Source organism: Salinicola endophyticus, from assembly GCF_040536835.1.
GTDB lineage: Bacteria > Pseudomonadota > Gammaproteobacteria > Pseudomonadales > Halomonadaceae > Salinicola > Salinicola endophyticus_A.
This window is the reverse complement of the sequence record NZ_CP159578.1, coordinates 1,934,150-1,990,925: the sequence shown is the minus strand read 5'-3', so window position 1 is coordinate 1,990,925 and position 56,776 is coordinate 1,934,150. Positions and strand designations below refer to the sequence as shown.

General features: G+C 67.3%; 52 protein-coding genes (2 of these 52 cut by a window edge). 10 read left to right on the top strand and 42 right to left on the bottom strand.

Features of this window, described 5'->3' with window-relative positions:
* From lepA to rpoE, 4 genes are all read right to left on the bottom strand, one after another.
* A protein-coding gene (gene lepA, locus ABV408_RS08985; protein WP_353982051.1) for a translation elongation factor 4 crosses the window boundary here: on the bottom strand, window positions 1-1,141 show its 5' portion. 677 nt of this gene lie to the left of the window's left edge; the window shows 1,141 of its 1,818 coding nt (coding positions 1-1,141); its start codon is at window positions 1,139-1,141; the stop codon falls past the left edge of the window.
* Between the two features lie 197 nt (window positions 1,142-1,338).
* Window positions 1,339-2,757, bottom strand: a complete 1,419-nt coding sequence (locus ABV408_RS08980) for a DegQ family serine endoprotease (RefSeq protein ID WP_353982050.1) — start codon at window positions 2,755-2,757, stop codon at window positions 1,339-1,341.
* Window positions 2,758-3,154: 397 nt separating this feature from the next.
* Window positions 3,155-3,892, bottom strand: coding sequence for a sigma-E factor negative regulatory protein (locus ABV408_RS08975; RefSeq protein WP_353982049.1), 738 nt, complete (start codon window positions 3,890-3,892; stop codon window positions 3,155-3,157).
* 169 nt (window positions 3,893-4,061) lie between these two features.
* On the bottom strand, window positions 4,062-4,667 hold the full coding sequence (rpoE, locus tag ABV408_RS08970; RefSeq protein WP_353982048.1) for an RNA polymerase sigma factor RpoE: 606 nt from the start codon (window positions 4,665-4,667) through the stop codon (window positions 4,062-4,064).
* Between the two features lie 404 nt (window positions 4,668-5,071).
* On the opposite strand from rpoE, the gene ABV408_RS08965 reads away from it, so the two are divergent.
* Entirely contained in the window at window positions 5,072-6,154 is a 1,083-nt protein-coding gene (locus ABV408_RS08965; protein ID WP_353982047.1) for a 3-deoxy-7-phosphoheptulonate synthase, read from the top strand.
* A 130-nt stretch (window positions 6,155-6,284) separates the two neighbouring features.
* Here the strand turns inward: ABV408_RS08965 and dinG are convergent, their stop codons facing one another.
* Window positions 6,285-8,432 (bottom strand): ATP-dependent DNA helicase DinG, encoded by a 2,148-nt coding sequence (dinG, locus tag ABV408_RS08960; protein ID WP_353982046.1) that lies wholly within the window; start codon window positions 8,430-8,432, stop codon window positions 6,285-6,287.
* A gap of 83 nt (window positions 8,433-8,515) precedes the next feature.
* Window positions 8,516-9,805 carry an ATP-dependent RNA helicase RhlB gene (gene rhlB / locus ABV408_RS08955; RefSeq protein ID WP_353982045.1) on the bottom strand — a complete coding sequence of 430 codons (1,290 nt, stop codon included), beginning with the start codon at window positions 9,803-9,805 and terminating at the stop codon, window positions 8,516-8,518.
* Window positions 9,806-10,100: 295 nt separating this feature from the next.
* On the opposite strand from rhlB, the gene ABV408_RS08950 reads away from it, so the two are divergent.
* Both ABV408_RS08950 and xthA read left to right on the top strand, forming a co-directional pair.
* Window positions 10,101-10,337: a hypothetical protein gene (locus tag ABV408_RS08950; protein ID WP_207037270.1), complete on the top strand. Its 237-nt coding sequence runs from the start codon at window positions 10,101-10,103 to the stop codon at window positions 10,335-10,337.
* Window positions 10,337-11,155 (top strand): exodeoxyribonuclease III, encoded by an 819-nt coding sequence (gene xthA, locus ABV408_RS08945; protein ID WP_353982044.1) that lies wholly within the window; start codon window positions 10,337-10,339, stop codon window positions 11,153-11,155. Before ABV408_RS08950 ends, xthA begins: the two co-directional genes overlap by 1 nt.
* Before the next feature lie 180 nt (window positions 11,156-11,335).
* On the opposite strand, the gene ABV408_RS08940 is transcribed toward xthA, so the two are convergent.
* The 8 genes from ABV408_RS08940 to ABV408_RS08905 all read right to left on the bottom strand — a co-directional run bounded on the left by ABV408_RS08940 (window position 11,336) and on the right by ABV408_RS08905 (window position 18,697).
* Window positions 11,336-12,649 (bottom strand): hypothetical protein, encoded by a 1,314-nt coding sequence (locus tag ABV408_RS08940; protein ID WP_353982043.1) that lies wholly within the window; start codon window positions 12,647-12,649, stop codon window positions 11,336-11,338.
* 2 nt (window positions 12,650-12,651) lie between these two features.
* Window positions 12,652-13,416: an energy transducer TonB gene (locus tag ABV408_RS08935; RefSeq protein WP_353982042.1), complete on the bottom strand. Its 765-nt coding sequence runs from the start codon at window positions 13,414-13,416 to the stop codon at window positions 12,652-12,654.
* On the bottom strand, window positions 13,416-13,823 hold the full coding sequence (locus ABV408_RS08930; RefSeq protein WP_035470602.1) for a biopolymer transporter ExbD: 408 nt from the start codon (window positions 13,821-13,823) through the stop codon (window positions 13,416-13,418). Before ABV408_RS08930 ends, ABV408_RS08935 begins: the two co-directional genes overlap by 1 nt.
* Entirely contained in the window at window positions 13,816-14,283 is a 468-nt protein-coding gene (locus ABV408_RS08925) for a MotA/TolQ/ExbB proton channel family protein (RefSeq protein WP_353982217.1), read from the bottom strand. The genes ABV408_RS08930 and ABV408_RS08925 overlap by 8 nt, the downstream gene beginning before the upstream one ends.
* A gap of 49 nt (window positions 14,284-14,332) precedes the next feature.
* Window positions 14,333-15,799 carry a MotA/TolQ/ExbB proton channel family protein gene (locus ABV408_RS08920; RefSeq protein ID WP_353982041.1) on the bottom strand — a complete coding sequence of 489 codons (1,467 nt, stop codon included), beginning with the start codon at window positions 15,797-15,799 and terminating at the stop codon, window positions 14,333-14,335.
* Complete coding sequence (locus ABV408_RS08915) at window positions 15,796-16,701, bottom strand: DUF3450 domain-containing protein (RefSeq protein ID WP_353982040.1); 906 nt, start codon at window positions 16,699-16,701, stop codon at window positions 15,796-15,798. Before ABV408_RS08915 ends, ABV408_RS08920 begins: the two co-directional genes overlap by 4 nt.
* A gap of 305 nt (window positions 16,702-17,006) precedes the next feature.
* Window positions 17,007-17,933, bottom strand: a complete 927-nt coding sequence (locus tag ABV408_RS08910) for an FAD-binding protein (protein ID WP_353982039.1) — start codon at window positions 17,931-17,933, stop codon at window positions 17,007-17,009.
* 14 nt (window positions 17,934-17,947) lie between these two features.
* On the bottom strand, window positions 17,948-18,697 hold the full coding sequence (locus ABV408_RS08905) for an electron transfer flavoprotein subunit beta/FixA family protein (protein WP_353982038.1): 750 nt from the start codon (window positions 18,695-18,697) through the stop codon (window positions 17,948-17,950).
* Window positions 18,698-19,097: 400 nt separating this feature from the next.
* Here ABV408_RS08905 and ABV408_RS08900 point away from each other — a divergent pair, with 400 nt between their 5' ends.
* Entirely contained in the window at window positions 19,098-20,753 is a 1,656-nt protein-coding gene (locus ABV408_RS08900) for an electron transfer flavoprotein-ubiquinone oxidoreductase (protein WP_353982037.1), read from the top strand.
* Window positions 20,754-20,788: 35 nt separating this feature from the next.
* Here ABV408_RS08900 and ABV408_RS08895 read toward each other — a convergent pair whose 3' ends face one another.
* The 16 genes from ABV408_RS08895 to ABV408_RS08820 form a co-directional block, all read right to left on the bottom strand.
* Window positions 20,789-21,613, bottom strand: coding sequence for a sulfurtransferase (locus tag ABV408_RS08895; RefSeq protein ID WP_353982035.1), 825 nt, complete (start codon window positions 21,611-21,613; stop codon window positions 20,789-20,791).
* Between the two features lie 66 nt (window positions 21,614-21,679).
* A complete protein-coding gene (locus tag ABV408_RS08890) occupies window positions 21,680-23,899 on the bottom strand; it encodes an ATP-dependent helicase (RefSeq protein WP_353982034.1) in 2,220 nt (739 codons plus the stop codon).
* Window positions 23,896-24,429, bottom strand: coding sequence for a DUF1285 domain-containing protein (locus tag ABV408_RS08885; protein WP_353982033.1), 534 nt, complete (start codon window positions 24,427-24,429; stop codon window positions 23,896-23,898). The genes ABV408_RS08890 and ABV408_RS08885 overlap by 4 nt, the downstream gene beginning before the upstream one ends.
* Before the next feature lie 52 nt (window positions 24,430-24,481).
* The gene (locus tag ABV408_RS08880) at window positions 24,482-25,291 is read right to left on the bottom strand and encodes a TatD family hydrolase (RefSeq protein ID WP_353982032.1); all 810 of its coding nucleotides are present in this window, start codon (window positions 25,289-25,291) and stop codon (window positions 24,482-24,484) included.
* A 93-nt stretch (window positions 25,292-25,384) separates the two neighbouring features.
* Entirely contained in the window at window positions 25,385-25,720 is a 336-nt protein-coding gene (locus tag ABV408_RS08875) for a PilZ domain-containing protein (RefSeq protein ID WP_353982031.1), read from the bottom strand.
* Window positions 25,721-25,847: 127 nt separating this feature from the next.
* Entirely contained in the window at window positions 25,848-26,861 is a 1,014-nt protein-coding gene (locus ABV408_RS08870; protein WP_353982030.1) for a DNA polymerase III subunit delta', read from the bottom strand.
* Window positions 26,852-27,508: a dTMP kinase gene (tmk, locus tag ABV408_RS08865; RefSeq protein WP_353982029.1), complete on the bottom strand. Its 657-nt coding sequence runs from the start codon at window positions 27,506-27,508 to the stop codon at window positions 26,852-26,854. The genes ABV408_RS08870 and tmk overlap by 10 nt, the downstream gene beginning before the upstream one ends.
* A gap of 77 nt (window positions 27,509-27,585) precedes the next feature.
* Window positions 27,586-28,590: an endolytic transglycosylase MltG gene (mltG, locus tag ABV408_RS08860; protein ID WP_353982028.1), complete on the bottom strand. Its 1,005-nt coding sequence runs from the start codon at window positions 28,588-28,590 to the stop codon at window positions 27,586-27,588.
* Between the two features lie 99 nt (window positions 28,591-28,689).
* On the bottom strand, window positions 28,690-29,496 hold the full coding sequence (gene pabC, locus ABV408_RS08855; protein ID WP_353982027.1) for an aminodeoxychorismate lyase: 807 nt from the start codon (window positions 29,494-29,496) through the stop codon (window positions 28,690-28,692).
* Window positions 29,497-29,503: 7 nt separating this feature from the next.
* On the bottom strand, window positions 29,504-30,742 hold the full coding sequence (gene fabF, locus ABV408_RS08850; protein WP_353982026.1) for a beta-ketoacyl-ACP synthase II: 1,239 nt from the start codon (window positions 30,740-30,742) through the stop codon (window positions 29,504-29,506).
* 315 nt (window positions 30,743-31,057) lie between these two features.
* Window positions 31,058-31,291 carry an acyl carrier protein gene (gene acpP, locus ABV408_RS08845; RefSeq protein ID WP_035474582.1) on the bottom strand — a complete coding sequence of 78 codons (234 nt, stop codon included), beginning with the start codon at window positions 31,289-31,291 and terminating at the stop codon, window positions 31,058-31,060.
* Between the two features lie 96 nt (window positions 31,292-31,387).
* On the bottom strand, window positions 31,388-32,131 hold the full coding sequence (fabG, locus tag ABV408_RS08840) for a 3-oxoacyl-ACP reductase FabG (RefSeq protein WP_353982216.1): 744 nt from the start codon (window positions 32,129-32,131) through the stop codon (window positions 31,388-31,390).
* An 8-nt stretch (window positions 32,132-32,139) separates the two neighbouring features.
* Window positions 32,140-33,102, bottom strand: a complete 963-nt coding sequence (gene fabD, locus ABV408_RS08835) for an ACP S-malonyltransferase (protein ID WP_353982025.1) — start codon at window positions 33,100-33,102, stop codon at window positions 32,140-32,142.
* Window positions 33,103-33,107: 5 nt separating this feature from the next.
* On the bottom strand, window positions 33,108-34,217 hold the full coding sequence (gene plsX / locus ABV408_RS08830; RefSeq protein ID WP_353982024.1) for a phosphate acyltransferase PlsX: 1,110 nt from the start codon (window positions 34,215-34,217) through the stop codon (window positions 33,108-33,110).
* 29 nt (window positions 34,218-34,246) lie between these two features.
* Window positions 34,247-34,417 carry a 50S ribosomal protein L32 gene (rpmF, locus tag ABV408_RS08825; protein WP_106420326.1) on the bottom strand — a complete coding sequence of 57 codons (171 nt, stop codon included), beginning with the start codon at window positions 34,415-34,417 and terminating at the stop codon, window positions 34,247-34,249.
* Between the two features lie 32 nt (window positions 34,418-34,449).
* On the bottom strand, window positions 34,450-34,980 hold the full coding sequence (locus tag ABV408_RS08820; protein ID WP_353982023.1) for a YceD family protein: 531 nt from the start codon (window positions 34,978-34,980) through the stop codon (window positions 34,450-34,452).
* Between the two features lie 453 nt (window positions 34,981-35,433).
* Here ABV408_RS08820 and ABV408_RS08815 point away from each other — a divergent pair, with 453 nt between their 5' ends.
* Complete coding sequence (locus tag ABV408_RS08815; protein ID WP_353982022.1) at window positions 35,434-36,033, top strand: nucleoside triphosphate pyrophosphatase; 600 nt, start codon at window positions 35,434-35,436, stop codon at window positions 36,031-36,033.
* Here the strand turns inward: ABV408_RS08815 and sppA are convergent.
* The 3 genes from sppA to ABV408_RS08800 are packed head-to-tail and all read right to left on the bottom strand — an operon-like array spanning window position 36,021 to window position 38,790.
* Window positions 36,021-37,079 carry a signal peptide peptidase SppA gene (gene sppA / locus ABV408_RS08810; RefSeq protein WP_353982021.1) on the bottom strand — a complete coding sequence of 353 codons (1,059 nt, stop codon included), beginning with the start codon at window positions 37,077-37,079 and terminating at the stop codon, window positions 36,021-36,023. The genes ABV408_RS08815 and sppA overlap by 13 nt on opposite strands.
* Window positions 37,080-37,139: 60 nt before the next feature.
* A complete protein-coding gene (locus ABV408_RS08805; protein WP_353982020.1) occupies window positions 37,140-37,853 on the bottom strand; it encodes an HAD-IA family hydrolase in 714 nt (237 codons plus the stop codon).
* Window positions 37,843-38,790: an RluA family pseudouridine synthase gene (locus tag ABV408_RS08800; RefSeq protein WP_353982019.1), complete on the bottom strand. Its 948-nt coding sequence runs from the start codon at window positions 38,788-38,790 to the stop codon at window positions 37,843-37,845. Before ABV408_RS08800 ends, ABV408_RS08805 begins: the two co-directional genes overlap by 11 nt.
* A 767-nt stretch (window positions 38,791-39,557) precedes the next feature.
* Between ABV408_RS08800 and rne the strand changes: the two genes are divergently transcribed.
* A complete protein-coding gene (rne, locus tag ABV408_RS08795) occupies window positions 39,558-43,022 on the top strand; it encodes a ribonuclease E (RefSeq protein ID WP_353982018.1) in 3,465 nt (1,154 codons plus the stop codon).
* 103 nt (window positions 43,023-43,125) lie between these two features.
* On the opposite strand, the gene murB is transcribed toward rne, so the two are convergent.
* The 7 genes from murB to ABV408_RS08760 all read right to left on the bottom strand — a co-directional run bounded on the left by murB (window position 43,126) and on the right by ABV408_RS08760 (window position 50,946).
* On the bottom strand, window positions 43,126-44,157 hold the full coding sequence (gene murB / locus ABV408_RS08790) for a UDP-N-acetylmuramate dehydrogenase (RefSeq protein ID WP_353982017.1): 1,032 nt from the start codon (window positions 44,155-44,157) through the stop codon (window positions 43,126-43,128).
* On the bottom strand, window positions 44,150-44,653 hold the full coding sequence (locus tag ABV408_RS08785) for a low molecular weight protein-tyrosine-phosphatase (RefSeq protein WP_353982016.1): 504 nt from the start codon (window positions 44,651-44,653) through the stop codon (window positions 44,150-44,152). The genes murB and ABV408_RS08785 overlap by 8 nt, the downstream gene beginning before the upstream one ends.
* Window positions 44,646-45,422 (bottom strand): 3-deoxy-manno-octulosonate cytidylyltransferase, encoded by a 777-nt coding sequence (gene kdsB / locus ABV408_RS08780; RefSeq protein ID WP_353982015.1) that lies wholly within the window; start codon window positions 45,420-45,422, stop codon window positions 44,646-44,648. The genes ABV408_RS08785 and kdsB overlap by 8 nt, the downstream gene beginning before the upstream one ends.
* Entirely contained in the window at window positions 45,419-45,619 is a 201-nt protein-coding gene (locus tag ABV408_RS08775) for a Trm112 family protein (RefSeq protein ID WP_035474558.1), read from the bottom strand. The genes kdsB and ABV408_RS08775 overlap by 4 nt, the downstream gene beginning before the upstream one ends.
* Window positions 45,620-45,715: 96 nt before the next feature.
* A complete protein-coding gene (gene lpxK / locus ABV408_RS08770; RefSeq protein ID WP_353982014.1) occupies window positions 45,716-46,732 on the bottom strand; it encodes a tetraacyldisaccharide 4'-kinase in 1,017 nt (338 codons plus the stop codon).
* Entirely contained in the window at window positions 46,729-48,513 is a 1,785-nt protein-coding gene (msbA, locus tag ABV408_RS08765; RefSeq protein WP_405049932.1) for a lipid A export permease/ATP-binding protein MsbA, read from the bottom strand. Before msbA ends, lpxK begins: the two co-directional genes overlap by 4 nt.
* 78 nt (window positions 48,514-48,591) lie before the next feature.
* Window positions 48,592-50,946 (bottom strand): DNA internalization-related competence protein ComEC/Rec2, encoded by a 2,355-nt coding sequence (locus ABV408_RS08760; protein ID WP_353982012.1) that lies wholly within the window; start codon window positions 50,944-50,946, stop codon window positions 48,592-48,594.
* A 106-nt stretch (window positions 50,947-51,052) separates the two neighbouring features.
* On the opposite strand from ABV408_RS08760, the gene ABV408_RS08755 reads away from it, so the two are divergent.
* Window positions 51,053-51,583 (top strand): DUF2062 domain-containing protein, encoded by a 531-nt coding sequence (locus ABV408_RS08755; protein WP_207030782.1) that lies wholly within the window; start codon window positions 51,053-51,055, stop codon window positions 51,581-51,583.
* Between the two features lie 117 nt (window positions 51,584-51,700).
* Here the strand turns inward: ABV408_RS08755 and ABV408_RS08750 are convergent, their stop codons facing one another.
* Entirely contained in the window at window positions 51,701-52,420 is a 720-nt protein-coding gene (locus ABV408_RS08750; RefSeq protein WP_353982011.1) for an ATP-binding cassette domain-containing protein, read from the bottom strand.
* A complete protein-coding gene (locus tag ABV408_RS08745; protein ID WP_035474546.1) occupies window positions 52,413-53,654 on the bottom strand; it encodes a lipoprotein-releasing ABC transporter permease subunit in 1,242 nt (413 codons plus the stop codon). Before ABV408_RS08745 ends, ABV408_RS08750 begins: the two co-directional genes overlap by 8 nt.
* A gap of 284 nt (window positions 53,655-53,938) precedes the next feature.
* Between ABV408_RS08745 and ABV408_RS08740 the strand changes: the two genes are divergently transcribed.
* The 3 genes from ABV408_RS08740 to ABV408_RS08730 all read left to right on the top strand — a co-directional run.
* Window positions 53,939-55,000 carry an agmatine deiminase family protein gene (locus tag ABV408_RS08740; protein WP_353982010.1) on the top strand — a complete coding sequence of 354 codons (1,062 nt, stop codon included), beginning with the start codon at window positions 53,939-53,941 and terminating at the stop codon, window positions 54,998-55,000.
* 87 nt (window positions 55,001-55,087) lie between these two features.
* Complete coding sequence (locus ABV408_RS08735) at window positions 55,088-55,987, top strand: carbon-nitrogen hydrolase (RefSeq protein ID WP_353982009.1); 900 nt, start codon at window positions 55,088-55,090, stop codon at window positions 55,985-55,987.
* 260 nt (window positions 55,988-56,247) lie between these two features.
* Window positions 56,248-56,776 carry the 5' portion of a DNA replication terminus site-binding protein gene (locus tag ABV408_RS08730; protein ID WP_353982008.1) on the top strand. 431 nt of this gene lie beyond the right edge of the window, so 529 of the gene's 960 nt are visible here — the first part of the coding sequence; the start codon lies at window positions 56,248-56,250; the stop codon falls past the right edge of the window.

Here is a 56,776-nt window from a genome sequence, read left to right as displayed (position 1 = left end):
AGATGACCGTCGGCGCCGTGGTCAGCAGGTCGAGGTCGTACTCGCGCTCCAGCCGCTCCTGGATGATCTCCATGTGCAGCGTGCCGAGGAAGCCGACGCGGAAGCCGAAGCCCAGCGCGTCCGAGTTCTCGGGCACGTAGTCGAGCGAGGCGTCGTTGAGCGCGAGCTTCTCGAGGGCGTCGCGGAAGTCCTCGTAGTCATCGGAGCTGACCGGGAACATGCCGGCGTAGACCTGCGGCTTGACCTTCTGGAAACCGGGCAGACGCGGGACGTCCTTGGTCTTGGCATGGGTGATGGTGTCACCCACCGGCGCGCCGTGGATATCCTTGATGCCGGCGATCACGAAGCCCACCTCGCCCGCGCGCAGGATCCCGGTGGAGTGCTGCTTGGGCGTGAAGAAGCCGATATCGGTCACTTCCCAGTCGCGCCCGGTCGATTTCATGTGGATCTTGTCACCCTTCTTGAGGGTGCCATCGAACAGCCGCACCAGCGACACCACACCCTGGTAGTTGTCGAACCAGGAGTCGATGATCAGCGCCTGTAGCTGGCCCTCGCGGTCGCCCTTGGGCGGCGGAATGTCGCGCACCAGGCGCTCCAGCAGCTTGTCGATGTTGAGCCCGCTCTTGGCCGACACCTGCACCGCATCGTGGGCGTCGAGACCGATGATCTCTTCGATCTCGTGGGCCACCTTCTCCGGATCGGCCTGGGGCAGGTCCATCTTGTTGAGGACCGGCAGCACCTCCAGGTTCTGCTCGATCGCGGTGTAGCAGTTTGCCACCGACTGCGCCTCGACCCCCTGCGCGGCATCGACCACCAGCAGCGCGCCCTCGCAGGCGTAGAGCGAACGCGACACTTCGTAGGAGAAGTCGACGTGGCCCGGGGTGTCGATGAAATTGAGCTGGTAGGTGTGGCCATCCTCGGCTTGGTAGTCGAGGGTCACCGACTGCGCCTTGATGGTGATGCCGCGCTCGCGCTCCAGATCCATCGAGTCGAGCACCTGCTCTTTCAATTCGCGCTCGCTCAACCCGCCGCACACCTGGATGATGCGGTCGGCCAGCGTGGACTTGCCGTGGTCGATATGGGCGATGATCGAGAAGTTGCGGATGTACTTGAGCTGTTCGTTGCTTGCGGCGTCTGCCATTGAGTCCTTACCAGTCGTTGTACGCGCAGAAGGTCGCGCCCTTAGGGCGCGCATCACGCGGTTGATGACGAAATGGCGGCATTGTACCGACATGGCTGTGCCAAGGACAGCGACCGCGTGCGCCGCCGCCGCCCCACACGCGACGAGCCCCGCCGGGGGCGGGGCTCGTCGGGCACGCGTGCGGCTGACATCACTCTTTACTTGTCGTGAGCCTTGAGCCGCAGGGCGACGAACAGCGAGTTACCGTCGCGGGAGATGCGCACCGGCACCGCACGATCACCGTCGACCTTCTTGACCGCCTTGATCAGTGCTTCGGCGCTGTCCACCGGCTTCTGATCGAAGCTGACGATGACGTCACCCGGCTGGATACCGGCTGCGGCAGCCGCACCGCGCGGGTCGACGCGACGCACCAGTACACCGCTGTCGACATCCAGCTGCTGCTTCTCCTGGGCGCTCAGATCGCTGATGGCGATACCCAGCTTGGTCTGGTCGTTGGTCGACTGGCCACCGGACGATCCATCGGCGCTCAGCGAGTCGGGCCAGTCACCCACGGTGACGTCGATGTTGCGGGTGTCGCCGTCACGCAGGACCTTGAGCTTGATCTCCGCGCCCGGGGCGAACTTGCCGATGATCCGCGGCAGCGTGGTGGAGTCGTCGACGGCATCCCCGTTGACGCTCAAGATCACGTCGCCGGCCTTGAGTCCGGCTTTCTTGGCCGGGCTGTCATCGCTGACGTCGGAGACCAGCGCACCTTTGGTGTCGTCTAGCCCGAACGACTCGGCCAGATCCTTGGACACCGGCTGGATCACCACGCCCAGCCAACCGCGACTGACGTGACCTTCGGTGCGCAGCTGATCGGCCACGTTCATCGCCACGCTGATCGGGATAGCGAAGGAGAGCCCCATGAAGCCGCCGCTGCGGGTATAGATCTGAGAGTTGATGCCGACCACCTGGCCATCCAGGTTGAACAGCGGACCGCCGGAGTTGCCCGGGTTGATGGCGACGTCGGTCTGGATGAACGGCACGTAGGTGTCGCTGGGCAGGGTGCGGTTGATGGCACTGACGATACCCGCGGTGACCGAGTGGTCGAAACCGAACGGCGAGCCGATCGCCGCTACCCACTCACCGACCTGGAGGTCATCGGAGTTGCCGATCTTGAGCGTCGGCAGATCCTTGGCGTCGACCTTGAGCAGCGCCACGTCGGTGCGCGGATCGGAGCCCACCAGCTTGGCCGGCAGTTCACGCCGATCGTTCAGGCGCACCATGATCTCGTCGGCGTTCTTGACCACATGGGCATTGGTCAGAATGTAGCCATCGGAGCGAATGATGAAGCCCGAGCCGAGCGACTTGCGCTCCTCTTCCCCCCCCGGCGCGCCGGGCATCGGTGGCATTTGGTCGCCGAAGAAGCGGCGGAAGATATCGGGAACATCCTGCTGCCCGAAGGGATCATCGGAGGCACTGACCGTACTGGTCGTGGAGATGTTGACCACGCCCGGCGCCGCCTGCTTGACCAGCGCGGTGAAGTCCGGCAGATCACTGGCGCGAGCCACCTGTGTCGACAGCAGCGCCATCATCAGCACCAGCCAGGGAGCGAACCATCTTGTCATACGTTCCATTAAACACTCCTAACACCATGAAGACTCGTCGCGAGCCATACGTTTGCGATGACCGGCCCGGGCGAGAGATAACGCGGTCACAATGAACCCCGCCCCGGGGCACGGCGCCAGTGGCCGCATGCCGCCACCACCCTGTTCATTGATGCGGAAAAAGCCGAAGAGTTCAACGAGATGTAAAGATTCTTTACCGCCTGAGGGCGCACTGGGCGGCGCCACTGAGGCCAAACCCCGATGGCGACACTGGCGTAGCTGGCAGTAAAGACACCGGCAACGCGCCGGCACAGATCGAGTGCAGACCTCCTCGACCCGTCACCTGGAGGCCGGCAGGCAGGCCAGAAACAGACGGGGCGCGGCCGTCTTGCGACGGCCGCGCCCCGTTGGCGGCGAGAGGCCCGCCTCAGCGCGTGGCGGAGGCGTCGATCGCGTGGAGCTGGCTGGCGTAATTGCCGGAGCCGTGAAGCAGCCCCAGATCACCGTTGCCCAGGGTGCGTCGCGCCAGATAGGACTGCAGCGAGGCGCCCTGCTGCAGATCGGCGTCGCCGCTGGCACCGAACAGCGGCAGCATGACGTCGTCGCCGATGGTCATCAGTCCATGCTGTTCACCGCCGGCGCTGGCGCCTGCCATCGAGAAGATCGGCATGCCACTGGAGACTGGCGCGCGCATCGACGCCGGAATCACGCCGCTTTCACCGCCGCCGGTGGGCAGCGCGAAAGTGGGCTGAGCGCTCGCCGCCGGCGCGAGCGACTCACCGCTGGAAGCGATGTCGGACGGTACGGCGGCGTCGCCGCCGCCGAAGCCGTTGTAGACCTGCACGCCGGTGATCACCATCAGCGAGACCGCAGCGGCCACCGCCGCGCCGCCCATGAAGGAGAACGAGTGGCGGCGGGACGCCGCTGGCGTCTCGGCGACCCCGGGGGCCGGCTCATCGGCGATCGCCGCCATCACGTCAGCGGAGATATCGATATCCACCACCGCATCGCGTTCGCGCTGCATCATGCTGCGCGCCAGATGGTAGCGCCGCCAGGTGTCCGCCTCGCCGGAAGCCGTCTCCATCTGCTTGAAGACGCGTCGGAGATCGAACTCGTCGCCCTCGTCGTCCATCAACGCGGAAAACGACTCACGTACCTGCTTCATAGTCACACCCTCACACTCGGCCAGTGCCTTGCCCGTGATCGCTGCTGGCAGCGTCGCCAGGCAACGACATCAGTGTCTCTTTCACACTCTATGACGCCACAGGCGCGCGACAGTTCATTTTCGATTCATGTTTATTTGCGACCCGGGCGCCTCATTCGCCGCCCATGCCTCAGCCATCGTTGGCGACGTCGCTATTGCTCCGCTCCAGCAGCGGCTGGATATGCTTGTCGACCGCCTCTCGCGCGCGAAAAATGCGCGAGCGCACGGTACCCACCGGGCACTCCATGATGGTGGCGATATCCTCATAGGAGAGGCCATCGAACTCGCGCAGGGTGATCGCCGTGCGCAGGTCGTCGGGCAGATTGTCGATCGCCGCGAAGACCGCCGACTCGAGCTGATCGCGGGCGATCGACGCTTCGGGAGACTCGATGTCGGAGAGTCGCCCGCTCTGATCGATCACCTCGGCGTCGGCGATGTCGAGATCGCTCCCCGGCGGGCGCCGCCCGCGGGAAACCAGATAGTTCTTGGCGGTATTGATGGCGATGCGGTACATCCAGGTATAGAAGGCACTTTCGGCACGGAAGCTGCCGAGGGCCCGATAGGCCTTGATGAAGGCTTCCTGGGCCACGTCCTGGACCTCGGCATGGTCCTGCACGTAGCGGCCGATGAGCCCCAGGATCTTGTGCTGATACTTCTTGACCAGAAGATCGAAAGCTCGGGTGTCTCCCTTCTGGGCACGCTCGACCAACTGCTGATCGGTCTCTCTGGCACCCATTCAGGCACTCCACCGGTTCATGGGCGCGGCGCATCGAGGAACAAGCGGGTGACGATCGGGGTATGACGGTGACAATACGCTCATGATTCAACCTGGAGCCGTGGGACTCGCGATTCATTGACAGGCGTGCAACTTATAACAGAACCCCGGTTTTTAACAGAAAGCCGGAGGCGGCACGCAGCGAAAGCCTGCCAGTCTTGCCGTTTTGGCGCCCGCCATCAAGTCGTCAGCCGGCGCCACCCTGCAGCCCAGGGCGTGCGGAAAGTTGATTTTTGTCCGCCCCAGCCGCCATAGTACGCGCTCTACACGTAGACGCGCGCCCTTCGATGGCGCCTTCTTCCACTTCCACGCGCGCGAACGAGAACTCCCACGCGCGAACCATCGCAGATTTCAACGGGCCCAGCATGTCGGAACAGCAGGTCAACAATCTCAACGTCCTGGCGCAGGACGTTCTGATATCTCCCGAAGTGCTCAAGCAGCACATCCCGCTCAGCGACGCCGCAGAGCGCACGGTCATCGAGGGTCGCCAGACCATCCAGCGCATCCTCGATCGCGAGGACCCGCGCCTGCTGGTGGTGATCGGCCCCTGCTCGATCCACGACCCCGAGGCCGCTCGCGACTATGCCCGGCGCCTACGCCAGCTCGCCGACGCGGTGAGCGACAGCCTCTATATCGTGATGCGCGTCTACTTCGAGAAACCGCGCACCACGGTGGGCTGGAAGGGCCTGATCAACGACCCCCATCTCAACGACTCGTTCGAGATCGAAGAGGGTCTGCACATCGCCCGCCGCCTGCTGGTGGATCTGGCCGAGATCGGTTTGCCGCTGGCAACAGAAGCGCTCGACCCGATCTCGCCGCAGTATCTGCAGGACTGCATCAGCTGGTCGGCGATCGGCGCCCGCACCACCGAATCCCAGACCCACCGCGAGATGGCCTCAGGGCTCTCCGGCCCGGTCGGCTTCAAGAACGGCACCGACGGCAGCCTGGACGTGGCGGTCAACGCGCTGCAGTCGGTGGCCAGTCCGCACAACTTCCTGGGCATCGATCAGGCCGGCAAGGTCGCGGTGATCCGCACCCGTGGCAACGCCTACGGCCATGTGGTCCTGCGCGGCGGCAACGGCAAGCCCAACTATGACAGCGTCAGCGTCACCCTGGCGGAGCAGGAGCTGGCCAAGGCCGGCCTCAAGGCCAACCTGATGGTCGACTGCTCCCACGCCAACTCCAACAAGGATCCGGCGCTGCAGCCGCTGGTGATGGAGAACGTGACCCACCAGATCCTCGACGGCAACCGCTCGATCATCGGCCTGATGATCGAGTCCAACATCGGCTGGGGGGCGCAGAAGATTCCCGCCGACCGCAGCCAGCTCGAGTATGGCGTGTCGATCACCGATGCCTGCATCGACTGGCCGACCACCGAGCGCAGCCTGACCCAGATGGCCGAACAGCTCGCCCCGGCGCTCCAGGCGCGGCTCGCGCCCCATAGCTGAAAAGCCCGGCTACGACACGCCGACGCCCGCTGATCACAGCGGGCGTCGGCGTTTGCGGGCAGTGAAAAATGGGTTTCAGCGCATCAAACAGAGGACAGGGGTGCGCATACTGACGCCAGCATACGCCGGATCAGGCCGGCGTCTCCCTGACCACACCCTCGATCTCGCGCCGGAACGGCGGCAGCGCGTCCAGCAGCGCCTTGCCATAGCGCCGGGTCAGCACCCGCCGGTCGAGCAGCGAGATACGCCCGCTGTCGTTCTCCTTGCGGATCAGACGGCCGCAGGCCTGGACCAGCTTGATCGAGGCGTCAGGCACCGAGATGCGCATGAACGGATTGCCCCCCTGGCTCTCGATCCACTCCGCCAGCGTCGCCCCCACCGGATCGTCCGGCACCGAGAACGGCAGCCGGGTGATCACCACGTGGGTGAGATAGCGCCCCGGCAGATCGATCCCCTCGGCGAAGCTCGCCAGCCCGAAGATCAGGCTGCCCTGCCCCGCGTCCACCGCCTTGCGATGACGCTCGAGCAGCTCGCGCTTGGGCAGCCGATCCTGGGACAGCAGGCGCGACGCCCAGGGCTCGGCAAGGGCTTCGGCGACACTCTTGAGCTGCTTGCGCGACGAGAACAGCACCAGGATCGCCTCGTCGTCCTCGCGCCCTTCGAGGAACTGCACGATAGCGCGATCGTGGGCCACCGGGTCACCGGGCTCCACCGCCTCGCGCGGTACGCTGAGGGTGGCGCGGGAGTAGTCGAACGGGCTCGGCAGGCGCTGGTAGCGGTAGCGATTGGCCAGGCCGGCACGCTCCTGGAGGCGTTCGAAACGGTTGAGCGCGGTCAGCGTGGCCGAGGTCACCACCGCCCCGTAGCAGGCTCCCCAGAGGTGGCGCGCCAGGGTCTCGGCGGCGGAGACCGGGCTGGCCGAAAAGGTCAGCTCGGGCTCGCTGCCGAAGCGCTCGAAGGTGAGCCAGCGCGCCTGGGGCTTCTGATCCGGCGGGTCCTCGCTGGCCATGGCCTGCCACAGCGCGTGAGCATCCAGCGCGCGCCCGTGGAGCAAGGCACTCAGCGGCAGCCAGGGTTCGGCCTGCTCACGAGGGAGTCCGGTGGACTTGTCCGGGTCCAGGCTCTCGCGCAGGATCTCGGTCATCGTCTCCAGGTCGCGCGCCAGCGCCGCGAAGGGAATCACCAGCTGCTGCGCCAGCGCCACCAGCGGTGCCGGGGCGCGACCGTTGACGAAGCGATGATGCCGGGTCTCGTCCCCGGCGCCCTGCTCGAGCCCGGCGATCTGATGGCCCATGGCGTAGGCCTCACCCAGACTCGGCTCGAGCGCCGCGATGCGCTCGGGAAAGGCCGCCAGCAGACGCGCCAGCGTGGGCTGGGCGGCGAGCGCGGTATTCAGCTCGGTGAGCGACTTCTTCAGCGTGCGCAGCCAGCGCAGGGTGCCATTGACGGCGAAGCGGTGGTGGAAGTGATCCAGCGCCTTGTCCGGAAGATGGTGCCCCTCGTCGAAGATGTAGATGCACTCCTTCGGCGGCGGCAGCACCATGCCACCGCCGAGGGCCAGATCCGCCAGCACCAGATCGTGGTTGGCGACCACGACATCCGCCTGCTCCAGATGACGGCGCGAGCGGAAGTAGGCACAGGCGCCGAAATGACCGCAGCGGCGGTTGGTGCACTGGCGATGATCGACGGTGAGACGGCGCCAGTCGCGGTCATCGATCGCCACCGGCCAGCTGTCGCGGTCGCCCTCCCACTTGCCCGAAGCGTAGGTGTCGGCCATCTCCTGGATCAGTTGCGGGAAGTCGCCACCGGCATCGGTAGCGATGGTCTGCTCGAACAGCGACAGCGTGGGATTGGGCTCGCTGCCCTCCAGCGCCTGGTCGAGCTTGGCGACGCACAGATAGCGTCCACGCCCCTTGGCCAGGGCGTAGTCGAAATCGAGCCCGCTATGCTCGCGCAGCCGTGGCAGATCCTGATTGAGCACCTGCTCCTGCAGCGCCACCGTCGCGGTCGCCACCACCAGCCGCTTGCCGCGCGCCTTGGCCACCGGCAGCGCCGCCAGCAGATAGGCCAGCGTCTTGCCGGTGCCGGTGCCCGCCTCGAGCACGCAGACGTGCTCCTGGGAGGTGCGCCGGCCCTGATCGTCGTGCTCGATCCCGGCCAGCGTGCGCGCGATCTCCGCGATCATCAGCCGCTGGCCATAGCGGGGCGTGAGCTCCAGACCCTCGAGCGTGCGTCGATAGGCGTCCTGAATCTCCTGCTTGAGCGTCTCGTCGAGCATGCGGGTTCCGGGCAGGCCGGCCTGTGTGAGGAAGGCAGGATGACCGCTCACGGGGATGAGCGGTCGGTTCGGGGTCGCTCAGCTCAGACGAGCATCGACTCCGGCGGCTGCTCGCACGGCAGCTTGTCCTTGATGTAGGCCTCGATCTCGGGCAGCGAGAACGCGTCCTCCTCACCGACAAAGCTGATCGAGACGCCCTTGGCGCCGGCGCGCCCGGTACGACCGATACGGTGCACGTAGTCTTCCGGGTCCTCGGGCAGGGTGTAGTTGACCACGTGGCTGACATCCTCGATATGGATGCCGCGGCCGGCGACATCGGTCGCCACCAGCACCTGGATCTCGCCGTCGCGGAACTTCTCGAGCGTGCTGATACGCTGATTCTGCGGCACGTCGCCGGAGAGCATCGCCACGTTGATGCCCGCTTCGCGCAGCAGTCCGTCGAGCTCACGCACCAGGTCGCGGCGGTTGCCGAACACGATCACGCGCTCCATCGCCTCCTGCTTGAGCAGGTTGATCAGCAGTCGGCGCTTGTCGTCGTCGCTGACCAGGTAGACGCGCTGATCGATATTGGCGGCGTTCTCGGTGGTCACCTCGATCTCGACGTGAGCCGGGTTATGGGTCCACTGCTCGGAGAGATTGAGAATATCCGGGGTAAAGGTCGCCGAGAACAGGAAGGTCTGACGCTCTTCACGCTTGGGCGTGTAGCGGATGATGCGCTTGACGTCGGGTATGAAACCCATCGACAGCATGCGATCCGCTTCATCGAGCACCAGCACCTCGACCTGGGAGAGATCGATGTCGCGCTTCTGCTGGAAGTCCAGCAGCCGGCCCGGGGTAGCCACCAGGATGTCCAGATTCTTGACCAGCTGCTCGCGCTGCTTCTGGTAATCCATGCCGCCGACCACGCTCGCCACGTTGAGCGAAGTAAAGCGCGCCAGCGCCTTGGCGTCCTTCTCGATCTGCAGCGCCAGTTCGCGGGTGGGAGCGACGATCAGTGCCCGCGGCGTCCCCGGCTTCTGGCCGTCCGGCGCCTCCTCCTCGAGGAAATAGGCGAGCATCGAGATCAGGAAGGCGGCCGTCTTGCCGGTGCCGGTCTGCGCCTTGCCCACCACGTCGCCGCCGAGCAGCGTGTACATCAACGCTTCGGCCTGGATCGGGGTGCAGTACTCGAACCCCTCGGCGTGGATGGCACGCATCAGCGCGAGCGGCAGATCGAAATCGTGGAACCGCCAGCGGCCGGCCACGGGCGCGACCTGGAACTGATCCAGCGACCAGCCGTTGGCGTTGCGCGACTGCGATTTACGAGGCTTGCGTCGACGCCGCTTGGGTCTGCGGTTCTGTGCCGGTGCCTGGGTATTGTCCGACTCACTCATAGTTATGACGAATGTCCGAATTCGATTGACGATGAAGCCCGCGCGGATATGGAGAGCCGCCGAAGCAGTGCTGGCGCTCGATCCGACACCGCCATCCGGCGCCGCCGCTGGCGGCAGGCCGAGACCCGGCGTCGGCGCGGGCAAGCCCCTAGTGTACCAGCCTGGGTGCGTGACGTCGCCAGCCGGGCGGCGAGCCCGGCCTGTCAGCCGCGGTGGGGCCTGTTAGAATGGGCAGCATGAGACGACAACGCCCCCGGCACTGAGGCCGCGGGCGCCGCTAGCAAAGGCCGCGTGAATGACTCGCAGAAAGAAGACCCGCTCCCTGGCCGACAAGGTCAGTATCCGCACCGGTAAGCGTAAGGACTATCGCCGCTGGCGCCATGAGAACCCTGACGAGGTCACCTCGTCGCGCCGCTACGTGTCCAAGAAGGATCAGCAGCGCAAGGCCCAGGCCGAGCGCAAGCTGAAGCGCCAGAGCGTGGCGCCGCTGCCACTGCACAAATCCGACACCAGCGACAAGGATACCGACTGATGCGCCTGGTCTCGTTCAACATCAACGGTATTCGCGCCCGCCTGCATCAACTGGAGGCGCTGGTCGAGGCCCACGATCCGGACGTGATCGGGCTGCAGGAGACCAAGGTGCAGGACAGCGAGTTTCCGCGCGAGGCGGTCGAGGCCCTCGGCTATCACGTCCACATCCACGGCCAGAAAGGGCACTACGGGGTCGCGCTGATGACCAAGGCGCGCCCGGAACAGGTCCACTACGGCCTGCCCGACGACCCGGAGGATGCCCAGCGAAGGCTGATCGGTGCCACGCTGGCGCTCCCCGATGGCCGCCCGTTGACGGTGTGGAACGGCTATTTCCCGCAGGGCGAGAACGTCGCTCACCCGACCAAGTTCCCGCACAAGCGCGCCTTCTATGCCGGGCTCAGCGCACTGCTCGAGGCGCGCCACGACCCCGCCGAACGCTTGGCCATCATGGGCGACTTCAATATTTCACCGCAGGATATCGACATCGGTATCGGCGAGGAGAACCGCAAGCGCTGGCTGCGTGAAGGCAAGACCAGCTTCCAGCCGGAAGAGCGCGAATGGCTCGAGCGGCTCAAGGCGTGGGGGCTGAAGGATAGCTACCGCCTGTGCCATCCGGACAGTAGCGACCTGTTCAGCTGGTTCGACTACCGCTCCAAGGGGTTCGATCGCGAGCCCAAGCGGGGTCTGCGTATCGATTACATCCTGGTCACCGACCCGCTGGCCGAAGCCACCCGCGCCGCCGGCGTCGACTACGCGCTGCGCGGCATGGAGAAACCCTCGGACCATGCCCCGGTGTGGAGCGACTTCGCGCTCGAGTGAGCGCCTAGGGAAGCGTTGAATAAATCGCCGAACGAGATGAAGGGCAAGGCGCACGGAACGCAGAAGGCGAGACATAACATGGGGTTAGGCGAGCCTTCGACCGGGCTGGCGTTCCAGTACCGCGCAACGTAGTCATGCGCTGGGGACGCCGAGTCCGTGCAGGCATTTATGCAGGGATTCCTAGCCTTGGCCCAGCGACGCCAGCCACGCCTGGGCCTGGCTCTCCCCTGCCGCCGCCCGCTTCAACGCCCGGCGCGCCAGTTCAGGGCGCTGCAGCTGGACCGCGGCAACGCCCATCAGCAGCCAGTCGCGCCCCTCGGCGACCTCCCCCTGCGCGCTACCGGTGCCAGTCTCCTCCGGCGGCTGATCGACAGGCAGGATCTGGCCGAGGGCATCGAGCACCACCTGCCACTCGCCCCAGGCGTAGGCGGTCTCGGCCAGTTGGCGCCAGTCCGCCGCGCTCCCGGTCCGATTGGCCAGCGCGCGCCACGCCGCCAGGGCCTTGTCGTGTTCGCGCGCGGCACTCCACGCCTGCGCCTGCAGGCGTAGATTGGCCTCGGAGCGTGGCAGCTCGCCATCCGCCAACCAGCGCGCCAGATACTCCCCCGCGCGGGCGGGTGTCCCGCCGGCGATATGCAGCTCGGCCAGTTGCACCAGATCCTGCGGCCGGGTCAGCACGCCGCGGCGCCAGCCGCTCTCCCAGATCGCCGCCGCCCGCCCGGGGTCGCCTGCCCGCTGGGCCAGCCCGGCCGCGCGCCGCCACACCTGCGGCGAGTCGGCATCGTCACCAAGCAGCGCGAGGGCGTCATCGAAGCGCCCACTGTGCTGATAGACCATGCTGGCGAGCTGGCGCTGGCCAGCATCCCAAGAGGTGCCGCCCGATTCGCGCAGTCGGTCGAGAGAGTTGGCCGCCGCCTGCCACTCGCCGAGGGCAGCGCGCGTTTGCACCAGCAACCAGCGCGACTCAGCGTCGCCACCGCTGGTTTCGACCCAGCGCGTGAGCAGGTCAGCCCCGCGCTCGCGCTGGCCGGCGGCGAGATGCAGCTGCGCCTCCTGACGCAGCCAGGCCAGACGCCGTGGCGCCGGCACCTCGTCAATAGCGCGTGCCGAGGCCAGGCGCTGCGCTGCGGCAGCAGGCTCGCCCTGGCGCGCCAGGGCGCTGGCTTCGAGCTGCAGAAACAGCGCCCGGGCCCAGCGATCGGCGGCATTGCCGCCGTCGAGACGCGCCGCGGCGGCCTCGGCGCGCGACGCCACCGCCGCGTTGTCGCCCGCGGCCAACTGCTGCTGCAGCGACTCGAGCGAGGCAATCATACTGGAGCGTAGCGCCGGCCCTTCGGCCAGTGCCGGCGTGGCCGCCAGCACCGCCAGCAGCAGGAGCGCGGCGCTGTAGCGACGCCGCTGCCCTCTGGCGGCGCCGGCATAGCGCCAGTCGGTGGCCGTGGTGACAGTCCGGGCGGCATCCGCGGGCGGGGTGACAATCTGTGGCGCGTCCATGGTCAACCTTGCAGTTTGAACTCGATACGCTGGGTGGCACGGCGCACGTCATCCGCCGGCGGGAAGCGCCAGCGCGATATCGCCTCCTCTACCGCGCGGTCGAACACGTTGGCCGGCTCGGCGTCGATCACCCGCAGACTGCCGCCATCCACGCGTCCATCGGGCTGGATCACGAAACTGACCTCGACGTAGCCCTCCAGGCCCCGCCGTTGCGCCCGCGCCGGGTAGGTCGGATTGACCCGACTGGTCGGCTGCAGCTGTCCCACGTCGCGCGGCGATGCCTGGGTACCCTTGGGCGTTGATGCCGCCTGCGAGGCTGGCGCCTGGGCAGTGCTGGGCGCCGGCGACGGGCTAGGCTGCGGGCTGGGCTCGGGCCGCGATTCAGGTTGCGGCTGAGGTTGTGGCTCCGGCTTGGGTCGAGGCGTCGGCCGCGCCTCGCTCAGCTCGGGCAGCGCGGCGTCGAGGGTGGGCGCAGGGGTCTGCGGCTGCGCGACCTGGGGCTCGGGCACCGCGATCCGGCTGGGTGTCGGCGCCGGCGTCGGTGCCGCGGCCGGTGGTGGTGGCGGTGCGGCCGGGGGTGGCGGCGGCGCCGACGCCGCGCTCGTCGTCGGCGTCGGCGCCTGCTCCGGCGCGTCGACCATGGCGATCGGCGCGGCGCTGACGATCTCCTGACTCTCCGGCGCCGGCGGTGCCACCAGCAGCGCCAGCAGATAGAACAGTACCAGTGCCAGCGCGGCACCGGCGACCAGCCCCACCAGCCTGCGCATCAGCCGGCGTCCCGGTTGGCCGCCACGGCGACATTGTCGACCCCGGCCTGGCGAATGCGATCCATCACTTCGAGCAGCAACCCCGTGGTCGAGCGGCGGTCGGCCTGGACCACCACGCTGCCATCGCCGGAGACCAGCGACGCCACCTTGGCGCCGACCCGATGGGCGTCCACCGCCTCGCCGTCGACCCACACCGCACCATCCTGAGTGATCGCCACCAGCACCTGGGTATCGGGGCGTGCGGTCGCCTCGCTCGACTGCGGCCGCTCGATCTCGACCCCGCTCTCCTTGATGAAGCTGGTGGTGACGATGAAGAAGATCAGCATGATGAAGACGACATCGAGCATCGGGGTCAGGTCGATCCCGGTGGCGTCGTCGCTCGCTTCCCGCAGGCGCCGCCTACGCATGGGCATCCTCCACCGCGCGGGCCATGCGATCGTGTAGCCGCTGGTCCTCGCGCCGAATGATCTGTTCCAGTCGGGATACGAACAGTAGCCCGACCACGGCCACGGCCATGCCCACCAGCGTGGGCAACGTGGCGCGGGCAACGCCGTCGGCCATCGCCCGCGCCTGCCCGCTGTCGCTGAGGGAGAGGCTGTCGAACACCTGGATCATCCCGGTGACGGTGCCCAGCAGCCCCAGCAGCGGACATATCGCCACCAGCAGCTTGAGCCAGGGCAACGGCTGGCGCAGCCGCGCCAGTAGTTCGCGGGTCCACACCTCGCGCAGGGTGAGCGCGCTCCAGCTGACGTGATCGCGGCGCTGGATCCAGGCATCGATCAGCACCCGGCGCGCACGGCGGTGAGTGACGCGCCAGTAGATCAGACGCTCCAGCGCCAACGCGAACAGCGCCATGGCAACCAGCATGATCACCACCAGGACCCCGCCGCCGGCATCGATCAGCCAGCGGATCGGTTCAAGCGTGAACGCCACGATGGCTCTCCTGATCCTGGCCCGCTGCTTCCAGATGCTCGGCCAGAACCGCGCTGGCGCGCCCTTCGAGCAGCCCGACCAGCCGCCGGCTGCGGCTGCTCAGCGCGGTGTTGACGAACAGCAACGGCACCGCTGTGATCAGACCCAGCACGGTGGTCACCAACGCCTGACTGATCCCCCCGGCCATCAGTTGCGGATCGCCGGTGCCGAACACGGTGATCGACTGGAAGGTGATGATCATCCCAGTGACCGTTCCCAGCAGCCCCAGCAGCGGTGCCACCGCGGCGATCAGCTTGACGATCGGCTGGCCGCGCTCCAGACGCGGCTGCTCCGCCAGCAGCGCCTCGTCGAGACGCGCCTCGAGGGCTTCCGGGGCGTGGCTCGGGCCCAGCGCACCGAAGCGCCCGAGCACCCGCCCCAGGGGATTGTCGTCACGCAGCCGCTCGGGGTCGCGCAGCTGACGCTGCATGCGTGAACTCACCCGCAGCAGATAGAAGTACTGCGCCAGCGCCACCAGCAGGCCGATGGCGCCCAGCCCGACGATCACGTAGCCGACATAGCCCCCCTGCTGAAAGCGCTGCCACAGGCTGGGCTGCTGGGCGATCGCCTGCAGCACCTCGCCGTCGGTGGGATCGAAGAAGAAGCGCTCGCCCCGCCCGGCCTGGAAGTCGCGCAGCGCCGCGCGGACATCGCCGGGCGTGTGCGGGAAGACCTCGAGCGGCAGCTTGGCGTCGGTGTCACGCGCCAGGAGATCTCCCTGGCTGAAGGCCACGCTGTCGCCCAGACGCACCACCGGGCGCACCTGAACGTCGCCGTCGGCAGCCGCCACCGGGGCCTCGAAGCTGACGCCGCGGGCGCTCTCCGCGATCAGCGCAGCGAGGTCACCGCGTAGCCGATCGAGGGTAGCGATATCGACCAGCCCGCGATCGTCCAGCCGTGGCGGCAGCTGCGCCGCACCGCCCAGGGTCAGCCAGCTATCGCCGAGGGCATCGCGCAGCTCGCCGGCCTGCTGCTTGATCACCTGCGACACCGCCTCGATATCGGCAGCATCGCCGCCACGTTGCTGACTCAGATCGGCCAGCGTCTGGCGCTGCTCGCGCTGGCGCTGTTCCAGTTCTTCACGCTTTGCCTGCGCTGCCGACAGCCGCTTTTCGGCGTCCGCCACTGCCGCGTCGAGCTTCTGGCGGTCATCCACCAGCGTGGCCAGACGCGCATCGTCCCGCGCCTCGGCCTCGCGACTGTCGGCCTGGAAGCGCGCCAGCACCTGCTGCAGCGTATTGGGCGCTTCGGACGCGGTCTGAGTGGCGGAAGACTGGGTAGCGGAAGACCGGGAGGCGGGAGCATCCTGGGCATCGGGTGCGGCCGGATCCTGCGCCTGGGCTACCGGCGCCGCCAGCATCAGCGCGATCAGCAGCGACTGCCCACGGGAAACGAACGAATGCGGCTTCATGATGCCGACTCCTGTGCCGGTTCCTGCGGCGCGCTCGGGGTCTGGGCATCGCCTGATCCGGCCTCATCGCCGGCCGCTTGCGGCGACTGCCCGGGGACCACACTGATCGACGCCGGCAGCGCCAGCAGTGTCGGAGCGGCCTGGTCACGGGCGATACGGATGCCCCGGCGCACCTCGTCGATCTGGCCGCGGTCTAGCGGCTCCCAGCGCTGGCTCGCGACCTTCCACACGCCGCCGGCTTGACCGTCGGGAGTGACATAGTAAAAGCCGGTGCGCCCCACCCGCAGGTAGTCGACCTGACGCGCATAGTCGCTACCGGCCTGCGCGTCCGGCGCCCGCGCACCCGTCAACGGGCCGCTCCACTGGTCCATCTGGCGGCCGTAGTCGAGTTCGGTACGCCACACCGAGAAGATCTTCTGCAGCTTGTCGGACTGGGAGGTTTCGTCACTGGCGAGCATCTGTTCGAGGGTATCGACCCGCGCCAGGCGCTCCTGGCGCAGAAACGGCATGTCGGCCTCGATCATCCCGCGCAGCTGTTCGACCATCTCGCGCATCTCGCCCGGCAGCGCCTCACGCGTGGTCGAGATCTGCGCCAGTGCCCGCTGCTGAGCCTCGATGCGCTTGGCCTGATCCGCCACCACCGGCGCCAGCTCGGCGTTGTAGCTCTCCAGGCGGTCCGCCTGCCGGGTGGCGCGGCGCAGCCGCTCGAGGGCCTCACGCGTGGCATCGTCGGCACTGTCGATACGCCGCTGCAGCGCGGCCTGGGTCTGCTGCGCCTCGATGCTGGCCTGACTGAGCGAGTCCTGAGCCGGGGCCTGAGCGGCCACGCCGACGAGACTCGCGGCGACGAAGCAGAGCGCCGTGAAACGGCGATGGCTTCGCTGACGCGGGGAATGCAACACCACGCGATCTCCTTACGATTGGGCCTGAAGCCGTGGGAGTGGGCCTGAAGACGTGACGATCACCGTCTCAAAGCGGTGCGACAGCGTCGAACAGTGGGCACCGATCTAGAGGACGACAACCTAGTACAAACAAGAACAATTATCAATCAGAATCCAGACCATGCATCGATCTCCCGAGCACCGGGCGCTCGATCCCGAGACGCCCGCCCCAGAAGCCTCCCCGGATCCTGTATTGCGCTCACGACATCGCGCGCATAAAAAAGCCGGCGCCCTGGGGCGCCGGCTCGAGTCGAGACCCGCAGCGTCTAGAGCTTCTGCTCCAGCGCCGGCAGGATCTCGAACAGATCACCGACAAGGCCGTAATCTGCCACCTGGAAGATCGGCGCATCCTCGTCCTTGTTGATCGCCACGATCACCTTGGAGTCCTTCATCCCGGCCAGGTGCTGGATCGCACCGCTGATGCCCACCGCGATGTAGAGCTCCGGCGCGACGATCTTGCCGGTCTGCCCCACCTGCATGTCGTTGGGCACGAAACCGGCGTCGACCGCCGCGCGCGAAGCGCCGATGGCGGCGCCCAGCTTGTCGGCGATCCCGTCGAGCAGCTTGAAGTTGTCGCCGCTGCCCATGCCGCGGCCGCCGGAGATGACGATCTTGGCACTGCCCAGCTCGGGGCGATCACTCTGGGCCAGCTCTTCACCGACGAAGCGGCTGCTTGCGTTGCTCACCTGGGCGCTGACCGGCTCGATCGCGGCGCTGCCGCCGTCGGCCACGGCGTCGAAGGCGGTGGTGCGCACCGTGATCACCTTCAGCGGGTCGCTCGAGCGCACCGTGGCGATGGCATTGCCGGCGTAGATCGGCCGCTTGAAGGTATCGGGACCGACCACTTCGAGGATGTCGGAGATCTGGGCCACGTCGCGCAGCGCCGCCAGCCGCGGCAGCACGTTCTTGCCAGTGGTGCTGGAGGCAGCCAGCACATGGGTGTAGTCATCGGCCAGTGCCACCAGCAGTTCGGCCAGCGGCTCGGCCAGCTGGTGCGCATAGACCGCGTCGTCGGCCACCCGCACCCGGCTGACGCCGTCGAGGCCGGCCGCGGCCTGGGCCACGGCGTCGACCCCTTCGCCGGCGACCAGCACGTCGATGTCGCCACCGATCGCGCGTGCCGCGGCGACCACGTGTGCCGTCCCTGTCGCCAGTTCGCCATCATGCTGTTCGGCGAGAATCAGAATGCTCATGCCAGCCGCTCCCTTCAAAGCACTTTCGCTTCGGTCTTGAGTTTCTCCACCAGCTCATCCACCGAGCCGACCTTCACCCCGCCCTTGCGCTCGGCCGGGGTCTCGACCCCGAGCAGCTCGAGTCCGCTCTCGACGCTGACGCCCAGCGCTTCCGGCGTCTTGCTCTCGAGCGGCTTCTTCTTGGCCTTCATGATGTCGGGCAGTTTGGCGTAGCGCGGCTCGTTGAGACGCAGGTCGGTAGTGACCACCGCCGGCAGCGTCAGTGCCACCGTCTGCAGGCCGCCGTCGATCTCGCGGGTGACGTCCACGCTGCCTTCCTTGACATCGACCTTCGAGGCGAAGGTGCCCTGGGGCATGCCGGAGAGCGCCGCCAGCATCTGGCCGGTCTGGTTGTTGTCGGTGTCGATGGCCTGCTTGCCCAGGATCACCAGATCCGGCTGCTCCTCGTCGACCACCGCCTTGAGCAGCTTGGCCACCGCCAGCGATTCGACCCGCGCCTCGGTCTCGACGTGAATGGCGCGATCGGCGCCCAGCGCCAGCGCGGTGCGCAGCTGCTCCTGCGCGGCCTTGGGGCCGACGGTGACGGCGACGATCTCGCTGGCCACGTCCTGCTCCTTGAGCCGCACCGCCTCTTCGACGGCGATCTCGCAGAACGGGTTCATGGCCATCTTGACGTTGGTCAGATCGACATCGGAGTGATCCGGCTTGACGCGGATCTTGACGTTGTAGTCGATGACGCGTTTGACCGCGACGAGTACTTTCATGGATGTCCTCGCAGGCTGGGGAAAAGATCGGCGCGGGGCGGAAGACGGCACTGAACTGACGGCAGGCAACAGCCCGCCATCTCGCACGACACGAACGCGCGACGCTTCCGCCGAACCGTTTGACGCGAAACAGACTCGCGTCAAACGTGGCCGGGGTCAATCCGCCAGTGGTCCCATCCCGCCGCGGCGCGGCCGGATCGGGGACAACGGCGGCGTAAAAGTGCGATGATAGCCCATTATCGAGCGCGGCCCGAAGCCGCGCCTTGGCATAAGCAAAGCGCGCGGCGTCATAACGTCGAGACGCGCGGGCAGAAGCCGCATAACAGGCCGCGGCCGGTGCGAGGGCCGGGCCGACAACACCGTAGCGCTAGCAAGGAGAACCGGTTTGGAACGCGAATCCATGGATTTCGATGTAGTCATCGTCGGCGCAGGGCCGAGCGGACTGGCGGCGGCATGCCGGCTGATGCAGCAGGCCCAGGCGGCAGAGCGCGAACTTTCCGTGTGCGTGGTCGAGAAAGGCTCCGAGGTCGGCGCCCATATCCTCTCCGGTGCCGTGCTCGAGCCGCGCGCCCTGGCCGAACTCTTCCCCGACTGGGCCGAGCGCGGGGCGCCGCTGAAGACCGCGGTCACGCGTGACGACCTCTATCTGCTCAAGGATGCGCAGAAGGAGCAGAAACTGCCCGGCGCGCTGGTGCCCAAGAGCCTGCACAACGTGGGCCACGGCACCCAGAACTACATCATCAGCGCCGGCAACCTGTGCCGCTGGCTGGGTGAGCAGGCGGAGGCCCTGGGGGTGGAGATCTTCCCCGGCTTCGCCGCCCAGGAGGCGCTGATCGACGACGCCGGCATCGTGCGCGGCATCATCACCGGCGACATGGGCGTGGCCGCCGATGGCAGCGAGGGCGCCAACTACATGCCGGGCATGGAGCTACGCGCCAAGTACACGCTGTTCTGCGAAGGCGCCCGCGGGCATATCGGCAAGCGCCTGATCGAGCGCTTCGACCTCGCCGCCGGCCGCGATCCGCAGCACTATGCCATCGGCTTCAAGGAGCTGTGGGACGTACCCGCCGAACAGCACGAGCCGGGCCTGGTGGTGCATGGCTCCGGCTGGCCGCTCACCGACAAGGCGGCCGGCGGCGACGGCCACGGCGGCTGGTTCCTCTACCATGGCGACGACAACCAGGTGATGGTGGGGCTGATCGTCGACTTGAGCTATCGCAACCCCTACCTGTCGCCGTTCGACGAGTTCCAGCGGCTCAAGCACCACCCGCAGCTCAAGCGCTACCTCGAGGGTGGCAAGCGGGTCGCCTACGGCGCGCGGGCGATCGCCAAGGGCGGCGCCAACTGCCTGCCCAAGATGACCATGCCCGGGGCGCTGCTGCTCGGCTGCGACGCCGGCACCCTCAACTTCGCCAAGATCAAGGGCATCCACACGGCGATGAAGTCCGGCCTGGTCGCCGCCGAGAGCGTGTTCGAGGCCCTCGCCGCGGATGATGCCGGCGGCCGCGAGCTCACCGCCTTCACCCAGGCGTGGGAGTCGAGCTGGGCGTGGCAGGAGCTGCAGGCGAGCCGCAGCTTCGGGCCGGCGATCCACCGCTATGGCACCCTCGGCGGCGGTGCCTACTACTTCGTCGACCAGTTGCTCGGGGGCGGCAAGCTGCCCACGCTGCACGACACTACGCCGGACTATCGCCTCACCCCCGCCGCCAAGGCCACCCGTATCGACTATCCCAAGCCGGATGGCAAGCTGTCGTTCGACAAGCCTTCCTCGGTGTTTCTCTCCAACACCAATCACGATGAGGATCAGCCCTGCCATCTGCGCCTGAGCGACCCCAGCATCCCGATCGAGAAGAACCTGCCCGAGTATGCCGAGCCGGCACAGCGCTACTGCCCGGTCGGCGTCTACGAGGTGGTCGAGGAGAGTGACGGCCCGCGGTTCCAGATCAACTTCCAGAACTGCATCCACTGCAAGACCTGCGACATCAAGGACCCGGCGCAGAACATCACCTGGGTGGCGCCGGAGGGCGGCGGCGGCCCCAACTACCCCAATATGTGATGTGCGGTACTGCCTAGGGCGGGGTTAGGAATAGGCTAGGCCGGACCGGTGGCCACCGGCCGCCCCGCACCCTCGATCCACTCGCTCCAGGAGCCGACGTAGAGCCGCGGCAGCGCCAGGCCGGCCACCGCATAGGCGAGAATGTTGTGGCACGCGGTCACCCCGGAGCCGCAGTAGGCGGTCAGCCGCGCTCCCTGGGGCAGGGTCGCGGCCAGTGCTGCCGGTGACCGGAAGCGGCCGTCGGCGGCAAGATTGTCGGCACAGGGGTGACACAGGGCGCCGGGAATATGCCCCGCTACGGGATCGAGGGGCTCCTCCTCGCCGCGGAAGCGCGAAGCGGCTCGGGCGTCGATCAACTGACCTCCCTCAGTCGCCAGCCGTTCTAGCCCGATCCAGGCCGTGTCATGGTAGTCGGGCTGCCATGCCGTGTCGGCGTCCACTTCCCCAGGTGCGGCGGCTTCCGAGACCTGCGTGAGCGCCTCCCCCGCTGACCGCCACGCCTGAATGCCACCATCGAGCACGCGCACGTCCGGGTGCCCCGCCCAGCACGCCAGCATCCACCAGCCCCGCGCCGCGGCCAGCCGCCCGCCCTGATCGTCGAACACCACCACGGCTCGCCCAGGTGTCACGCCGAGGCGCGAGAGCGTCGCGGTGAATGCCGCCTGCGTCGGCAGCGGATGGCGACCGCCGGTGCCGGCTGCCGCCGACATGTCGCGTTCGAGATCGAAGCGCCGGCTGCCGGGCAGCGTCACGCCATCGTCTCGGCCCTCCTGCCGCAAGGTGCGACAGTCGAGCAGCAGCGGCGGCTGGGGTGTCTGCAGCTGGGCCGCGAGGGCCTCGGGGGTGATCAGTACCGACATGGCGCAACGCCTCGTGCAGGGGATTGCCCCCATGCTGCGCCACGCCGCGCGCGCTGTCGAGCCGGCTCAGGCCATACGCGCCAGGGGCGCCCGCGAGGCGATCAGCCGACGCCGCCCGGCGCCGTCGAAGCGTACCTCGATCACCGGATCGGCAGGGTCGCCCTCGACCACGACCACCTCGCCGGCGCCGAAATTGGCGTGACGGAGCCGTTCACCGACCCGCCAGCCTGCGGCCGGCGCGGCGGCGGGCGTGTCTCGCGCAGGCGTCAGCACCAGTTGACGACCGACACGCTCGAGATAGCGCGCCACCAATGCCGGCTCGCTGACGCTGACACTCGCCTCGCTCTCGCTGGCCAGCGCCTGGCCGACCCGTTCACACTCCGCCACCGCGCTCTCGGCAAGAAAGCGACTGGGGCGATGCTCACCGCCGTCATGCAGCAGCAGCAGACGCTCGCGGGCACGGGTGATAGCGACATAGTAGAGCCGCCGCTCCTCCTCCAGGCGCTGGGGTGAGAGCGGGTTGTCGCGGCTGAAGTGGGGGAAATCCTCTTCGTTGAGGCCCCACAGCATGACCAGCGGCCACTCCAGCCCCTTGGCGCCGTGGACGGTACTGATCAGCACACCATCAGGGCGATTCTCCACCGGATTGCGCAACAGCTCGATGAAGGCGTCGGGGTCGTTGGCCAGCTCGCCGGCCTGCTCGATCAGCACGTCGAGCAGGCGCACGTCGTCGTCCGCTTTTTCTCGCCTCGATGCCGAACGGCGCAGCACCTTCTCGGCATCGATCGCCTCGATCACATGGGCCAGCAGTTTCGCCGGTGGCCAGTTGCCCAATCGCGGCAGTTCACACAACAGCTGCCAGCGGCGCTTGAGATGGCGCCGCTGGCCGGGCTTGAGCCCCGCCAGCAGCGGGTCCTCCCGCCCCGGCCACTGCTGGGTCGCGGCGAGCGCATCGCACAGCCGGCGCACGCGCTCCTGGGCAACGAACGTGGTCGGCTGCGAGAACAAAAGCCCCAGATGTGCCGGGTCCTGCAGGCGCTGAGGCTCCCGCGCCAGCTGCAGATAGCCGGCCAGGGCCTGGACCAGTGGCAGGCGGAAGACGAAGCGCGACTCCTGGGCCAGCCGGAACGGAATCCCCGCGCGTAGCAGCTGGAGCTGTACCGATACCGACAGCGACCAGCTACGCACCAGCACGCAGGCCTCGTCGTGACGCCGGCCGGCCACCTGCCAACGGGCCAGCTCGTCGAGCAGCGCCCCAGCACCTACACCGCTGCCGAGCCGCGTCTGCGGATTGCCCGGCGCGGCCAGACACAGCTGATCGCTGCCCTGGGCATTGCCGCGGATCGCATGGTTGGCCGCCAGCGCCAGGGCATGACCGTGGCGGAAGGTATACGAGAGCGGATAGTCGCTGGCGCCGCCGAACAGGCCGTCGAAGCGCGCCAGCATGGCGTCGGCGCGGGCACCACGCCACTCGTAGATGCACTGGTTGGCGTCGCCCACCGCCATCACCTGCGCCTGCTCGCCGGCGAGTAGTTTCAACAGCCGCAGCTGAGACTCGTTGATGTCCTGGTACTCGTCGACGATGACGTGGTTGAGATAGCCCTGGACCCGGCGCCGCGCCTCGGGCTCGGCTTCGAGACAGCGCAGTGGGCGATAGAGCAGATCGGCATAGGTGATGCTGCCGGCCGCTTCGAGCAGCGACTCGGCGATGGCGAAGGCGTCGATGAAGTGGCGCTCGCCCGGGGTATAGTCGAGGCGCTCGAACAGTACCGCGGGCTCGGCCATCTCGGCCTTGACCAGGTCGCAGAACTGGGCGAAAGCCTCCACCCGTTCGGCCTCCAGCGCCCCCTCCTGGGTCTCGGCATCGGCCTGGGCGAGGCTCTGGGCCACCGCCTGGCGCAGCAGCCGCTCGTGCTGCCAGTCGGCCTGCAAAAGCTGCCGCGGCGGCAGGAAACCCCAGCGGGTCAGGCTCTGGGTCAGGCGGTGGCCAATGGAGTGGAACGTCCTCACTTCCGGCAGCGCCACCCCCACCGGCGCCTGCCGCGCCAGCTTGTCGCGGAAGTCGTCGCGCGCCGCGCGGTTGAACATCAGCACCAGCAGCCGTCGGGGTGACTCACCGCTGGCGAGCAGATGCAGCACCCGCTGCACCAGGGTGGTGGTCTTGCCGGCGCCGGCCACCGCCGCCACCCGGGCGTGACCGCCGGCGTGGCCGACCACGGCGCGCTGCTCCTGGGTCAGCCTCGCGCTGCCTGCATGGGTGTCATCGGCATGCCTGCCCTCGCTCATGCCTGGCCCTCCGCCAGCCGCCCCAGCGGCTGCCACAGGCCGTCGCTGGTGAGCCCCAACTCGGCGCCGCGCCACTCGGCGGCCTCGACCAGGCGGTAATAGAGGTTGCGGTGCAGTCGCGCCTCGAGACCGTGGCGCACCGGCAGCGCCGGCCGCCATTCACCCTGGGGGTCGGGCGCCAGGTACAGTCTGTGCGCTGCCCCCAGACGCAACTGCTCACCCCACTGCAGATCGACAGACCAGCCGTCGGCATCGGCCTCGGCATCGACCGCCAGCAGCGGGCGATCCTCGACCCGAATACGCAGCTTCTCGGCCGGGGTCACCAGGTAGTAGTCACCGTCGCTCTCGCGCCGCAGCACGCTGGCGAGCAGACGCACCAGCTCAGGGCGGCGGATCGGCACGCCCTCGTGAATCCACTCACCGCCGGCGGTGATCAGCAGATCCATGTCACCGCAGAACGCCGGGTCCCACTGATCGAGTGGCGGTACGCCGTGGGCGTCGAGCTGGCGGAATAGCGAATCCAGGCGCATGGGGTGGCTCCTGATGAGAGTGACAAGAGACTAGATGGACGCGCTCAGCAGCTCACAAAAAGGGATTGGTGCGCTGCGCATCTTCTTGGTGGCAGCCCGGAAACAACCGATAGAAATTGGCCCGGGTCTGCATCGCCACTTCGTCGACACTGATACCGCGCACGTCGGCGATGCACTCGGCGACCTCCACCACCCATTGGGGCTCGTTGGCCCGCCCACGATGGGGTACCGGGGCCAGGAAGGGACTGTCGGTCTCGATCAGCAGGCGATCCAGCGGCAGCCGTCGGGCCACCTCGCGCAGCGCCTCGGCGCTGGCGAAGGTGACGATCCCCGAGAGCGAGATATAGTAGCCCAGGCGCACCGCTTCCCGGGCCATGTCGAGATCCTCGGTGAAGCAGTGCAGCACGCCGCCCACCGCCGGGTCGCCATGCTCACGAATCAGTGCCAGCGTCTCCTCACGCGCCTCCCGGGTGTGCACCACCACCGGCAGCTCCAGCGCCCGCGCCGCCTCCAGATGGGCGACGAAACGCTGGCGCTGGCGCGCGTGCGGCACACTCTCGACATGGAAATCGAGCCCGGTCTCGCCGATGGCCACCGCCGCGTAGCGCTCGGCGCAGTCGGCAATGGTCGTGGCATCGGGCTCCTGCGCCACCGCCTGCAGCGGATGCAGGCCGAGTGCGATATCGACGTCGGCATGCTCCCGTGTCAGCGCTACCAGCCCCGGCGCACTCTCCAGCGTGGTGGCGATGGCCAGGAAACGCCGCACGCCCCGCGCGCGCGCCGCATCGAGGGCGGCGCCCAGATCGCCGCCATAGGGCGTCAGATCGAGGCGGTCGAGATGACAGTGGGAGTCTACGAACATGACGATATCCAGAAAACGGTAATGATGAGATTGTCGACGTGACCGGCGCGCGCACGCCGGCCTTGAATAGCCAATCTAGAGAGAGGGCCGAGCCTAGAGCGTATGCCGCGTCAGCGCCGATGGCGACGGATGCGCCTCGAGTCGCGCCTCGATACGTTCGCGCAGCGCCTGACCGTCGGCACCGAAGTGCACGCCGATACCCGCGACCCGGTCAGCGGTACCGGGGGGCGTCAGCCATACCACCTCGCCCTCCACCGGCAGGCGGTCATGGGCGTCGGGCAGCGTGACCAGCAGATAGACCCGCTGGCCCAGGCTGTAGTGTCGCTCGGTGGGCACGAACAGCCCCCCGCGGGTCAGCCATGCCAGGTAGGCACTATGCAGGGTATCGTCGTCGCGTATGGTCAGCGACAGCGCTTTGTGTGAACTCATGGCAGCGCCCTCGGCGAGGTCGTGAAATAGGCCATCGGCGGTAGCATGAAAGCTTATCCTGAACGCACGTATCGCGCGCCTCGATCACGTTGACACGCCCGCACTCGGGCAGCGCGCCCGCGAAGGCTCAAGACCTCAGCAGCGCCGACCAGCGGATCAGCCACGCCTCCATCACCAGCTGCGGGTTGGGATTCCCCCCCGCCGCCAGCAGCCGGCGCTGCTCACGGGCGTAGTCCAGCAGCCGAAACCAGTCCCGCACGCGGGCATTCTTGACCGCCTGGCGGTAGAGCGGCAGCAGGTCGCTGTTGCGCACCCGGCGACTGTCGCCGGATAGGCCCAGACGAATCAGATCCTCGAGCCAGGCGATGCCATACCAGAGTACGCGATCGAGCGCCTGGGCATCGAGTCGGGCCGCCTCTCCCACCGGCTCGCCGCCGCGCACCAGCGCGTCGAACAGCTCGCGCAACTCCTGGCGCAGCTGGCGCGCCTCGGCGCCGGCCAGCTCCTCGGCGAGCAGCGGCAACCCACCGGCGACCCGCAGCCAGAACGTGGCCTCTTCGGCATCGCCGAGACGCTCGCTCAGCCAGTGCTCGGCCTCGGCAGCCGGCGGCGTGGCCAGGTTCCAGTGCTGACAACGCGAACGAATGGTCGGCAGCAGCCGCGAGGCGATATCCGACACCAGCACGAACAGCGTGCGCTGGCCCGGCTCCTCGAGACTCTTGAGCAGCGCGTTGGAAGCGGCCACGTTCATCGCCTCCGCCGGTTCGATCCGGATCACTCGATAACCGCCCTGCTGCGCCGTCTGGGACACGAAGCCATTGACCTGACGGATGGCATCGATGCGAATCTGGCGCGACTTCTCCGCCGGCGCCACGCTGAGCAGGTCAGGGTGGTAGCCCGCCGCCAGCATGCGGCAGCCGTGGCACTCACCGCAGGCGACCTCACCCGGCGCGCGACACAGGGTACGCGCGATCAGTGCCTCCACCAGCGGCTGCTTGCCGATACCGTGGGGTCCGGAGATCAACAGGGCATGCGGCAGGCGCCCACTCTCCTGGAGCTGGATCAGCCGCTGCCAGCGCTCGCGCTGCCAGGGCATGGGCTCGGCGACGCTAGCCGCCGCGGGCGCAGGACTCACAGCCATGGCGCCACCCGCGAGGCAAGGCACTGCTCGATGGCATCGCGCACGTCGGGCAGCGGCGGCGTGGCATCGATCACCGCGAAGCGCGGCTGCGCCTGGGCGCGGGCGAGATAGGTGTCGCGCACCGCCTCGAAGAAGCTCTCCCGCTCGCGCTCGAAGCGGTCACGCTCGCCACCGCGGCCGCTGACACGCTGCGCAGCGATCTCCAACGGCACGTCGAGCAGCAGCGTCAGATCGGGCTCGAGCCCCTGCTGCACCAGCGCCTCGAGAGTCGCGATACGCGCTGGATCGAGTCCGCGCCCACCGCCCTGATAGGCGAAGGTGGCGTCGGTGAAGCGGTCGCACACCACCCAGGCGCCGCGGGCCAGCGCCGGACGGATACGTCGCGCCAGATGCTGAGCACGGGCGGCGAACACCAGCAGCAGCTCGGCGCTTTCGTCCCACGGTTCGTCGCATTCGGGGTCGAGCAGCAGCTCGCGGATCGCCTCTGCGCCCGAGGTGCCACCGGGCTCGCGCGTGCGCACCACCTCGATGCCGTGGCGGGCGAGCCAGTCGCAGACCACCCCGACGTTGGTCGTCTTGCCGACGCCCTCACCGCCCTCGAGCGTGATGAAGCGCCCGCGGGCCTGCTGCTTTGCTTGTGCGCTCATGCGGTCGTCTCGTGCTGATCTCGTGCTGAAAAAACAGGCCGCTCGCGTGGGCGGCGGCTAGCGGTGACACCATCCGGTCAGTCGCGGTTCAGGATATAGCGTCTGACCGCGGCGTTGTGCTCGCTGAGCGTGCGCGAGAACTGGTGCGAGCCGTCGCCCTTGGCCACGAAGTAGAGCGCGTCGCCGGGCGCAGGGTGCACCGCGGCCTCCAGCGACGCCCGCCCGGGCATGGCGATCGGCGTCGGTGGCAAGCCGTCGATCACATAGGTGTTGTAGGCGTTCTGGCGCTGCAGATCGGCGCGGGTGATGTTGCCGACATAGCTGTCGCCCATGCCGTAGATCACGGTCGGATCTGTCTGCAGGCGCATGCCCTTCTCAAGCCGCCGCACGAAGACGCCGGCGATCTCGCCACGCTCGGCGGGCACGCCGGTCTCACGCTCGATCAGCGAGGCCAGAATCAGCGCCTGATAGGGGCCGTCGAGGGGCAGCCCGTCGTCACGGGAGGCCCAGACTTCATCGAGGGTCTTTTGCATCCGCGCATAGGCGCGCTTCAGCACTTCGAGGTCGGTCACGCCCTTGTGATAGCGATAGGTGTCGGGAAAGAAGCGCCCCTCCGGGTGCTCGTCCGGATGCCCCAGCGCGCGCATGATCTCGGCATCGCTCATCTCGGCGGTGCGGTGGTCGAGTTTCTCGGCACCGTCCAGGAGCTGGCGCATCTGACGGAAGGTCCAGCCCTCGGGAATCGTCACCCGGTAGGTCACCACCTGGTCGCTGGAGAGCTTGGCGATTAACTGGCGGCCGCTCATGCCCGGCTCGAGCTGGAACTCGCCGGCACGCAGCCCCTGCATCGCGCGCGGCTCGACCCGCGCCAGCACTCGATAGGGCCAGGCCGCCGCAATGATGCCGCGCGCGGCGAGGTCATCGACCACCTGCGAGAATGCCGCACCACGCGGCACTTCATAGACGGTCGCACTGTCGAGCGCGATGGGCCCGTCGAGCTGCGACTGCCAGTAACGATAGCCGGCGAAGGCGGCGAGCGCCGCCAGCACCATCAGCACCACGAAAATCTTGAGAAGGCGCATGCCACTTCCTTAAATGGCCCGGTTTTCCGGGTGTCACTGCGGGCGCCCGGATGGCCAGGGCGGCGCAGGTATCGCGGCGCGCTGCGGCGCGCCGCCTGTTCAGGCGTCGGGCCCCGTAGGGTAGCCGAGCAGCGGATGCGCCAGATCGCGCAGCGGGTCGTCGGCCGCGACCTCCCAGCGCCGCAGCACCGCCCCCTCGGCGTCGCGCAGCACGCGAATCGGCCACACCCCCTGCACGCTGTTGCAGACCCAGGCGGCCTGGGCCTGCTGTAGCCGCTGCGGCTCGGCCCGTACTCGCTGCAGCGGGGTCTCGGCGTCGAGCGAAGCCAGCAGCGTGCCGGCGACCCCGGCCTGGTCGAGCAACGGTGTCTCCAGACGGCCCTCGTGCAGCCACACCAGATTCATCGCCGTCGCTTCGACCAGATAGCCCTCGCTATCACACATCAGCCCCTCGGCGATGGTGTCGTCATCCCACTCCTGGCGCGCCAGTACGTTTTCCAGCCGAGCCAGATGCTTGAGCCCGGCCAGGCGCGGCTGCCGCCCCAGGCGCAGCTCGCACAGCCGCACCTCGACCCCCGCGAACCAGCGCTGGGGCGCTGGGGCGAACGCTGTGACGCTCCAGCCCCAGCGCGGCTCCGGCTCGGCCGGCGGGCGGTAACCACGCCCGCCACTGCCCCGGGTGACCACCAGCTTGAGCACCTGCAGCCCGCCAGCGCAGGCCGCCGGCAACGGATCGAGCCGATCCCGCGGCGGCGGCGGCAGCCCCAGGCGAGCGCACCCTTCGGCGAGCCGTGCCAGATGCGCCTCCCACAGCAGCGCGTGTCCGTCGCGCACCAGAACGGTCTCGAACAGCCCATCACCGTAGGCCAGACCGCGGTCGTCCAGGGGTAGCGTCAGATCCCGCATGCGTAGGTCACACCCGCGAGAAGATCAGCGAGCCGTTGGTGCCACCGAAACCGAACGAGTTGGAAAGCGCGGTATCGATCTTCATCTCGCGCGCCGTGTGCGGCACGAAGTCGAGCACGCAGCCCTCGCCGGGATTATCGAGATTGATCGTCGGCGGCGCGACCTGATCGCGGATCGCCAGTACGCAGAAGATCGCCTCCACCGCCCCGGCAGCGCCCAGCAGATGGCCGATCATCGACTTCGTCGAGCTCACCGCGACCTTGTCTGCGCCACTCCCCATCACCCGCTCCACGGCGCGACTCTCGGCGACGTCACCCGCCGAGGTCGAGGTCCCGTGGGCATTGATGTAGTGGATGGCCGAGGGGTCGATAGCGGCATCGTTGATCGCGTTCTGCATCGATGCTGCGGCACCGCTGCCATCTTCCGGCGGCGAGGTCATGTGGAAGGCGTCATCGCTCATGCCGAAACCGGTCAGCTCGGCATAGATGGTGGCACCGCGCCGCTTGGCGTGCTCGTACTCTTCGAGCACCATCACCCCAGCGCCATCGGAGAGCACGAAGCCGTCACGATCGCGATCCCACGGGCGGCTCGCCGCCTGCGGATCGTCATTGCGCGTCGACAGCGCCCGCGCCGCCGAGAAGCCGCCCAGCCCTAGCGGCGTGGTGGCCATTTCGGCACCACCGCAGAACATCACATCGGCATCGCCGTAGGCGATGGTGCGCGCGCTGTAGCCGATATTGTGGGTCCCGGTGGTACAGGCGGTGGTGATGGCGATGTTGGGACCCTTGAAACCGTGCTGGATCGCCAGGCTGCCGGAGATCATGTTGATGATCGATCCGGGTACGAAAAATGGCGATACTCGCCGCGGGCCACCCTTGTTGAGCGCGTCGTGGTTGCGCTCGATCATCGGCAGCCCGCCGATGCCCGAGCCGATCGCCACGCCGATACGGTGAGCGTTCTCCTCGGTGCAGGCGATGCCGGAGTCGCGCATGGCCTGGGTGGCAGCGGCCACGCCGTACTGGATGAACAGATCCATCTTGCGCGCTTCCTTGGGATTCAAGTACTCGCCGATGTCGAAGTTCTTGACCGCCCCGCCGAAACGCGTATTGAAACCTGCCGTGTCGAAATGCTCGATCGGCGCGATGCCACTCTTCCCTGACAAGAGCTGCTGCCAGCTCTCCTCGACCGTGTTACCGACCGGGGTCACCAGACCCAGGCCGGTCACTACCACTCTTCTACGCGGCATCGAATCTCCTCCGAACTCCGTCATTGCCACGAGCCATGGCGGCGGCTCATCCAAGCCCCTCCGCCGGCCCGCACACCGAAACGCGCGAATTATAACCGATCCCCGTCGCCGATGGGCGACCCGCTGCCCTTCGAAGACCTGGCACCAACCCCTGGCGCCTGCCGACAGGCTCACGCTCGCACAGGCTACCACAGCGATGCTGGCGGGACGGTGTTGGCCCCATAACGCAGAAAGCCGCTCTCATCGAGAGCGGCTTTCGCAACATCGGCCAATCAGCCGGCAGTCGAACTCCATCGAGTGATGGAGATAACCGCCTTACTGGTGGGCGTTGATGTAGTCGATCGCTTCCTGAACGGTCGTGATCTTTTCAGCTTCTTCGTCGGGAATTTCGGTGTCGAATTCCTCTTCGAGCGCCATCACCAGTTCGACGGTATCCAGCGAATCCGCGCCGAGGTCTTCGGTGAAGGAGGAGGAGTTCTGAATGTCCTCTTCCTTGACGTTCAGGCGTTCGGCAACAACCTTCTTAACGCGCTCTTCGATGGTGCTCATTATGTCGTTACTCCTAATGGTACGAATCCGCCAGCTAAAAAGCTGCGGCTAGTTTATAGACCGCCCCCAAACGACGCAACCCGCGTCGCGGAGGGATTACCGCATGTTCATACCGCCATTGACCTGCAGCGTTTCGCCGGTGATATAGCCGGCGGCGTCGCTGGTCAGGAAACCGATGGCCGCTGCGATTTCTTCCGGCTGACCCAGGCGCGCCAGCGGAATCTGACCCAGCAGCGCGTCGCGCTGGGCTTCCGGCAGAGCCTGAGTCATGTCGGTGTCGATGAAGCCCGGCGCCACCGCATTGACGGTGATGGCGCGCGAAGCGACTTCACGTGCCAGCGCCCGGGTAAACCCCTCCATGCCCGCCTTGGCGGCAGCATAGTTGGCCTGGCCGAGATTGCCCATCATCGCCACCACGGAGCTCACGTTGACGATACGGCCGAAACGCGCCCGCGTCATCCCCTTGAGGCTCGTCTTGCAAACACGATAGACCGACTTCAGATTGGTATCGAGCACTGCGTCCCACTCGTCTTCCTTCATCCGCATCAGCAGGTTGTCGCGCGTGATGCCGGCATTGTTGACGACGATGGTGGGTGCGGCATAGGTCTCGGTGATGCGCTTGAAGATGGCCTCGACACTGGCCTGATCGGTGACGTCGAGCGCCAGGCCCAACCCCTCGATATCGTGGGCCTTGAGATCCTCGTCGATCCGCGCCGCACCGCTCTCGCTGGTGGCAGTGGCGATCACGATGCGCCCCTGACGCCCCAGCTCGCGGGCCACGGCGCGCCCGATACCACGACTGGCACCGGTCACCAACGCGACTCTACGTTCGGTCATGATGTCATCCTTTAAGGCTCTTGAACGTCCAACGCCTCGCGCGCCAGCTCGAGGGCGGAGGACAGCGTGTCGGGGTCGTTGACGGCCAACCCCTTGATCTGACGCTGGATGCGCTTGTTGAGTCCGGTCAGGACCTTGCCCGGCCCGCACTCGATGAAGACACCCGACCCGGCCTCGAACATGGCGTTGACGCAGTCCGTCCAGCGTACCGGGCGATAGAGCTGCTCGACCAGGCGCTGGCGCAGCGCCTCCACCGATGCCGGCACCTCGGCATTGACGTTCTGATAGACAGCGTAGCGCGGCAGCTTGATGTCGAGGTCGGCGATCGCCGCCTCGACGCGCGCCGCAGCGGGCTTCATCAGCGCACAGTGCGAGGGCACCGATACCGGCAACGGTAGCGCGCGCTTGGCACCCGCTTCCTGGCACAGCGCAATGGCACGATCCACTGCACCCTGATGCCCGGCGATGACCACTTGGCCCGGCGAGTTGTAGTTGACCGCGGCCACCACCTCGTCGCCGGCGGCCGTGCGGCAGGCCTGCTCCACTGCGGCATCGTCGAGCCCAAGGACTGCCGCCATGGCGCCTACGCCTGCCGGCACCGCCTCCTGCATCGCTTCACCGCGAAGCCGCACCAGGCGAATACCCTCGGCGAAGCCCAAGGCACCAGCACACACCATGGCACTGTACTCGCCCAGGCTGTGCCCGGCCATCATGCTCGGACGCGGCCCCTCGAGCTCCTGCCACACCCGCCACACGGCGACGCTCGACGCCAGCAGCGCAGGCTGGGTGCAGGCAGTGGCGTTGAGCTTCTCCTCGGGCCCCTCCTGGACGACATGCCACAGGTCGTAACCCAGCGCTTCGGAAGCCTCGTCGAACGTGGTGCGAACCACGCTATAGCGTTCGGCCAATTCCCGCAGCATTCCTTGCTGCTGAGAGCCCTGCCCGGGAAAGACCAGAGCCAGTGATTGCGTCATCGCGCTCACCCTTGAAGTGATGAATCGTCGGTTCCCGTCGTATCACGAGACCCGCTATCCACTCGACCGACGTCGTCGACCGACGAGATAGCAGATGTCGCCGCCAATTCCGACCAGGCCCCACGCAGGTGATCCGGCAGCCCTACCGCGATCTCGCGCACCGCACGATCGATGGCGAAGGCGAAAGCGCGATTGCTGGCATTGCCATGACTCTTGACCACGATCTGGTTCAGCCCCAGCAGACTGGCGCCGTTGTGGCGCACCGGGTCGAGCTGCGCCTTGAAGCGCATCAACGCCGGGCGAGCCAGCGCACTGACCAGACGCGTGCTCCAGTGGGACTCGAAAGTCTCCTGCAGGCGCTTGAGCAGCATCTGGGCAACCCCTTCGCTGGCCTTGAGCACCGCATTGCCGACGAAACCGTCACACACCACCACATCGGCCGCGCCGGAGAAAATGCCATCTCCCTCCAGGTAACCGATATAGTCGAAGGTATCGGTGTCGCGCCCGCGCAACTCGGTGTCGGCCTCGCGCACCCGGGCCACACCCTTGCCCGCCTCGACACCGACATTGAGCAGCGCCACCCGCGGACGCGCAACGTCATCGACGACACGGCACATCAGTGCACCCATGTGGGCGAAGTCGACCAGATGTCTGGCGTGCACCTCGACACTGGCGCCCAGATCGAGAAGATAGCAGCGCCCGGCGTGACGCGTCGGCACGGCGGTGCTGATGGCCGGGCGGGAGATCCCCGGCACGCTGCCGAGTTCACGTCTCGCCAGCGCCATCAGCGCACCGGTATTGCCACAGCTGACGCCAGCCTGCGCCTCGCCCCGCGCCACCGCCCGCAGCATGCCATGCAGACTGGTCGCACAGGGGTTGTCGAGCACATCCATTGGCGCCATCGCCTGGGTGACCACCCTAGGGGCATCACTCAGCGTGATCCGCCCGCGCGCCTCGCGGGAGGTGCCCAGCTGCTCCAGAATACTCTGCAGCTCGGCCTTGGGGCCGAAAAGCGTCGGCTCGAGACCAGGATGACGCTGGAGCGCCATCAGCACCCCCCCGACAGTAGCGCGGGGACCGAAGTCCCCGCCCATGGCATCGATGGCGATGCGCATTGCCCGCGCGTCAGCGTCAGTCGCCGTAATTAAACGTCGATGACCTTGCGACCACGGTAGTAGCCGTCCGGGGCAACGTGGTGACGACGATGCGTGGTGCCGGTTTCCTTGTCCTGGGACAGGGCCGGGCTGCTCAGCGCATCGTGTGCGCGGCGCATGCCACGCTTGGAACGGGTCTTGCGGTTCTGTTGAACGGCCATGATGATGACTCCAACGTCAGTGTCATTCGGTTTTAGAGTTTTCCCTTCAACGTCTTCAAGACGTCGAAGGGGCTATCGGCTCGAGCGGGCGCCCGTTCGTCGGCGCTCTCTCCGCTCTGCATCTGATCACGCGAGACGGCACAGTCCGACTCTTCGTGATAGACCACCTGAGGAAGACTCAGCAACAGCTCGTCCTCGATCGCCCCAAGCAGGTCGAGATGTTCGTTGTCGACCAGCACCGGCTCGTACTCGCTCGGCACCTCGGAAGCCAGCGCGTCACTGCTCACGACAGCGAGCTGGAAACGGCTCGACACCGGCACGCTCATCGGCTGCAGGCAGCGCCGGCACGGTATCTGCAGCTGCGCCGACAGCTCACCTTCGATCAGGTGACGGCGCTGGGCATCGCGCCCGAACTGCAGCGATACCTGAGCCTGTCCGCTCTGCGCACCGATCTCGGCGGCAAGGCGCGACAGCGACTCGAGGTCGACAGTGCCCTCGAGAAGCTCATGGTTGGCCGCGAGGCGATAAGGCTCGACGGTCGCGGGAAGTCGTCTGGTCAACATAGGCGCGCCATAATAGGGATTCGACCTGTCTCTGTCAAAGCACTTGATCGCGACTATGCTAGAGACACTGCTGGGGAGATCCTGGCGCCGCAGGGCGAGGGCACGAACGGCGCCCGCGCGCCACCATGGGCGGCATGACAGCCTGAAGTCGCGAACTCTTCGGTGCTGTTTATTGCGGCCATGCGCAAATCGTCGACAACATACGCCGAGACGCGATTAATCAGTGGGATCCTGTCATGCATGAATAGTTCGCACTTAAAATAAACTGGTCATAGTGACTGACTAAAACCGTCTTGCTGACAAACACTCTTCCATTCTGCTGTCCATCGAGAAGCGACGATCGCCGTGCCCTCCACGACCAGAACGCCGAGGCGACGCAGCGATCCGATAGCTCCTGGTCCAACAGACAGCGACCCCATAGACACCGCACCGACAACCGTTCAAGGAAAGCCCATGCCGCGACTGGTACTCGCCTCCAGCTCCCCCTACCGCCGCCAGCTACTGGAGCGTCTGGCACTCCCCTTCACTTGGGCCGCACCCGATATCGATGAGAGTCATCGCAAGGATGAGACGCCGACGGCGCTGGCGCATCGCCTGGCCCTCAGCAAGGCGCAGGCCGTCACGGAGCAGTTTCCCGAGCATCTGATCATCGGCTCCGATCAGCTGGCGCTGTTCGAGGATGACATCCTGGGCAAGCCTGGCGATCACGCCACCGCCTGTACCAACCTGCGCCGCTTTTCGGGGCAGCGCGTGCGCTTCATGACCGGTCTCGCCCTGGTCGATACCGCCAGTGGCCGCCACTGGGTCACCCACGACACCTACGACGTGCATTTTCGACAGCTCAGCGACGCCGAGATCGAGACCTACGTCAGCCGCGAGCGCCCTTTCGACAGCGCCGGCAGCTTCCGCATGGAAGGGCTGGGCATCGCCCTGTTCGAGCGCTTCGACGGCAGCGACCCCAACACCCTGATCGGGCTACCGCTGATGCGGCTGTGCGAGCTGCTGCGCGAAGCCGGGATGGATCCGCTGGCAGCGACACCTCAGGGCAGTTGATAGCGCACCGGCGAGGCGGCTTCGCTGATCCCCAGCCAGTGTGCCGCCGCCTGGGTCAGCTTCTGGGAAAACAGCGACCAGGGGTCGAGCGCCGGGGTGTAGTCCTCCAGGCTGACCTTACCCAGGCGACTGCGCGAGAGCTGCTCGAGATTACTGATATCGTCGATCAGCCCCAGCTGCAGCGCCTGCTGGCCGGTCCATATCAGCCCGGAGAAGATGCTCGGGTCGTCGCTCAGGCGCTTGCCGCGTCCCGACTTCACCGCATCGATGAACTGCTGATGCGTGGTGTCGAGCACCGACTGCCAGAACGCCCGCTGTGCCGGCGCCACGGGCGAGAACGGGTCGAGAAACGCCTTGTTCTCGCCCGCGGTGAACACCCGCCGCTCGACGCCCAGTTTGTCGATCGCCCCCTGCAGACCGAAGCCCGCACTGATCACCCCGATCGACCCCACCAGACTGGCGGGCGAGGCGTAGATCCGATCCGCCGCCGAGGCCATATAGTAGGCGCCGCTGGCGCCGATATCCTCGATCACCGCCAGGATCGGCTTGTCACCCTGGGCTTCGAGGTAGCGAATCTCGTCATAGACCCGCTGCGACTGCACCGGACTACCGCCGGGACTATTGATGTGCAGCACCACCGCGTCGCTGTCGGGATCGCGCCAGGCGCGTCGCAGGCCCTCGATGATGCGCTCGGCGCTCGCCTGGCCCTGGGCATCGATAGGCCCCGAGACGTCGACCACACCCAGATGACGTTCGCCACCGGCGGCGCCCTGCCCCTGGGCGAGCAGCAGACCATAGGCACTCAGCGCAAGCCCGGCAATGACCACGCCGGCGAACAGTAGACGGAAAAATATCTTCCAGCGCCGCGAGCGCCGCTGTTCCGCCAGCACGTCGCCGATCCAGCGATCGAGCAGCCGAATCTCGGCCAGCCTGACGCTCTCTCCCTCCGCGCCGGGCGCTGTCTGCGCAGCGTCGCGCCGGGCCCGGGCGGCCTCCGCAGAGAGCTCGGGGCCATCGGTCCAGTCGTCGTGTCGTTGATCACTCATCTGCTCACTCCTTGCGCCAGACGCGCGGCGATCGATGCGAATGCGTGGCCACGCCGGGTGTCACGCGCGGCCTTCTCCAGCAGGGCCGGGCAACAGCCACTCGACCAGCCCGGCAAAATCATCGACGACCCGTATCGGCTCACTGGCCAGCAGCCGTTCGCGCGCATGGACCCCATAGCTCACCGCCACCCGATCCATGCCCAGCGCCCGCGCCATCTCCAGATCGTACTCGGTATCGCCGACCATGACCGCCGCCTCGGGCGGCAGCTCGCACGCCGCCAGCAGCTCCTCGAGCATTTGCGGATGCGGCTTGGAGCGGGTCTGATCGGCGGTGCGGCTGGCCGCGAACCACTCGCCGCAGCCGTGGTGAGCGAAGACGCGATCGAGCCCCCGCCGGCTTTTGCCGGTGGCCACCGCCAGGCGACACTCAGATGCCTCGCGCAGCCGCGCGATGCCCTCGCGCACGCCGGGGAAGAACGGCGACGGCACCTGGTCGGCGACGCGGAACTGCCGGCTGAACGCGGCCTGCAGCGTATCCCGCTCCAGCGCTCCGATCCCCGGATAGAGCGCCTCCATCGCCTCGGGCAGACCCAACCCGATGATGTCGCGGATTGCCGCCGGTGTCGGCGCCACCCAGCCGAGTTCGTCTGCGGCAACCTCCATGCAGGCGACGATCCGCGCCGCCGAGTCCATCAGCGTGCCGTCCCAGTCGAAGATCACCAGCTGATAGCGGCAGGCACGCGGACGCGCCTGCACACGAACCTCAAGAGGCATGCCGCGCCCGCTCCAGTGCCCGCTCCAGCGATGCCTCCAGCGGCGCCCGCGCCTGCACGTCGCGGCCGCTCTTGGGATCGGGAAAGGTCAGCGTCAGCGCATGCAGGAACAACCGATCGAGCCCCAGCCCTCGGGCCATGCGCTCGCCCTCCGGCGTGCCGTACTTGTCGTCGCCCAGCAGCGCATGCCCGGCGTGGGCCGCGTGCACGCGTATCTGATGCGTGCGCCCGGTGACCGGCTCGGCCTCGATCAGGGTCACCCGGGGCAGCGTCTCGCGCACGGCAAAGCGGGTGCGCGAGACCTTGCCGGCGTCGTCCACGCGCACTCGGCGCTCACCGTTGCCGGCGTCGTAGCGGTCCAGCCGCGCGCTGACATAGTCGCGCCGCGCCGGCCAGCGCCCCTGAACCAGCGCCAGATACTTCTTCTCCATGCGCCGCTCCTTCATGGCGGCGTTGAGCGAGAGCAGCGCGGCGCGATTCTTGGCCAGCAGCAGGCAGCCCGAGGTGTCACGGTCGAGACGGTGAACCAGTTCGAGAAAGTCGAGGTCCTCACGCACCTGGCGCAGCGCTTCGATCAGCCCGATCTTGACCCCGCTGCCGCCATGTACCGCCAGCCCCGAGGGCTTGTTGATCACCAACCAGTCAGGGCTCTCGACCAGCACGCTGCCGGCGAGCAGATTGCGCAGCCCTTCGCTGGCCTCCTTGACCGCGCTCTCCGGCGTCAGCCGCAGCGGCGGCACGCGCACGAGGTCGCCACTCTGCAGCCGATAATCGGCCTTGATCCGCTTCTTGTTGACCCGCACCTCGCCCTTGCGCACGATCCGATAGATCAGCGACTTCGGCGCGCCCTTGAGCCGGGTACGCAGAAAATTGTCGATACGCTGCCCCGCCTGGGACTCGCTGACTTCGATGAACTGGACTTCCTGGCCCTCGGCCATGCTTGACTCCTCGGCAACGCGAATCGGCGGCCTCTGGCGCCGACGGCCGGCCATTCTAACGCACTCCCCGGACGGCGCGACCTCAATTGCCGCCCGCGCGCCATTACTGTTATATTGCGATGTCGCTCAGTGGATATCTCCACGTCGGCGCCAGCCCCTGAATACGCTGGCCGGAGCGAAAAAATGTCTCGATCCCCCAGAGGGTTAGCGAAAGTCACACGCTCTGGGTCGATCAAAACACGTTTGGAACGCCCTGCCCCTGCCGGGAGCCACGCGCTGACGACAACGTCAGCGCATCTCCTCCAGGGAAACCCACAAGTATCGGTGGAAGGCGTCGCCGAACCGAACAATGCCAAGTGATATAGACGGCAGTCTGCGGGACCGGATGCGGCTGATCGATGCGCACCGTGACATGTTCCGCCACCGTTTCGTACTCAACACATGTTCGTGCAGCACCCAGACAAGCAGGTCAGGACAGCAGAGATGCCAAGGTAATCAGCCAGCACGCCAAAGGGCTCGACGAGCGTCGACCCGACTGTGGCCGGGTGGACAAGACACCATCCGGCGCACAGCGACCGGGCAGTCCTTTCGAGTCCCGACGCGGTTCCACGCGTTGGTGACACGCCAAGTTCTTTCTGGCTCACGCTAAGCTTGTTCCTCCTGCGGGGTCGCTCCACCAATGTGCGCGAGCACAGCACGACCGCTTGCGGTTCGTCGTCGCCGATTCAGGCCTGCCTTCCACCGGCACGCTGAATTTGCGAGATGTCATGAAAAGAATGCTGATCAACGCGACCCAACCGGAAGAGTTGCGCGTCGCACTCGTCGATGGCCAACGCCTCTACGATCTGGACATCGAGTCCGGCGCCCGGGAACAGAAGAAGGCCAATATCTACCGGGGCAAGATCACCCGCCTGGAACCCAGCCTGGAAGCCGCCTTCGTCGACTTCGGCGCCGACCGCCACGGCTTTCTGCCGCTCAAGGAGATCTCCCGCGAGTACTTCTCCAAGGAGCCTTCGGGGCGCCCCAATATCAAGGAGGTGCTCAAGGAGGGGCAGGAAGTCATCGTCCAGGTCGACAAGGAGGAGCGCGGCAACAAGGGCGCGGCGCTGACCACCTTCATCAGCCTCGCCGGCCGCTTCCTGGTGCTGATGCCCAACAACCCGCGTGCCGGCGGTATCTCGCGGCGCATCGAGGGCGATGAGCGCAGCCAGCTCAAGGACGCCATGGGCCAGCTCACGCTGCCCGACAAGATGGGCGTGATCGTGCGTACCGCCGGGATCGGCCGCTCATCGGAAGAGCTGCAGTGGGATCTCGACTACCTGGTGCAGGTGTGGGAAGCGATCACCGCCGAAGCGGTCAAGCGCCCTGCCCCCTTCCTGATCTACCGCGAGTCCAACGTCATCATTCGCGCCATGCGCGACTACCTGCGCCAGGATATCGGCGAGGTGCTGATCGACAGCCCCGCCGTTCACGAGGAGGCGCTCAGCTTCATTCGCCAGGTGATGCCCTCCTATCAGCAGAAGATCAAGCTCTACAGCGATGACGTCCCGCTGTTCTCGCGCTTTCAGATCGAGTCGCAAATCGAGACCGCCTACCAGCGCGAGGTCAAGCTACCCTCCGGCGGCTCGGTGGTGATCGACCACACCGAGGCCCTGGTTTCGATCGACATCAACTCGGCACGCGCCACCCGCGGCGCCGACATCGAAGAGACCGCGCTGCAGACCAACCTCGAAGCGGCCGACGAGATCGCCCGCCAGCTGCGTCTGCGCGACATCGGCGGCCTGGTGGTGATCGACTTCATCGACATGTCGCCGGCGCGCAACCAGCGCGAGGTAGAGAACCGCGTGCGTGATGCGCTCAAGCTCGACCGGGCGCGGGTCCAGATCGGACGTATCTCCCGCTTCGGCCTGATGGAGATGTCACGTCAGCGTCTGCGCCCGTCACTGGGTGAGACCAGCGGCGTGGTCTGCCCGCGCTGCGACGGCCAGGGCACGATCCGCGACGTCCGCTCGATGGCCCTCTCGATCCTGCGTCTGATCGAAGAGGAGGCGATGAAGGAGCGCAGCGCGCAGATTCGCGCCATCCTCCCGGTGCCTGTCGCCACCTATCTGCTCAACGAGAAGCGCAACGTGCTCTCCGACGTCGAGCGGCGCCAGAAGGTACGCGTGCTGCTGCTGCCCAACCCGGACATGGACACGCCGCACTACGACGTCCAGCGCCTGCGCGACGATCACGTCTGCGAAGAGGGTGACGAGCACAAGTCGAGCTATGAGCTCTCGGTCGAGAGCGAAGCGATCAAGGAGCCCGAGACCAGCCTGGCCAAACCGATCCAGCGCACTCAGGCGGCCGTGCAGACCGTGCTCCACACCGCCCCTGCCCCGGACTCGCTGCACCAGGAGCCGGAGACGCCCCAACCCGCCGCTGCTCAGCCGAAGTCGCAGCCAGCCAAACCCGAACCGGCCAAGCCCGAGCCCGTCGCCGCGCAGTCGCAGACCGCACATAACGGCGGCCTGATCCAGCTGTTCCGCGGCCTGTTCGGACGCCGTCGCGCCGACGAGGAGGTCTCCCGACCGGCCGGCGACAGCCAGACCCAGGCACGCAGCACAGGCGGCAACGACAAGCCGGCGTCACACAACGCCGGCGGTAACCGTGGCAATCGTAACGGCGACTCGCAGCGTAACGGCGAGCAGCAGCGCAGCGGCGGTGCCAAGCGTGACGGCGACAATGGCAAGCAGGCCGATGCCGGTAACGACAGCCGCCAGGGCAATCGTGGCGACAACCGCCAGGGCAGCGGCAACAATCGCCGGCGCCGGCAGTCGGAGGATCGTCAGAGCGGTAACGACAATCGCAACGATGGTGGACGTAACGGCAATCGCCAGAACGGCAGCGACAACCGTCAAGGCGGTAACGACAACCGCCAGAAGGACGACAATCGCCAGAAGGACGACAACCGCCAGAAAGATGACAGCCGTCAGGGCGGCAGCGACAACCGTCAGAGCGGTGACGACGCGCGCCAGCAAGGCAATCGTCAGCCCCGCCAGGAGAGCCGCGGCAAAGGCGAACGCAGTAGCGAGAACCGCGCCGAGACGGCCAAGCCCGACAACGCCGGCAAGCCCAAGGCGACACGTCAGGCCGATACCGCGGATAGCGCTGCGGCACCGCAGGAGAGCACCGACAGCAAGCCGAAGCGTATGCGCAACAACCCTCGCAACCGCAGCCGCCAGCACGCGCTGAACCCGGCCGCTGCCGAAGAGCAGCAGCGTCTTCAGGCGGCGGCCGCCACGGCGGATAGCGAAGCACCCCAGGCAGACACTGCCGAGGCCAAGCCGGAAGCCGGCGCCAAGCCGGAAGCCGACGCCAAGCCGCAGGCCGCTCAGACCGACGCCGCCAAGGTCGAAGCCAAGCCGGAAACCGACGCCAAGCCGCAGGCCGCTCAGACCGACGCCGCCAAGGCCGAAGCCAAGCCGGAAGCCAAGGCACAGCCGCAGGCCGCTCAGGCCGACGTCGCCAAGGCCGAGGCCAAGCCGGAAACCAAGGCACAGCCGCAGGCTGCTCAGACCGACGCCGCCAAGGCCGAGGCCAAGCCGGAATCCGACGCCAAGCCGGAAATCAAGGCACAGCCGCAGGCCGCTCAGACCGAAGTCGCCAAGACCGAAGCCAAGCCGGAAACCAAGGCACAGCCTCAGGCTGCTCAGACCGACGCCGCCAAGGCCGAGGCCAAGCCGGAAGCCGACGCCAAGCCGCAGGCCGCTCAGACCAACGCCGCCAAGGCCGAAGCCAAGCCGGAAGCCGACGCCAAGCCGCAGGCCGCTCAGACCGACGCCGCCAAGGCCGAGGCCAAGCCGGAAGCCGACGCCAAGCCGCAGGCCGCTCAGACCGACGCTGCCAAGGCCGAGGCCAAGCCGGAAGCCGACATCAAGCCGCAGGCTGCTCAGACCGACGCTGCCAAGTCGGAAGCTGAAACCAAGGCACAGCCGCAGGCTGCTCAGACCGACGCCGCCAAGACCGAGGCCAAGCCGGAAGCCGACGTCAAGCCGCAGGCTGCTCAGACCGACGCTGCCAAGACCGAGGCCAAACCGGAAGCTGAAGCTAAGCCTCAGGTCGCCCAGGCCGAGACCCAGCCGGAAACCAAGGCAGACGAGACCGGCGCTTCACGCCCGCCCCGCCGCCGCCGTGCGCACAACGACCCGCGTGAGAAGCGGCGTCGTGAACAGGGCAACAGCGATAGCTGAACGCGCCCAAAACGCAAAAAGCCCAGACCTCGGTCTGGGCTTTTTGCTGTCAGGGCCAGCGATATCGCTGGCACGCTCATCCGCCGGTGAAGCAGATATGGCGCTAGGCTTCGGACTCGTGGACCTGGCGCGGCTCCCGCTCCAGAGTGATACCGAAGGTGTCGTAAACACGCTCGGCGATCGCCGCGGCGAACGTCAGCAGCTCGCCAAGATCACCGCCTCCGAAATGCACCAGCACCAGTGCCTGACGCTCGTGCACACCGAAAGCGCCCTGCCGCCACCCCTTCAGGCCACAGCGTTCGATCAGCCAGCCTGCGGCCAGCTTGACTTGACCATCAGGTTGGGGATAGCAGGGCAACTCGGGGTAGCGCTGCGTCAACTGCGCCGCGCGCGACGCGCAGACCACCGGGTTCTTGAAGAAACTACCGGCATTGGGCAGCTCCCGCGGGTCGGGCAGCTTCTCTCGGCGAATGGCACAGATGGCTGAGAAGATCTCCTGCAGATCCGGGCGCTTCGATACACGCTCGGCAAGCACACCGTAACCCAACTGCGGTCGCGGGCGGCGCGAAAGGCGCAGCGCCAGCCGCGTGATCACGACCTGATTGGCCAGCTCGCGCTTGAACACGCTGTCACGGTAGCCGAGCGCACAGGCCGCGGACGTCAGCCGATGGCACTGGCCGTCGCGGCGATCGACGAACTCCACCCAGAGCAGCACATCGCCGAGCTCCACGCCGTAGGCACCGATATTCTGGATCGGCGCGGCCCCGGCAAGACCGGGGATCAGCGCCAGATTCTCGATCCCCCACAGCCCGCGCTCGACGCACGCCGTCACCAGCGCGTGCCAGCCGACGCCAGCCCCCACCTCGACCACCACGCTGTCGCCCTCACCCGGGGTGAAGGTCATATCGGGAAGCTCCGGCACCAGCGTCAGGCCAGAAAGATGCGCCGGCAGCAGCAGGTTGCTGCCACCACCGAGCACGCTCAGCGGCCAGTCGTTGGCGTTGGCCAGGCGCAGCGCCGCGGCGACCGCGGCACTGTCCCGCGCGCACCAGAAGCGCTCGGCGATACACGGCAGTGCCATGGTGTTGGCACGACCGAGATCGCGTGCATATTCGAGCGCCTCGGGCTCACCCATGGGGTGCGACCGACAAGCGCTGGGCAAGGCTCTCGGCCAGGCCGGCCACCGCCGCCTCGATCCGATCGATAGCGAACGTGAATCCCGCCTCACCGCCATAGTAGGGATCGGGCACGTCGCTTTCGGGCTCACCGACATAGTGCAGAAGCCGAGCGACACGTGCTCGGCTAGAAACCGGCGCCAGTGCCAGCGTCTGGGCGAGATTGTCGCCATCCATGACCAGTATCTCGTCGTAGCGGTCGAAATCTTCACGTACCAGCTGGCGGGCACGCAGCTCACTCATATCGATTCCCCGCTCCCGCACCGCACGCTGGGCGCGCAGATCCGGGGGCTGACCGACATGCCAGGCACCGGTGCCACAGGAGTCGACCGCGACCCGCTCGCTCAGACCCAGCTGCGCCAGACGCTGGCGCAGCATGCTCTCGGCAGTCGGTGAACGACAGATGTTACCCAGGCAGACGAACAGCACCCGGTAACTCGGCTCACGTTCAGCCATGTGCCCCCCGGGATGCGAAGTGCTCGCGCACCCGCTCCAGATCCTCCTGGGTGTCCACGCCGCCAGGATAGGGCGAGGTGACGTTGGCGACCTGAATCAGGTGGCCATGCTGCAGCGCGCGCAGCTGCTCGAGCTGTTCGAGCTGCTCCAGCGGCGCCGGCAGCCAGCTCACGTACTCGGCCAGAAAGCCGGCGCGATAGGCGTAGAGCCCGATATGCCGGCGCCAGGCGTCGGTCTCCAGCAGCGTCGGCGGTTGGGTCTTCCAGGCATTGCGATCCCACGGGATCGGCGCGCGAGAGAAGTAGAGGGCGCGTCCGCTGAAGTCGGTGATCACCTTGACCACGTTGGGATTGAACAGCGTCTCCACATCATGGATCGGCTCGGCCAGCGTGGCGATCGAAGCGCGCGGGTCGGCTGCCAGACGCTGCGCCACCAGGTCGATGGCCGCGGCCGGCAGCAGCGGCTCATCGCCCTGCACGTTGACCACCAGAGTGTCGGCTGCCAGCGCCAGCGTCTCGGCGACCTCGGCCAGGCGATCGGTCCCGGAGGGATGATCGCCACGGGTCATCACGACCTCGGCGCCGAACGCCCGCGCCGCAGCCTCGATCCGCGCATCATCGGTGGCGATCACGACCCGTGCGGCAAGACTTTCGCCGGCACGCTGCCATACATGCTGCACCATCGGCAGGCCAGCGATCTCCATCAGCGGCTTGCCGGGCAGCCGGCTCGACCCGTAGCGGGCCGGAATGACGACGACGAATTCACTCATGGTGCCGGCGCCGCCTTGCCGAGTTTCTCCTCGGTGCTCATCACCCGGGCTTCGCTCTCGAGCATCACCGGGATACCGTCACGGATCGGGTAAGCCAACCCGCTGACCGAGCTCTTGAGTTCGTTGCGTTCGCGGTCGAAGGTCAGCTCACTGTGGCTGACGGGACAGATCAGCATCGCTATCAATTCCTTGTCCATGGTCTCTCCTCGTGGCGATTCGGGGCGGACGGGTGTCCGCACAACATGTCTCAGGTGGCCGGCGCCTTCCATCACGGGCGCTCGCCGGCGTGGCGACTAGGATGGCCGCTGCCACTGCTCGACGCGTGCCGTCCACCACCGTTCGAAGCCGGCATCCGGCGCGGCGATCACATCCAGCACCCAGCAGCGCTGGTCGGCGAAGTCGCGACACTTGACCCCATCCTTGGCCGTCATCACGATCGGCCGATCGCCTGCGGGCAGGTCGGTGGCGCTGAAGGCGTGATGGTCGGCGAAGCGATGGGCACGATGCTCCACGCCCAGCGCCGTCAGCGTGTCGAAGAAGCGCTGCGGATGGCCGATCCCCGCCAGCGCCTCCACCGGCGCATCGATGGCGAACGGCGGCGTCTCGATCGGCTGAGTCGCGCCGCTGAGCAGATGGCGCCAGGCGCGCGGACGCACCTGCATGGCGAAACGCGGCACACCGGGTGCGTCGCTCTCGGACAGCGGATCGAGCCCACCGTTACCGATCAACGCATCGACCGCTGCCAAGCGCTCGAGGGGCTCACGCAGGGGGCCGCGTGGCAGGCAATGGCGATTGCCGAAGCCACGCTCGCCATCGACCACCGCGACCTCGAGTGTCCGCCCCAGGGCATAATGCTGCAAGCCATCGTCCGCCAGCAGCACGTTGCAGCCGCACGTCTCGATCAGCGTCTGGGCGGCTCGCGGACGGCGCGGGTCGACCGCCACCGCGACCCCACTCTGCTGTGCCAGCATCAGCGGCTCGTCACCGCTGTGCGCTACCGGCGTCTCGGCGTCGACCAGCAGCGGATAGGCAGGCGCCTTGCCGCCATAGCCACGCGACACGATGCCCGGACGCCAGCCCTGCGCCACCAGCCACTCGGCCAGCCAGGCCACCAGCGGCGACTTGCCGGTGCCGCCCACGCTCAGATTGCCCACTACCACCAGCGGCACCGGCGGCTGCCAGACGCCACGTCGGCCTTGCCGATAGGCCGCACGACGGCGGCGAACGGCGCCGCGGTAGAGCGCCTCGAGGGGCTGGAGCAGCCATAGCCAGGGTGCCCCCTGGTACCAGGCGCGCTCGAGTGGCGTCACGTCTGCTCCTGGAACTGCAGCCGATAGAGTGAGGCGTAGGCGCCCTCCTGTGCCAGCAGCTCGGTGTGGGTACCGCTCTCGATCAGCTCGCCCTGCTCCATCACCACGATGCGATCGGCACGCTCGATGGTCGACAGGCGGTGGGCGATGACAAAGGTGGTGCGCCCCTGGCAGACCGTCTCCAGGGCCTGCTGGATATAGCGCTCGGATTCGGTATCCAGCGCCGAGGTCGCCTCGTCGAGAATCAGTATCGGCGCATCCTTGAAGATCGCGCGGGCAATCGCCAGGCGCTGACGCTGACCACCGGAGAGCATCACGCCATTATCACCGACCAGCGTATCGTAGCCCTGCGGCAGATGCTCAATGAACTCGTGCGCATAAGCGGCCTTGGCGCTGGCGATCACCGATTCTCTCGACGCCTCGGGCGCGCCATAGGCGATGTTCTCGGCGATCGTGGTGTTGAACAGCGTCACCTGCTGCGAGACCAGGGCGATCTGCTGGCGCAGCGGTGACAGCTGGTACTCCTGGATATCGATGTCGTCGATCAGAATGCGCCCGGCTGTGGGCCGATAGAAGCGTGGCAGCAGGCTCATCAGGGTCGACTTGCCACTGCCCGAGCGTCCGACGATGGCCACCATCTGCCCCGCCGGGACTTCCAGGTCGATACCCTTGAGCACCTCGGGCTGCCCCTCGTCATAGGCGAAGCGCACCCGCTCGACGCTCACTCGACCGGCAAGCCGGTGCGGTTCGCGCTGGCCCTCGTCGACCTCGGTCGCCTGCTCGAGCAGGCCGAACAGCTCCTGGGAGGCGGAAAGCCCCTTCTGGATGATGCTGTTGACGTCGGTCAGCGAACGAATCGGCTTGGCCATCAGCGACGCGGCGGTAATGAAGGCGACGAACTCACCGGGGGTCATGGCGTTCATCAGCTCGGGGGCCATGGCCAGCCACACCAGACCCGCCAGGGCCAGCGCCACCAGCAGTTGAATCACCGGGGTGCTGGTGGCCTTGGTCATCGCTTCCTTGATGCTCTGCTCGCGGTTGTAGTTGCTCGCCGCCTCGAAGCGTTGCTTCTCGTACGCTTCGGCACCGTGAGTGCGCACCACGCGATAGCCGGTCAGCGCCTCGGAGGCGACATGCGTGACATCCCCCATCGAGTTCTGAATACGCCGGGAGATGCGCCGAAAGCGTTTACTGGTGTAGCGCACCACCAGCCCGATCAGCGGCGTCACCCCCAGGAAGATCAGCGTCAGCAGCCAGTTGGTCCATAGCAGATAGCCGATCAGGCCGATGACGAAGAGCCCCTCACGGAGGATGACGGTGATCGCGTTGGTGGCCGCACCGGTGACCTGTTCGACATGATAGGTCACGCGCGAGATCAGATGACCGCTGGAGTGCATATCGAAGAAGCGCCCCGGCAGATGCAGCATATGGTTGAAGACGTTGCAGCGCAGCTTGTGCACCACATTACGCGCCACGTTGCTCATGTAGTAGGTACCCAGAAAGGTGCCCACGCCCCGCGCGGCGAACATCAGCACCACGAACAGCGGCAGAAAGTAGCGGAAGTCGGCATCGGGATGCTGGATACCGTCGATCAGCCGCTTCATCATCTCCGCCAGTGCGGTGCTGGAGGCGGCATAGATGGCGTAGCCCACGACTGCCAGCGCAAAGGAGCGCCACTCCGAGTGCACATAAGTGAGAAGGCGTCGATAGAGTGCCCAACTGGAAGCTTGTGACACGGTAACTCCGTTCGACTGGATAGAGAGAGCGTCGCCCGCGAGCATGCGGGCCCAGCAGATAGCCGGGCCAGTGCCGGCGCGGGGCGATCAGCATCAGGCCAGCGACACGCGCCGCGGGCGCATTCAGGGGCTGGATTCTACCCCAACATCCCCGGTGTCGACAGTCGCCCGGCGCGACCAGCCGGGATGCCGCTGGGTCTCGACCTCGATGCCGCTCGCGCTCAACACGAAGCGCACGGCACCGTCGTAGGCGGTGTTCCAGACGCGGCTGCCGGCCGCCAGGAAACGTGCCACTACGGCCTCCCTGGGATGGCCGAAGGGGTTGTGACGGCCACTGCTGAAGACCACCTCACGCGGATGCGTCGCCGCCACGAAGCTCGGTGCCGAGCTGGTGACACTGCCGTGGTGGCCGGCCACGAGCACGTCGATACGCCCCATGCCCAGCTGCGGCAAGAGCTGGTGGCGCTCGATGGCGACCCCGGCGTCACCGGTGATCAGCACCCGCCGCGAGCCGAGCGTGACCAGCAGCACGCAGGAGCGGTCGTTGCGCGGCAGTGACGCCGCTCCCGGCGGCGGCGACAGGAACCGCCAGTCGGCGCCATCCGCATGCCAGGCCTCGCCCGCGACGCACGGACGCGATGGCAGCCCCAGAGTATTGCCCCGCGGCGCCCACCAGCGGTCCACGCGGTGCCGAGCCTGAAGCGCCGGCACGCCGCCGGCGTGATCGCGATCGCTGTGGCTCACCACCACCGCGTCGAAGCGCTGACCCGGCGGCCACAGTAGCGTCAGTGGCATGAAACCGGAGCCAAAGCGCGGCCCGGTATCCACCAGCACGCGCTGGTGACGACTGCGCAGCTCGACCAACTGACCCTGGCCGACGTCGTAGACCGTCACCACCAGCGTATCCGGTGGCAACAGCGGCACGCGCAGCAGGGCCACGCTCACCAGCAGCAGCGCGCTGAACCAGAGCCGCAGCCTGAGGGCGAGACCCGGGAGCAGCCAGAGCACTGCCCATAGCAGCAGCGCCAGGGCCAGCGGCCAGTGCCACCACGCCGCCGGCTGCCACAGCGGCACGATCTGGGCGCTCCAGGTCAGCGCCTCAGCCACGCCCCGGGCCAGCAGATCGAATGGCGCCCACACCCAGCCGGCCAGCGTGGGCCAGGCCACCCAGAGCCAGCCACAGAATCCCAGCGGGACCATCAGACTGCCCACCACAGGCACCGCCAGCAGATTGATCAATGGCGCTGCCGGGGCCAGCCGACCGATGGCGAGCAACACCGCTGCCGCCATCACCGGGGCCAACAACCACTGGGTGCGCAGCAGCGCCAGACACCAGCCGCGTATCCCTCGCGGGCGTGGCCGCCCCGACCAGGCCAGGATCAGCACCGCCACCGCCGTGAAAGAGAGCCAGACGCCCGGACGCCAAGGCGCCATGGGGTCGGCGACCACCACCAGCGCCAGTGCCAACCACCACGCCTGCCACCACCCCGGGGCATGCCGCCCACTGGCCACCCATAGGCCGATCGTGGTCATCAGCACGGCACGCAATGTCGGCGGCGCGAAGCCGGCGAGACTGGCATAGGCGAACGCCGCCAGCGCCGCGCCCACCCATGGCCAGGCAGCCAGCCGCCAGGCAGTGGGAGCGAACCAGCGCGCCAGACGCCGCAACAGCCAAAGCATCAGCGCCGCCACCATGCCCACGTGGAGGCCCGAGATCACCATCAGATGGGTGGTGCCGGTGGCGTTGAGTCGTTCCCAGTCGGCCGCCGTCAGGCCATCACCGGCGCCCAGCGTCAGCGCCGCCAGCCAGCGCTTGCCCAGCGCGCTCATCGGCACCGCAGCCAGACGTTCGAGCGCCACCCGACGCAAAGAGAACGGCGCTGGGGCCAGCCGCCGGGCCGTCTCCTCCGCGCGCACGTAACCCAGGGCATGGATATGTTCCCGGCGCAGCCACGCGGCGTAGTCGAAGGTATCCGGATTGGCGAAGCCCAGCGGCGGGCGCAGACGCGCCGTCAGCGCCCAGCGCTCCCCCATCGCCAAGGAGTTGTCGGCGTACCAGGAGAGGCGCACCTGCCCCAACGGCGGGCAGGCGACAGGCTGCGCCAGCGCCTCGCACCGGGTGACGTGCAGCACGAAGCGGGTACGCCGGCCGTCGCGCTGGAGGCTCTCGACCACACCCTGGAGGCGGAACTCCTGCCCCGCCAGCAGCTCGGGCAATCGCCCTGCCCGGTCATGGACCAGCACCAGCGCGCACCAGGCGGCCACCAGCAGACACAGCCCGCCGCCCGTGAGACTCCAGGCCCCACTGCGCCCCACCCGCCGCCATACAATCGCGCCCAGCAGGAGTGCCGACCCCAATAGCGCCAGCCCCACTCCGGTCACTGCAGGCAGCGCCTCGCCGGCGACGGCACCAGCGATCGCTGCCAGCGCCAGCGGCATCGCCAGACCCGGCCGGCACGCCCACCAGCACGCTGTCATTGCCCGCAGGCACCGGCCGCGGCCGGGTGGTAAAGGCCGCTGCAAGACATGGCGAGCCCTCGGCGTTGTATGGATAATGGTCGCTCTTCGTCCAGCGAGCGGTCTCATGTCTCGTCGATGGTTACAACGCTACATCCCCAGTCAGGAGAGACTGCAGCGCACGCGCTCGCTGCGCTTCATGCACCACATGCTGGGCGACCCCGCGCTGTGGATCCTGTCGCGGCGCAGTGTCGGCAACGCCTGTATGGTCGGCTGTTTCTCGGCGATGCTGCCGATTCCGTTCCAGATGGTGCTGGCGGCCTTCGGTGCCTACTGCTTCCGCGGCAACCTGCCGCTCTCGGTGAGCCTGGTGTGGATGACCAACCCGCTCACCATGCCGGTCGTGTTCTACTTCAACTATCGGGTCGGGGCCTGGGTCATGGACTACCCGGCACGCCAGGTGCCCGATCACATCAGCACCGCCTGGATCGCCGGACAGATGGCGCATATCGTGGTGCCGCTGTTCGTCGGCTCGCTGCTGGTCGGGCTGGTGCTGGCGCTCTCGAGCAACCTGCTGGTACGCCTGATCTGGCGCTGGCAGATCGCGCGGAGCTGGCGCCGTCGAGCACGCCATCGCGCCCGGCGTCAGCGCCACTGAACGCGGTACCTGCTTCGCCCGGTGATGACTCGCGCGCCCGTCCCAAAACGACGCCGCCCTGAACGATTGATCGTCCAGGGCGGCGCGTCTCTTTAGCCGGGATGTGTGATGGCGACGTCAGGCGGGGGTCAGTCGTCCCTTGTCGAGACGCAGCTTGCGATGCTGATGATCGGCGACCGCCGGATCATGGGTGACCACCACGAAGGCGCACTCGGTGCTCGAAGCCAACTCATCCATCAGGGCGAGGATATTGGACGCGGTGGTCTGGTCCAGGTTGCCGGTGGGCTCGTCCATCAGCACCAGGCTAGGATCGGTGACCAGCGCTCGCGCGATCGCCACGCGCTGGCGCTCACCGCCGGAGAGCTCGCCGGGCTTGTGATCCCCGCGCGGCGCCATACCCACACGGGTCAGCAGCTCGAGCGAGCGCTTCAACGCCACCTTGCGCGATTGCCCGCGGATGATCAGCGGCAGCGCCACGTTCTCGGCCGCGGTGAACTCCGCCAGCAGGTGGTGGAACTGATAGACGAAACCGACGTAGCGATTGCGGAAACGCCCCAGCGCCGCCTCGCCGAAACCCGCCAGCGACCGTCCGCCGATCACCACCTCGCCACCGCTGGGGCGATCGAGCCCCCCCAGCAGGTTGAGCAGCGTGGTCTTGCCCGAGCCCGAGCTGCCCACCACCGCCACACGCTCGCCCGCCGCGACCTGCAGATCGAGATGGTCGAGCACGGTGATGTCCTGCGGCCCCTCGCTGTAGATCCGGGTCAACTGGCGGCAATCCAGCATCGGCTCACCGCGTGCCACTCCCGACGCGCGGTCGATGGATACATCACTCATAGCGCAGCACCTCCGCGGGCTGGATTCGGGCCGCCCGCCAGGCGGGATAGAGCGTCGAGATGAAGGTCAGCACGAACGCGCTGGAGACGATCACCCAGACATCGTCCCACTCCAGTCGCGACGGCAGATAGCTGATGAAATAGACGTTGGGGTCGAGGAACTGGATACCGGTCACCGACTGGAACCAGGCGATGATATCGGACACGCTCAGCGCCAGCGCAATGCCCGCGACCACCCCGAGCACGATGCCGATGATGCCGATCGCCAGCCCCTGGACCACGAAGATGCCCATGATCGAGCGTGGCGTCGCGCCAATGGTGCGCAGGATGGCGATATCGGCGTGCTTGTCGGTGACCACCATCACCAGCGTCGAGACGATATTGAACGCCGCCACGGCGACGATCACCATCAGCAGCAGGCCGATCATGTGCTTCTCCATCTGGATCGCCTGGAACAGATTGCCGTGGGTGTAGGTCCAGTCCAGCCCGCGGTAGCCGGCCCCCAGAGAGCTGACGATATCGCGGGTCACAGGGCCGGCCTTGAACAGATCGTCGAGCTCCAGGCGCAGGCCGTCGACCTTGTCGCCGAGACGCGCCAGCGCTTGCATATCCTCGATGTTGGCGTAGGCCAGATTGGCGTCGAGATCGGCCCCGACCTTGAAGATGCCACTGACGGTGAAGCGCTTGAGTCGCGGGAATACGCCGCCCGGGGTGATCGAGGCCTCAGGCACCAGCAGGGTCACGCGGTCGCCGACCCCCACGCCCAGATTGCGCGCCAGCAGGTCGCCCAGGATCACGTTCCAGCTACCCGGGGTCAGATCATCGAGAGAACCGGCCTGCATGTGCTGGCCGATGATCGACACCTTGCGCTCGTACTCGGGCTGGATACCGGTCACCAGCGCCCCCTGGGTGCGCCCGGCGGCGGAGAACATGCCCTGCTGCTGTACGTAAGGCGCTACCGCAACGACGTCACGATGCTGGCTCACTCGCTCAGCCAGCGCCTTCCAATCGCGCATGCCGCCCTGCTGCTCGATGCGCGAATGCGGCACCATGCCCAGCACCCGGGTGCGTAACTCGTGATCGAAACCGTTCATCACCGAGAGCACCAGAATGAGCACCGCCACACCCAGGGCCAGGCCCAGCATCGAGGTCAGCGAAATGAAGGAAATGAAGTGGTTCCGGCGTTTGGCCCGCACGTATCGCAGGCCCACCAGAAAGGGTAAACGGTCGAGCATCAGGTTGGCTTCCTTGTCAGCAGCGCCTCATGTTACGGGTTTTGATGCGCCCCGCAAACGCTGGATAGGCGTCGCAATCACGCATCATGACCGGCCGCGTGCGATGACTTGTCCGGTAACCGTAAAAGGCTAGACTAGCGACCAAGGCTGAGACGCCGCCAGCCCGCCCGTGGTTCCCCAAGCGCGCCGCCAAATCGCGCTTGCATCGCGCCGGGCAAGTCCTAAAATGCCGCGTCCCCCGGCATCCATGCCATCAATCGCCGCCGCGCGCCCTGGAGACCGCCTTGACCCTGCGCCTGCTTCCGGAGTGGCATCCCCAGGATGCCGTGCAACTGACCTGGCCCACGCCCACCAGCGACTGGGCACCGCTGCTCGACACCATCGAAGCGACGCTGGAAACGATGGTGGTGGCGATCGCTCGCTATCAGCCGGTGCTGGTGTGCGTCCACGACGCCGCCCAGCGTGAGCGCCTGACGCAACGCTTCGACGCCCTCGGCGTCGATCCCGGGCGACGCGCCCTGATCATCGCCGACAGCGACGACACCTGGGCCCGCGACCATGGCCCGATCGCGGTCTCCCGCGATGGCGCAATCACCCTGCTCGACTATGTCTTCACCGGCTGGGGCGGCAAGTTCGAAGCGGCACGCGACGACCGGCTCAGCCGCGCGCTGGCCGCCCAGGGCGTGTTTCAGGTACCGCTCGAGAGCCAGGATCTGGTGCTCGAGGGCGGCGCCATCGAAAGCGATGGCGAGGGCACGCTGCTGACCACCAGCGCCTGCCTGCTCAATCCCAACCGCAACCCGCACCTCGATCGCGATGCGGTCGAGACGCGTCTATGCCGGGATCTCGGCGCCTCGCGCGTGCTGTGGCTGGAGCATGGCCATCTCGAGGGTGATGACACCGATAGCCATATCGATACCCTGGCGCGCTTCTGCGACGCGGCGAGCATCGCCTATGTGCGCTGCGACGACCCCACCGACCCGCACTACGCCGAGCTCGCCGCCATGGAGCGTGAGATCAAGGCGCTGCGCCGCGAGGATGGCTCGCCCTATCGGCTGTTCGCGCTCCCCTGGCCCAAGCCCTGCCACGATCCCGACGACGGGCACCGCCTGCCGGCCACCTACGCCAACTTCCTGATCATCAATGGCGCGGTGCTGGTACCGACCTACGGCGACGCGGCCGACTTTCGTGCCCTGGAGGTACTGAAGGCGGCCTTCCCCGACCGCGATCTGATCCCGATCGACTGTCGCGCCGTAATCCGCCAGCATGGCAGCCTGCACTGCCTGACCATGCAGTTGCCACACGGGGCGCTCGCACCCACGCTGTTGGCAGCGGACGCCGGCTGAATCCTGCGTCGATCAACCGCGCTTCAGCGCTATCGCCATGACTTCATGGCACCACATCGTCACCACGTCCCACCACAAGGAGGGAGCATGTCGAAGACACTCAAGGTCGGCCTGGTTCAACAGCAGGCGTGGCCCGACAAGCAGCAGAGCCTCGCCACCAGTACCGCGGGCGTGCGCGAACTCGCCGCACAGGGCGCCGAGCTGGTGCTGCTGCAGGAGCTGCACGCTACGCACTACTTCTGCCAGTGCGAGGACGCGGACCTGTTCGATCTGGCAGAACCGCTGGACGGCCCCACCTCCCAGGCGCTGGCGGAGCTTGCGCGCGAGCTCGATATCGTCATCGTCGGCTCGATCTTCGAGCGCCGCGCCGCCGGGGTCTATCACAACACGGCGGTGGTCATGGATCGCGCCAAGGGCCGCGTGGGCCACTACCGCAAGATGCATATCCCCGACGATCCGGGCTTCTACGAAAAGTTCTATTTCACCCCCGGCGACGGCGACGACCGTCAGGGCTTCGAACCGATCGACACCTCGGTGGGTCGCCTCGGCGTGCTGGTGTGCTGGGATCAGTGGTATCCGGAAGCCGCGCGTCTGATGGCGCTGGCGGGTGCCGACCTGCTGCTCTACCCCACGGCGATCGGCTGGCATCCGCCGGATGACCAAGCCGAGAAGCAGCGCCAGAAGGATGCCTGGACCCTGATCCAGCGCGCCCACGGCGTGGCCAACGGCCTGCCGGTGGTGGTCGCCAACCGGGTCGGCCATGAGCCGGACCTGACCAAGGTGAGCGACGGCATCGACTTCTGGGGCGGCAGCTTCATCTGCGGTCCGCAGGGCGAACTGCTCGCCCACGCCGGCGAGGAGAGCGAGAATCTCCTGGTCGAGCTGGACCTGCACCGCAGTGAGCACGTGCGCCGCATGTGGCCCTACCTGCGCGATCGCCGTGTCGACGCCTACGGCGACCTGACCAAGCGCTATCGCGACCGCTGAACGATCGCGTGCACCATACGGCCGGCCGTGCTTCCGTCACGGTCGGCCGGCGCCCTCCCGGTCGAAGATATCCCCCGCCCACAGCGCCCCAACGGATCATGCCCTGCGAGTTCGCCCCCGGATGTCGCCGCAGAAGCCAGCCATCGGCAACCGTGCACATGTATCCCGCCTGCCAAGGCTTTAAGCCCAGCGCTCCCACAGTCGATGGACACACACCAAGATAACGGTATAAATTGATCCAAACCGTTCTGGAGGCGATCATGGAACTGCAATACCGGCTGCTGGCCGAGCTGGAGTCGGACTTCGACGAGCTGATCGACGCCACCGATCGGCTCGCCAGCACCTACACCGCCGCACCGACGCCCGCCTGGGCGCTGGGCGATGCCCCCGTCGACGCCACCTGGCTGCGCCGCGCGCTGACCGACTTCTGGTACCAGGACGGTCAGGACGGGCGCGAAACACGCAACTATATCGGGCTGATCGTCGCCGGCCCCGAACTGATGAGCGCCGTCGAGGCGGTCAACGCCGCCAAGGCGCGCTTCGCCGCCACCCTCAAGCACATCCGCGAAGCCGCGCCGCGGCTGGTGCCCGAAATCAAGGCGGTGCTGCCCTTCCGCCATCCAGCACTGCACGACCATCTGCGCGGCCAGGGACTGGCGCGGTTGCACCTCAAGCAGTGCTGGCGCCAGCTGCCGATCGCCGACGCCCCGCTCTCCCGAGTGCGCCTGGCATGGTATACCAGCGGGCGCTCGATCAAACGCCTGAGCGTGGCCGAAGCCGAAGCGCGGC

Excerpts from the sequence above, each read along its gene's own strand:
- ABV408_RS08975 (WP_353982049.1), bottom strand. The coding sequence starts at position 3,892 with ATGAAGCAGGTACGTGAGTCGTTTTCCGCGTTGATGGACGACGAGGGC.
- mltG (WP_353982028.1), bottom strand. The coding sequence starts at position 28,590 with ATGCGCCTTCTCAAGATTTTCGTGGTGCTGATGGTGCTGGCGGCGCTC.
- msbA (WP_405049932.1), bottom strand. The coding sequence starts at position 48,513 with ATGCTCGCGGGCGACGCTCTCTCTATCCAGTCGAACGGAGTTACCGTG.
- murB (WP_353982017.1), bottom strand. The coding sequence starts at position 44,157 with ATGGGTGAGCCCGAGGCGCTCGAATATGCACGCGATCTCGGTCGTGCC.
- ABV408_RS08760 (WP_353982012.1), bottom strand. The coding sequence starts at position 50,946 with ATGACAGCGTGCTGGTGGGCGTGCCGGCCGGGTCTGGCGATGCCGCTG.
- ABV408_RS08965 (WP_353982047.1), top strand. The coding sequence starts at position 5,072 with ATGTCGGAACAGCAGGTCAACAATCTCAACGTCCTGGCGCAGGACGTT.
- ABV408_RS08870 (WP_353982030.1), bottom strand. The coding sequence starts at position 26,861 with ATGGCTGTGAGTCCTGCGCCCGCGGCGGCTAGCGTCGCCGAGCCCATG.
- ABV408_RS08920 (WP_353982041.1), bottom strand. The coding sequence starts at position 15,799 with ATGAAGCCGCATTCGTTCGTTTCCCGTGGGCAGTCGCTGCTGATCGCG.
- rne (WP_353982018.1), top strand. The coding sequence starts at position 39,558 with ATGAAAAGAATGCTGATCAACGCGACCCAACCGGAAGAGTTGCGCGTC.
- rpmF (WP_106420326.1), bottom strand. The coding sequence starts at position 34,417 with ATGGCCGTTCAACAGAACCGCAAGACCCGTTCCAAGCGTGGCATGCGC.
- ABV408_RS08925 (WP_353982217.1), bottom strand. The coding sequence starts at position 14,283 with ATGCTGGTTGCCATGGCGCTGTTCGCGTTGGCGCTGGAGCGTCTGATC.
- fabF (WP_353982026.1), bottom strand. The coding sequence starts at position 30,742 with ATGCCGCGTAGAAGAGTGGTAGTGACCGGCCTGGGTCTGGTGACCCCG.
- ABV408_RS08980 (WP_353982050.1), bottom strand. The coding sequence starts at position 2,757 with ATGGAACGTATGACAAGATGGTTCGCTCCCTGGCTGGTGCTGATGATG.
- ABV408_RS08745 (WP_035474546.1), bottom strand. The coding sequence starts at position 53,654 with ATGCTCGACCGTTTACCCTTTCTGGTGGGCCTGCGATACGTGCGGGCC.
- plsX (WP_353982024.1), bottom strand. The coding sequence starts at position 34,217 with ATGCGCATCGCCATCGATGCCATGGGCGGGGACTTCGGTCCCCGCGCT.
- ABV408_RS08880 (WP_353982032.1), bottom strand. The coding sequence starts at position 25,291 with ATGTTCGTAGACTCCCACTGTCATCTCGACCGCCTCGATCTGACGCCC.
- rhlB (WP_353982045.1), bottom strand. The coding sequence starts at position 9,805 with ATGAGTGAGTCGGACAATACCCAGGCACCGGCACAGAACCGCAGACCC.
- ABV408_RS08905 (WP_353982038.1), bottom strand. The coding sequence starts at position 18,697 with ATGAAAGTACTCGTCGCGGTCAAACGCGTCATCGACTACAACGTCAAG.
- ABV408_RS08815 (WP_353982022.1), top strand. The coding sequence starts at position 35,434 with ATGCCGCGACTGGTACTCGCCTCCAGCTCCCCCTACCGCCGCCAGCTA.
- ABV408_RS08775 (WP_035474558.1), bottom strand. The coding sequence starts at position 45,619 with ATGGACAAGGAATTGATAGCGATGCTGATCTGTCCCGTCAGCCACAGT.
- dinG (WP_353982046.1), bottom strand. The coding sequence starts at position 8,432 with ATGCTCGACGAGACGCTCAAGCAGGAGATTCAGGACGCCTATCGACGC.
- ABV408_RS08875 (WP_353982031.1), bottom strand. The coding sequence starts at position 25,720 with ATGAGTTCACACAAAGCGCTGTCGCTGACCATACGCGACGACGATACC.
- fabD (WP_353982025.1), bottom strand. The coding sequence starts at position 33,102 with ATGACGCAATCACTGGCTCTGGTCTTTCCCGGGCAGGGCTCTCAGCAG.
- ABV408_RS08940 (WP_353982043.1), bottom strand. The coding sequence starts at position 12,649 with ATGGACGCGCCACAGATTGTCACCCCGCCCGCGGATGCCGCCCGGACT.
- ABV408_RS08930 (WP_035470602.1), bottom strand. The coding sequence starts at position 13,823 with ATGCGTAGGCGGCGCCTGCGGGAAGCGAGCGACGACGCCACCGGGATC.
- kdsB (WP_353982015.1), bottom strand. The coding sequence starts at position 45,422 with ATGAGTGAATTCGTCGTCGTCATTCCGGCCCGCTACGGGTCGAGCCGG.
- ABV408_RS08735 (WP_353982009.1), top strand. The coding sequence starts at position 55,088 with ATGTCGAAGACACTCAAGGTCGGCCTGGTTCAACAGCAGGCGTGGCCC.
- tmk (WP_353982029.1), bottom strand. The coding sequence starts at position 27,508 with ATGAGCGCACAAGCAAAGCAGCAGGCCCGCGGGCGCTTCATCACGCTC.
- rpoE (WP_353982048.1), bottom strand. The coding sequence starts at position 4,667 with ATGGGTGCCAGAGAGACCGATCAGCAGTTGGTCGAGCGTGCCCAGAAG.
- sppA (WP_353982021.1), bottom strand. The coding sequence starts at position 37,079 with ATGAGTGATCAACGACACGACGACTGGACCGATGGCCCCGAGCTCTCT.
- ABV408_RS08805 (WP_353982020.1), bottom strand. The coding sequence starts at position 37,853 with ATGCCTCTTGAGGTTCGTGTGCAGGCGCGTCCGCGTGCCTGCCGCTAT.
- ABV408_RS08890 (WP_353982034.1), bottom strand. The coding sequence starts at position 23,899 with ATGAGCGAGGGCAGGCATGCCGATGACACCCATGCAGGCAGCGCGAGG.
- pabC (WP_353982027.1), bottom strand. The coding sequence starts at position 29,496 with ATGCGGGATCTGACGCTACCCCTGGACGACCGCGGTCTGGCCTACGGT.
- ABV408_RS08885 (WP_353982033.1), bottom strand. The coding sequence starts at position 24,429 with ATGCGCCTGGATTCGCTATTCCGCCAGCTCGACGCCCACGGCGTACCG.
- ABV408_RS08935 (WP_353982042.1), bottom strand. The coding sequence starts at position 13,416 with ATGCGCAGGCTGGTGGGGCTGGTCGCCGGTGCCGCGCTGGCACTGGTA.
- ABV408_RS08755 (WP_207030782.1), top strand. The coding sequence starts at position 51,053 with ATGTCTCGTCGATGGTTACAACGCTACATCCCCAGTCAGGAGAGACTG.
- ABV408_RS08910 (WP_353982039.1), bottom strand. The coding sequence starts at position 17,933 with ATGAGCATTCTGATTCTCGCCGAACAGCATGATGGCGAACTGGCGACA.
- ABV408_RS08950 (WP_207037270.1), top strand. The coding sequence starts at position 10,101 with ATGACTCGCAGAAAGAAGACCCGCTCCCTGGCCGACAAGGTCAGTATC.
- ABV408_RS08800 (WP_353982019.1), bottom strand. The coding sequence starts at position 38,790 with ATGGCCGAGGGCCAGGAAGTCCAGTTCATCGAAGTCAGCGAGTCCCAG.
- ABV408_RS08900 (WP_353982037.1), top strand. The coding sequence starts at position 19,098 with ATGGATTTCGATGTAGTCATCGTCGGCGCAGGGCCGAGCGGACTGGCG.
- ABV408_RS08785 (WP_353982016.1), bottom strand. The coding sequence starts at position 44,653 with ATGGCTGAACGTGAGCCGAGTTACCGGGTGCTGTTCGTCTGCCTGGGT.
- ABV408_RS08895 (WP_353982035.1), bottom strand. The coding sequence starts at position 21,613 with ATGTCGGTACTGATCACCCCCGAGGCCCTCGCGGCCCAGCTGCAGACA.
- ABV408_RS08820 (WP_353982023.1), bottom strand. The coding sequence starts at position 34,980 with ATGTTGACCAGACGACTTCCCGCGACCGTCGAGCCTTATCGCCTCGCG.
- ABV408_RS08750 (WP_353982011.1), bottom strand. The coding sequence starts at position 52,420 with ATGAGTGATGTATCCATCGACCGCGCGTCGGGAGTGGCACGCGGTGAG.
- xthA (WP_353982044.1), top strand. The coding sequence starts at position 10,337 with ATGCGCCTGGTCTCGTTCAACATCAACGGTATTCGCGCCCGCCTGCAT.
- acpP (WP_035474582.1), bottom strand. The coding sequence starts at position 31,291 with ATGAGCACCATCGAAGAGCGCGTTAAGAAGGTTGTTGCCGAACGCCTG.